At 71.0% G+C, this 55,690-nt stretch carries 50 protein-coding genes, 8 tRNA genes, 1 other RNA gene and 1 pseudogene (1 of these 60 only partly in view); 27 read left to right on the forward strand and 33 right to left on the reverse strand.

Annotation, left to right across the window (positions count from 1 at the left end; translation table 11 throughout):
* From ACWDZ7_RS32965 to ACWDZ7_RS32975, 3 genes are all read right to left on the reverse strand, one after another.
* Nucleotides 1-2,318 (reverse strand): DEAD/DEAH box helicase (locus tag ACWDZ7_RS32965; RefSeq protein ID WP_451802107.1); only part of this gene is annotated, 2,318 nt, incomplete at its 3' end.
* 282 nt (nt 2,319-2,600) lie between these two features.
* Nucleotides 2,601-3,185, reverse strand: a complete 585-nt coding sequence (locus tag ACWDZ7_RS32970) for a hypothetical protein (RefSeq protein WP_451802109.1) — start codon at nt 3,183-3,185, stop codon at nt 2,601-2,603.
* 132 nt (nt 3,186-3,317) lie between these two features.
* The gene (locus tag ACWDZ7_RS32975) at nt 3,318-3,668 is read right to left on the reverse strand and encodes a metallopeptidase family protein (RefSeq protein WP_451802197.1); all 351 of its coding nucleotides are present in this window, start codon (nt 3,666-3,668) and stop codon (nt 3,318-3,320) included.
* 86 nt (nt 3,669-3,754) lie between these two features.
* Between ACWDZ7_RS32975 and ACWDZ7_RS32980 the strand changes: the two genes are divergently transcribed.
* The 4 genes from ACWDZ7_RS32980 (at nt 3,755) to ACWDZ7_RS32995 (ending at nt 5,737) form a co-directional block, all read left to right on the forward strand.
* Complete coding sequence (locus tag ACWDZ7_RS32980) at nt 3,755-5,296, forward strand: metallophosphoesterase family protein (RefSeq protein WP_451802199.1); 1,542 nt, start codon at nt 3,755-3,757, stop codon at nt 5,294-5,296.
* A 156-nt stretch (nt 5,297-5,452) separates the two neighbouring features.
* A tRNA-Glu gene (locus tag ACWDZ7_RS32985) sits at nt 5,453-5,525 on the forward strand.
* A 39-nt stretch (nt 5,526-5,564) separates the two neighbouring features.
* A tRNA-Asp gene (locus ACWDZ7_RS32990) sits at nt 5,565-5,639 on the forward strand.
* Nucleotides 5,640-5,663: 24 nt separating this feature from the next.
* Nucleotides 5,664-5,737: transfer RNA gene (locus tag ACWDZ7_RS32995), tRNA-Phe, on the forward strand.
* A gap of 75 nt (nt 5,738-5,812) precedes the next feature.
* Here ACWDZ7_RS32995 and ACWDZ7_RS33000 read toward each other — a convergent pair.
* From ACWDZ7_RS33000 to ACWDZ7_RS33015, 4 genes are all read right to left on the reverse strand, one after another.
* Nucleotides 5,813-6,928, reverse strand: coding sequence for an ABC transporter permease (locus tag ACWDZ7_RS33000; protein WP_451802110.1), 1,116 nt, complete (start codon nt 6,926-6,928; stop codon nt 5,813-5,815).
* A 53-nt stretch (nt 6,929-6,981) separates the two neighbouring features.
* On the reverse strand, nt 6,982-7,827 hold the full coding sequence (locus ACWDZ7_RS33005) for a cytochrome c biogenesis CcdA family protein (RefSeq protein WP_451802111.1): 846 nt from the start codon (nt 7,825-7,827) through the stop codon (nt 6,982-6,984).
* On the reverse strand, nt 7,824-8,597 hold the full coding sequence (locus tag ACWDZ7_RS33010) for a DsbA family protein (protein ID WP_451802112.1): 774 nt from the start codon (nt 8,595-8,597) through the stop codon (nt 7,824-7,826). The genes ACWDZ7_RS33005 and ACWDZ7_RS33010 overlap by 4 nt, the downstream gene beginning before the upstream one ends.
* Nucleotides 8,598-8,659: 62 nt before the next feature.
* A complete protein-coding gene (locus ACWDZ7_RS33015) occupies nt 8,660-9,037 on the reverse strand; it encodes a hypothetical protein (protein ID WP_451802114.1) in 378 nt (125 codons plus the stop codon).
* A gap of 83 nt (nt 9,038-9,120) precedes the next feature.
* On the opposite strand from ACWDZ7_RS33015, the gene hrpA reads away from it, so the two are divergent.
* The 3 genes from hrpA to ACWDZ7_RS33030 all read left to right on the forward strand — a co-directional run bounded on the left by hrpA (nt 9,121) and on the right by ACWDZ7_RS33030 (nt 13,712).
* Nucleotides 9,121-13,104 carry an ATP-dependent RNA helicase HrpA gene (gene hrpA, locus ACWDZ7_RS33020; RefSeq protein ID WP_451802116.1) on the forward strand — a complete coding sequence of 1,328 codons (3,984 nt, stop codon included), beginning with the start codon at nt 9,121-9,123 and terminating at the stop codon, nt 13,102-13,104.
* Nucleotides 13,105-13,199: 95 nt separating this feature from the next.
* A tRNA-Asp gene (locus ACWDZ7_RS33025) sits at nt 13,200-13,274 on the forward strand.
* Nucleotides 13,275-13,448: 174 nt separating this feature from the next.
* Nucleotides 13,449-13,712: a DUF6274 family protein gene (locus ACWDZ7_RS33030; RefSeq protein ID WP_451802117.1), complete on the forward strand. Its 264-nt coding sequence runs from the start codon at nt 13,449-13,451 to the stop codon at nt 13,710-13,712.
* A 446-nt stretch (nt 13,713-14,158) separates the two neighbouring features.
* Here ACWDZ7_RS33030 and bldC read toward each other — a convergent pair whose 3' ends face one another.
* Nucleotides 14,159-14,365, reverse strand: coding sequence for a developmental transcriptional regulator BldC (gene bldC / locus ACWDZ7_RS33035; protein ID WP_003949541.1), 207 nt, complete (start codon nt 14,363-14,365; stop codon nt 14,159-14,161).
* Between the two features lie 458 nt (nt 14,366-14,823).
* Complete coding sequence (locus ACWDZ7_RS33040) at nt 14,824-15,660, reverse strand: hypothetical protein (protein ID WP_451802119.1); 837 nt, start codon at nt 15,658-15,660, stop codon at nt 14,824-14,826.
* 154 nt (nt 15,661-15,814) lie between these two features.
* Between ACWDZ7_RS33040 and ACWDZ7_RS33045 the strand changes: the two genes are divergently transcribed.
* Nucleotides 15,815-16,891 carry a Leu/Phe/Val dehydrogenase gene (locus ACWDZ7_RS33045; RefSeq protein ID WP_451802120.1) on the forward strand — a complete coding sequence of 359 codons (1,077 nt, stop codon included), beginning with the start codon at nt 15,815-15,817 and terminating at the stop codon, nt 16,889-16,891.
* A gap of 333 nt (nt 16,892-17,224) precedes the next feature.
* On the forward strand, nt 17,225-17,482 hold the full coding sequence (locus ACWDZ7_RS33050) for a DUF3073 domain-containing protein (RefSeq protein ID WP_451516233.1): 258 nt from the start codon (nt 17,225-17,227) through the stop codon (nt 17,480-17,482).
* Between the two features lie 77 nt (nt 17,483-17,559).
* On the opposite strand, the gene purM is transcribed toward ACWDZ7_RS33050, so the two are convergent.
* Together purM and purF are read right to left on the reverse strand one after the other, a co-directional pair.
* Nucleotides 17,560-18,636, reverse strand: coding sequence for a phosphoribosylformylglycinamidine cyclo-ligase (purM, locus tag ACWDZ7_RS33055; protein WP_451802122.1), 1,077 nt, complete (start codon nt 18,634-18,636; stop codon nt 17,560-17,562).
* A gap of 36 nt (nt 18,637-18,672) precedes the next feature.
* On the reverse strand, nt 18,673-20,199 hold the full coding sequence (gene purF / locus ACWDZ7_RS33060; protein WP_451516231.1) for an amidophosphoribosyltransferase: 1,527 nt from the start codon (nt 20,197-20,199) through the stop codon (nt 18,673-18,675).
* 157 nt (nt 20,200-20,356) lie between these two features.
* Between purF and ACWDZ7_RS33065 the strand changes: the two genes are divergently transcribed.
* Nucleotides 20,357-20,449 carry a putative leader peptide gene (locus ACWDZ7_RS33065; RefSeq protein ID WP_451516230.1) on the forward strand — a complete coding sequence of 31 codons (93 nt, stop codon included), beginning with the start codon at nt 20,357-20,359 and terminating at the stop codon, nt 20,447-20,449.
* 73 nt (nt 20,450-20,522) lie between these two features.
* Nucleotides 20,523-21,971, forward strand: coding sequence for a sulfatase-like hydrolase/transferase (locus ACWDZ7_RS33070; protein ID WP_451802124.1), 1,449 nt, complete (start codon nt 20,523-20,525; stop codon nt 21,969-21,971).
* An 11-nt stretch (nt 21,972-21,982) separates the two neighbouring features.
* Here the strand turns inward: ACWDZ7_RS33070 and ACWDZ7_RS33075 are convergent, their stop codons facing one another.
* The 8 genes from ACWDZ7_RS33075 to purS form a co-directional block, all read right to left on the reverse strand.
* The gene (locus ACWDZ7_RS33075; protein ID WP_451802125.1) at nt 21,983-22,858 is read right to left on the reverse strand and encodes an META domain-containing protein; all 876 of its coding nucleotides are present in this window, start codon (nt 22,856-22,858) and stop codon (nt 21,983-21,985) included.
* Nucleotides 22,859-22,975: 117 nt separating this feature from the next.
* Nucleotides 22,976-23,776: a sterol carrier family protein gene (locus ACWDZ7_RS33080; protein ID WP_451802127.1), complete on the reverse strand. Its 801-nt coding sequence runs from the start codon at nt 23,774-23,776 to the stop codon at nt 22,976-22,978.
* Between the two features lie 10 nt (nt 23,777-23,786).
* Entirely contained in the window at nt 23,787-24,428 is a 642-nt protein-coding gene (locus ACWDZ7_RS33085) for a TetR/AcrR family transcriptional regulator (protein ID WP_451802129.1), read from the reverse strand.
* Between the two features lie 34 nt (nt 24,429-24,462).
* The gene (locus ACWDZ7_RS33090) at nt 24,463-25,296 is read right to left on the reverse strand and encodes a M23 family metallopeptidase (RefSeq protein WP_451802130.1); all 834 of its coding nucleotides are present in this window, start codon (nt 25,294-25,296) and stop codon (nt 24,463-24,465) included.
* A 51-nt stretch (nt 25,297-25,347) separates the two neighbouring features.
* Nucleotides 25,348-25,848 carry an ArsR/SmtB family transcription factor gene (locus ACWDZ7_RS33095; RefSeq protein WP_451802132.1) on the reverse strand — a complete coding sequence of 167 codons (501 nt, stop codon included), beginning with the start codon at nt 25,846-25,848 and terminating at the stop codon, nt 25,348-25,350.
* A 159-nt stretch (nt 25,849-26,007) separates the two neighbouring features.
* Nucleotides 26,008-28,257: a phosphoribosylformylglycinamidine synthase subunit PurL gene (gene purL, locus ACWDZ7_RS33100; RefSeq protein WP_451802133.1), complete on the reverse strand. Its 2,250-nt coding sequence runs from the start codon at nt 28,255-28,257 to the stop codon at nt 26,008-26,010.
* Complete coding sequence (gene purQ, locus ACWDZ7_RS33105) at nt 28,257-28,946, reverse strand: phosphoribosylformylglycinamidine synthase subunit PurQ (protein ID WP_451802135.1); 690 nt, start codon at nt 28,944-28,946, stop codon at nt 28,257-28,259. Before purQ ends, purL begins: the two co-directional genes overlap by 1 nt.
* Complete coding sequence (purS, locus tag ACWDZ7_RS33110; protein ID WP_125513820.1) at nt 28,943-29,194, reverse strand: phosphoribosylformylglycinamidine synthase subunit PurS; 252 nt, start codon at nt 29,192-29,194, stop codon at nt 28,943-28,945. The genes purQ and purS overlap by 4 nt, the downstream gene beginning before the upstream one ends.
* A gap of 351 nt (nt 29,195-29,545) precedes the next feature.
* Between purS and ACWDZ7_RS33115 the strand changes: the two genes are divergently transcribed.
* From ACWDZ7_RS33115 to ACWDZ7_RS33150, 8 genes are all read left to right on the forward strand, one after another.
* Nucleotides 29,546-29,863 (forward strand): histone-like nucleoid-structuring protein Lsr2, encoded by a 318-nt coding sequence (locus ACWDZ7_RS33115; protein WP_451802137.1) that lies wholly within the window; start codon nt 29,546-29,548, stop codon nt 29,861-29,863.
* Nucleotides 29,864-29,988: 125 nt separating this feature from the next.
* Nucleotides 29,989-30,060, forward strand: a tRNA-Gly gene (locus ACWDZ7_RS33120).
* Nucleotides 30,061-30,139: 79 nt separating this feature from the next.
* Nucleotides 30,140-30,215 (forward strand) — tRNA-Gly (locus tag ACWDZ7_RS33125).
* Nucleotides 30,216-30,423: 208 nt separating this feature from the next.
* Entirely contained in the window at nt 30,424-31,422 is a 999-nt protein-coding gene (locus ACWDZ7_RS33130) for an ABC transporter ATP-binding protein (RefSeq protein ID WP_451802139.1), read from the forward strand.
* Nucleotides 31,419-32,204, forward strand: coding sequence for an ABC transporter permease (locus ACWDZ7_RS33135; RefSeq protein ID WP_451802141.1), 786 nt, complete (start codon nt 31,419-31,421; stop codon nt 32,202-32,204). The genes ACWDZ7_RS33130 and ACWDZ7_RS33135 overlap by 4 nt, the downstream gene beginning before the upstream one ends.
* Complete coding sequence (locus tag ACWDZ7_RS33140) at nt 32,177-33,595, forward strand: sensor histidine kinase (RefSeq protein ID WP_451802142.1); 1,419 nt, start codon at nt 32,177-32,179, stop codon at nt 33,593-33,595. Before ACWDZ7_RS33135 ends, ACWDZ7_RS33140 begins: the two co-directional genes overlap by 28 nt.
* On the forward strand, nt 33,592-34,200 hold the full coding sequence (locus tag ACWDZ7_RS33145) for a response regulator (RefSeq protein ID WP_451802143.1): 609 nt from the start codon (nt 33,592-33,594) through the stop codon (nt 34,198-34,200). Before ACWDZ7_RS33140 ends, ACWDZ7_RS33145 begins: the two co-directional genes overlap by 4 nt.
* Before the next feature lie 23 nt (nt 34,201-34,223).
* A tRNA-Gly gene (locus ACWDZ7_RS33150) sits at nt 34,224-34,299 on the forward strand.
* Nucleotides 34,300-34,365: 66 nt separating this feature from the next.
* Here the strand turns inward: ACWDZ7_RS33150 and ACWDZ7_RS33155 are convergent.
* The 6 genes from ACWDZ7_RS33155 to ffs form a co-directional block, all read right to left on the reverse strand.
* On the reverse strand, nt 34,366-35,262 hold the full coding sequence (locus tag ACWDZ7_RS33155; protein ID WP_451802145.1) for a phosphoribosylaminoimidazolesuccinocarboxamide synthase: 897 nt from the start codon (nt 35,260-35,262) through the stop codon (nt 34,366-34,368).
* Between the two features lie 165 nt (nt 35,263-35,427).
* Complete coding sequence (locus tag ACWDZ7_RS33160) at nt 35,428-36,915, reverse strand: N,N-dimethylformamidase beta subunit family domain-containing protein (protein WP_451802146.1); 1,488 nt, start codon at nt 36,913-36,915, stop codon at nt 35,428-35,430.
* Between the two features lie 276 nt (nt 36,916-37,191).
* Nucleotides 37,192-39,360, reverse strand: a complete 2,169-nt coding sequence (locus tag ACWDZ7_RS33165; RefSeq protein WP_451802148.1) for a hypothetical protein — start codon at nt 39,358-39,360, stop codon at nt 37,192-37,194.
* A 394-nt stretch (nt 39,361-39,754) separates the two neighbouring features.
* Entirely contained in the window at nt 39,755-41,008 is a 1,254-nt protein-coding gene (purD, locus tag ACWDZ7_RS33170) for a phosphoribosylamine--glycine ligase (RefSeq protein ID WP_451802150.1), read from the reverse strand.
* Between the two features lie 632 nt (nt 41,009-41,640).
* Nucleotides 41,641-43,869 (reverse strand): DNA polymerase III subunit gamma and tau, encoded by a 2,229-nt coding sequence (locus ACWDZ7_RS33175; RefSeq protein ID WP_451802152.1) that lies wholly within the window; start codon nt 43,867-43,869, stop codon nt 41,641-41,643.
* A gap of 44 nt (nt 43,870-43,913) precedes the next feature.
* Nucleotides 43,914-44,012: signal recognition particle sRNA small type (gene ffs, locus ACWDZ7_RS33180), an RNA gene on the reverse strand.
* Nucleotides 44,013-44,131: 119 nt separating this feature from the next.
* Between ffs and ACWDZ7_RS33185 the strand changes: the two genes are divergently transcribed.
* Nucleotides 44,132-44,216: transfer RNA gene (locus ACWDZ7_RS33185), tRNA-Ser, on the forward strand.
* Nucleotides 44,217-44,364: 148 nt separating this feature from the next.
* On the opposite strand, the pseudogene ACWDZ7_RS33190 reads toward ACWDZ7_RS33185, so the two are convergent.
* Nucleotides 44,365-44,662, reverse strand: a pseudogene (locus tag ACWDZ7_RS33190) (DNA-binding protein).
* A gap of 230 nt (nt 44,663-44,892) precedes the next feature.
* On the opposite strand from ACWDZ7_RS33190, the gene ACWDZ7_RS33195 reads away from it, so the two are divergent.
* Nucleotides 44,893-45,309, forward strand: coding sequence for a hypothetical protein (locus ACWDZ7_RS33195; protein WP_451802154.1), 417 nt, complete (start codon nt 44,893-44,895; stop codon nt 45,307-45,309).
* Between the two features lie 63 nt (nt 45,310-45,372).
* Complete coding sequence (locus tag ACWDZ7_RS33200; protein WP_451802155.1) at nt 45,373-45,597, forward strand: hypothetical protein; 225 nt, start codon at nt 45,373-45,375, stop codon at nt 45,595-45,597.
* A 225-nt stretch (nt 45,598-45,822) separates the two neighbouring features.
* On the opposite strand, the gene ACWDZ7_RS33205 is transcribed toward ACWDZ7_RS33200, so the two are convergent.
* On the reverse strand, nt 45,823-46,104 hold the full coding sequence (locus ACWDZ7_RS33205) for a hypothetical protein (RefSeq protein ID WP_451802156.1): 282 nt from the start codon (nt 46,102-46,104) through the stop codon (nt 45,823-45,825).
* A 255-nt stretch (nt 46,105-46,359) separates the two neighbouring features.
* The gene (locus ACWDZ7_RS33210) at nt 46,360-46,644 is read right to left on the reverse strand and encodes a hypothetical protein (protein WP_451802158.1); all 285 of its coding nucleotides are present in this window, start codon (nt 46,642-46,644) and stop codon (nt 46,360-46,362) included.
* Nucleotides 46,645-46,926: 282 nt separating this feature from the next.
* Here ACWDZ7_RS33210 and ACWDZ7_RS33215 point away from each other — a divergent pair, with 282 nt between their 5' ends.
* On the forward strand, nt 46,927-47,214 hold the full coding sequence (locus tag ACWDZ7_RS33215; RefSeq protein ID WP_451802160.1) for a hypothetical protein: 288 nt from the start codon (nt 46,927-46,929) through the stop codon (nt 47,212-47,214).
* A 312-nt stretch (nt 47,215-47,526) separates the two neighbouring features.
* On the opposite strand, the gene ACWDZ7_RS33220 is transcribed toward ACWDZ7_RS33215, so the two are convergent.
* Nucleotides 47,527-48,036, reverse strand: coding sequence for a DUF5949 family protein (locus ACWDZ7_RS33220; RefSeq protein ID WP_451802161.1), 510 nt, complete (start codon nt 48,034-48,036; stop codon nt 47,527-47,529).
* A 153-nt stretch (nt 48,037-48,189) separates the two neighbouring features.
* Between ACWDZ7_RS33220 and ACWDZ7_RS33225 the strand changes: the two genes are divergently transcribed.
* The gene (locus ACWDZ7_RS33225; RefSeq protein ID WP_451802163.1) at nt 48,190-48,918 is read left to right on the forward strand and encodes an ankyrin repeat domain-containing protein; all 729 of its coding nucleotides are present in this window, start codon (nt 48,190-48,192) and stop codon (nt 48,916-48,918) included.
* A complete protein-coding gene (locus ACWDZ7_RS33230) occupies nt 48,915-49,490 on the forward strand; it encodes a GNAT family N-acetyltransferase (RefSeq protein WP_451802164.1) in 576 nt (191 codons plus the stop codon). The genes ACWDZ7_RS33225 and ACWDZ7_RS33230 overlap by 4 nt, the downstream gene beginning before the upstream one ends.
* A gap of 174 nt (nt 49,491-49,664) precedes the next feature.
* On the opposite strand, the gene ACWDZ7_RS33235 is transcribed toward ACWDZ7_RS33230, so the two are convergent.
* Nucleotides 49,665-50,609 (reverse strand): DMT family transporter, encoded by a 945-nt coding sequence (locus ACWDZ7_RS33235; RefSeq protein WP_451802200.1) that lies wholly within the window; start codon nt 50,607-50,609, stop codon nt 49,665-49,667.
* Nucleotides 50,610-50,782: 173 nt separating this feature from the next.
* Here ACWDZ7_RS33235 and ACWDZ7_RS33240 point away from each other — a divergent pair, with 173 nt between their 5' ends.
* Nucleotides 50,783-51,688, forward strand: coding sequence for a LysR family transcriptional regulator (locus ACWDZ7_RS33240; protein ID WP_451802166.1), 906 nt, complete (start codon nt 50,783-50,785; stop codon nt 51,686-51,688).
* A 93-nt stretch (nt 51,689-51,781) separates the two neighbouring features.
* Here the strand turns inward: ACWDZ7_RS33240 and ACWDZ7_RS33245 are convergent, their stop codons facing one another.
* The 3 genes from ACWDZ7_RS33245 to ACWDZ7_RS33255 are packed head-to-tail and all read right to left on the reverse strand — an operon-like array spanning nt 51,782 to nt 55,412.
* The gene (locus ACWDZ7_RS33245) at nt 51,782-52,363 is read right to left on the reverse strand and encodes a GNAT family N-acetyltransferase (RefSeq protein WP_451802168.1); all 582 of its coding nucleotides are present in this window, start codon (nt 52,361-52,363) and stop codon (nt 51,782-51,784) included.
* A 38-nt stretch (nt 52,364-52,401) separates the two neighbouring features.
* Complete coding sequence (locus ACWDZ7_RS33250; protein WP_451802170.1) at nt 52,402-53,778, reverse strand: PucR family transcriptional regulator; 1,377 nt, start codon at nt 53,776-53,778, stop codon at nt 52,402-52,404.
* Between the two features lie 32 nt (nt 53,779-53,810).
* Nucleotides 53,811-55,412, reverse strand: a complete 1,602-nt coding sequence (locus tag ACWDZ7_RS33255) for an ABC-F family ATP-binding cassette domain-containing protein (RefSeq protein ID WP_451802171.1) — start codon at nt 55,410-55,412, stop codon at nt 53,811-53,813.
* Between the two features lie 195 nt (nt 55,413-55,607).
* Here ACWDZ7_RS33255 and ACWDZ7_RS33260 point away from each other — a divergent pair, with 195 nt between their 5' ends.
* A protein-coding gene (locus ACWDZ7_RS33260; RefSeq protein ID WP_451802172.1) for an HhH-GPD-type base excision DNA repair protein crosses the window boundary here: on the forward strand, nt 55,608-55,690 show its 5' portion. The gene runs 544 nt beyond the window's last position; 83 of the gene's 627 nt are visible here — the first part of the coding sequence; the start codon lies at nt 55,608-55,610; its stop codon lies off the right edge, out of view.

Consider the following 55,690-nt stretch of genomic DNA (forward strand, 5'->3'; position numbering starts at 1 on the left):
CCGCGGTTGTCGTCACGACGCTCGCCGCCACGGAAACCACCCGACGGACGGTCGTCACGACGGAAGCCGGAGCCGGAGCCCGAGCCGCCACGGTCGCCGCCCGAGGGACGGTCGTCACGGCGGAAGCCGGAGCCACCGCGGTTGTCGTCACGACGCTCGCCGCCACGGAAACCACCCGACGGACGGTCGTCACGACGGAAGCCGGAGCCGGAGCCCGAGCCGCCACGGTCGTTGCGGTCGCGGTTGAAGCCGCCACGGTCGCCACCCTCACGGCGGTCGCCGCCACGGAAGCCGGAGCCACCACGGTCGTCACGACGCTCGAAGGAACGGCCACCGCGGTCGTTGCCACGGTCGCGGTTGAAGCCGCCACGGTCGCCACCCTCGCGACGGTCGCCGCCACGGAAGCCGGAGCCACCACGGTCGTCACGACGCTCGAAGGAACGGCCGCCACGGTCGTCACGGCGCTCACGCTCGTAGTTGCCGCGCTCGTCGCGCTGCGGACGACGGTTCTCGTACGAGGACGAGGAAGAGGAAGAGGACGACGAACGCTCGTCGCGAGCGGGGCGCTCGGCGCGCTCGGCGGTCGGCTGCTCCGGGACGGACGCGGCGGCGGCCTCGACGACGGCCTCGGCGGCCGCAGCGGTGGCCTCGGCGATCGCGGCCTCCGGGTCCTCGCCACGCTCACGGGCGGCACGCGCGGTGAGGCGGTCGGCCTCCTCGCGCAGCTCGGCGGCGCGGCGCTGGGCGCGCTCCAGCTCCTTGGTGAGGTCACGGACCTCACGCTCGGCCTGGGTCGCGGCGTTGCCCGCGGAGTCGGCCTGCACCTCGGTCATGGAGCGGGCGCCGGTGATCTCGGCGACCTCCGGGTCGAAGGTGCCGCCGCCGTTGATGATGTGGCGCGTGGCGTCGACGCCCGCGTCCTCCATCAGGCGGAAGATCTGGCGGCGCTGGTGCGGCAGCGACAGGGAGACGACCGTGCCGGAGCGGCCGGCACGCGCGGTGCGGCCGGAGCGGTGCAGGTAGTCCTTGTGGTCGCCGGCCGGGTCCACGTTCAGGACCAGGTCGATGCCGTCGACGTGGATGCCGCGCGCGGCGACGTCGGTGGCGACGAGGGCGTTGACGTAGCCCTTCTTGAAGTCCTCCAGGACGCGCGTACGAGCGCCCTGCGTCATGCCGCCGTGCAGCGCGTCGGCCTTCACACCGGAGTCGCAGAGCTGCTCGGCGATGCGGTCGGCGCCCAGCTGGGTGCGGACGAAGATGATCGTGCGGCCCTTGCGCGCGGCGATGGCGGCCGTGACGGGCGCCTTGTCGCGGGGCTTCACGATCAGGATGTGGTGCGTCATGGTCGTGACGTTGCCCTGGGCGCTGTCGACCTCGTGCGTCACCGGGTTGGTCAGGTAGCGCTTGACCAGCGTGGAGATCTCGTTCTCCATCGTGGCCGAGAACAGCATGCGCTGGCCGCCGGACGGAACCTGGTCGAGCAGCTCGGTGACCTCGGGCAGGAAGCCCAGGTCGGACATCTGGTCGGCCTCGTCGAGAACGGCGATCTGGGTGTTCTCCAGCGAGCAGGCGCCGCGGCTGATGATGTCGCGCAGACGGCCCGGGGTGGCGACGAGGATGTCGACGCCGCGCTCAAGGGCGTAGATCTGGTTGCCCATGGACGTACCGCCGCAGACGACCTTCATCTTCAGGCCGAGCACGTCGCCGTAGGGCTGGAGGGCGTCCGCGACCTGCATCGCCAGCTCGCGGGTCGGGGTGAGGATGACGCCGCGGGGCTTCTTCTTCTCCGTGCGGCCGCCCTCGGCGAGCGTCGCCAGCATCGGCAGGCCGAAGGAGAGGGTCTTGCCGGAGCCGGTACGGCCACGGCCGAGGATGTCCTTGCCGGCCAGGGCGTCCGGGATGGTCGCGGCCTGGATCGGGAAGGGCGTGGTCACGCCGTTCTGCGCGAGCTTGCGGACGATGCCCTCGGGCAGACCGAGGTCGGTGAAGGTCATCTCGGGCTCGGCGTCGGCGTCGGCCTCGACCTCGGCGTCAGCCTCGGCAGCGGCCTCGGTGACGTCCTCGGACGCGACGACGATCTCGGCGGCGGCGGTCTCGGCGACCTCCACAGCGGCGACGGTCTCGATGGTCTCGTCGGTCTCGGCGGCGGCCTCCACGGCCTCGCTCTCGACGGCCTTGACGGCGTCGGCAGTCTCGACGATCTCGACGACCTCGGCGGTCTCAACGACCGCGGCGGTCTCGGCGACGACAGCCGTCTCGACGATCACGTTCTCGTCGTTCTCGGGCAGGACGGCCTGGTCAGAACTGAAAATGGACATACGAAATGCGAAACCTTCCGGAGTTTCGGCACGCGCCCGTCAACTCCGTGATTTCGCAATGGACCGCCTCGATGCGGTCAGCCACGGCAAGGGAGAGTACGCGCCACGCGGCGCTCTTCTGTGTCGGCGCCGGGCAAGTGGTATCAAACGATCTACTACCATACGCACCCCCCGCCCCATATGGCAAACCGCCCCCCGCCGACCCCCTCCCACCTGCGCAAACGTATGCATACGTGGGTCCGGTTCCGCCCGCGACCGACCGCGACCGACCACCGTCGGCAGCTACCGCGGCCCCGCCTCGGGCGACGGCTCGCGCTCCGCGATACCCGCGTCCCGCCGCTGCAGCTGCGCGCCCTGCCCCGGCCCGTCGTGCGCCGACGAAGAGGGCTCCGGAGTGGTCGGGACCGGCGTCGGGCTCGGCGTGGGCTTCGGCGGCTCGGGCTCCTCGCTGGACCGCGTGGGGGTCGGCTTCGGCCGGGTCGGTGTGGGCTTGCTGGGTCCGCCCGGCTTCGTCGGCCTCACGGGGTCCGGAGCGGAGGCGGACTCCGACGGCTTCCTGCCCCCGGCGGGCGACTCGTCACCCGCCGGGGCACCGTCGCCCCCGCCCGCGCGCCCGCCTCTGCCCTTGCCTCTGCCCTTGCCTTTGGCCTTGCCCTTGTCCTTGCCCTGCCCGCGCTCGCCTCCGACCGCGACGTCGTCGCCCCGGGTCACCGGCTTGCCGTCGGACGCGGCCGCGCCTTCGCGGTCCCCCGAGGAGTGCCCGGGCCGCGGCGCGTTCCCGTCGTCACTGATGCTCATGCAGCCCGCGGTCGCCGCGACGGCCACCGCGACCGCGGCCCAACGGACGGGAACGTACAACTGACGCACGGCCGAGCACCTCCTGAGGCGCTGAGAATCGGGACACCCTGTCCAACTCCCCTGGCCCGCAAGAGGACACGGACGTCATCCCCGCACCCGCTCGCCCGGCCTGCTCACCCATGCCCGCTCACCCGTATCCGCTCACCCGTATCCGAGCGCGTGCAGCCGGGTGTCGTCGATCCCGAAGTGGTGCGCCACCTCGTGCACCACCGTGATCTCCGTCTCGGCGACCACCTCCTCGCGCGACTCGCACATCCGGAGCGTGGGCCCCCGGTAAATGGTGATGCGGTCCGGCAGGACGCCCGCGTACCACTCACCCCGATCGGTCAGCGGAGTCCCTTCGTACAGCCCGAGCAACTCGGGATCGTCGGCGGGCGGCTCGTCCTCGACAAAAACGGCCACGTTGTCCATCAACCGCGTCAACTCCGGCGGAATCCGGTCAAGAGCCTCGCCGACCAGTTCCTCGAACTCCTCGCGCGTCATCTCCAGCACACCCCCATTGTCAGCCACGCCGCCGCCCCCGTCAGGGCATACCGATCTCCGCAATTGGGCATACGGGACCAATGGCTCACGCCTTCATGGTCGTTCCCCGAGGCGTACGAAGGGCAGCAGCAGCCCTCGTAGGCCACTACCGCACTCGCCGCGGGCACCCGGCCGGCGAACTGGTGAGTCCACCGCACCCGTACACCCGCGCCCTCGGCCTCGTGGCCGTCGTACTCCTCGGCGCCTGGCTCGGCCTGCTGATCGTCGGCAGCGTGCGCGCGCCGGTCGGTCCCATGGACACCCGGATGACGCTCCGCCCGTCCCTGACCGGCGGTACGAAAATCAACGTCTCCCCGCTGGGGGCCCTGGAGCTGCGCTCCCACACGGCCCCCATCCGCCTCGACGTGGACGTCGACCGCCTGGACCCGGTGCGCTCCCAGGCCCTGGTCGACCACCCCGAGCGGCTCGCGGGCCTCCAGGACGAGGTCGCGCGCGACGTCGGCCACGGCACGCTCGACCTCGCGGTGCGCTCCTGCGTCGCCGTCGTCTCGGGCGCCACCGCACTCGGCCTCGCCGTCTACCGCCGCCCGCGCCGCGCGCTCGCGGCGGGCGGTCTGGCGCTCGCCCTGCTCGCGGCGTCGGGCACGGCCGCGTACGCCACCTGGAACCCCAAGTCGGTCCTGGAGCCCAAGTTCTCCGGCCTCCTCAGCAGCGCGCCCTCCGTCGTCGGCAACGCCCGCAGCATCGTGTCCGAATTCGACATCTACCAGCAGGAGTTGGCCCGTCTGGTCACCAACGTCACCAAGCTGTACGACGTGACGTCCACGCTCCCCGCGTACCAGCCGGACCCCACCACCATGCGGGTCCTGCACGTCTCCGACATCCACCTCAACCCGGCGAGCTGGAAGATCATCGCCTCCCTCGTCGAGCAGTACGACATCGACGTCATCGTCGACTCCGGCGACACCATGGACCACGGCTCGGCCGCCGAGAACGCCTTCCTCGACCCCATCGAGGAACTCGGCGCCCCCTACGTGTGGGTGCGCGGCAACCACGACTCGTTCACCACCCAGCGGTATCTGGAGCGCTTCAAGAACGTCCACGTGCTCGACGACGGCAAGGCGGAGACCGTCGCCGGCCTGCGCTTCGCCGGGATCGGCGACCCGCAGTACACCCCCGACCGCTCGGAGAAGGCGGACGGCGACTCGGTCCAGCACCTGGCCGGCATCCGCCTCGCGTCGGCCCTGCGCGCCGAGCGGGCCGCCGGCACCCCGGTCGATGTGGCGATCGCGCACAACCCGACGGCGGCACGTCAGACGGACGGCGAGGTGCCGCTGGTCCTCGCAGGGCACGTCCACCACCAGGAGATGGAGGTCATGGACGGAGGGACGCGGCTGCGCATCGAGGGCTCGACGGGCGGCAGCGGGCTGCGGGCGGTCGAGGGCAAGTACCCCGATCCGGTCGAGGCGTCCGTCCTCTACCTGGACCGCACGAGCAAGCGGCTGCAGGCCTGGGACGAGATCAGGCTGGGCGGGCTCGGCCTGACGAAGGCGGAGGTCAGCCGCCATCTGCCCAAGGAGAACCAGCCTGGCGCGACGCCTTCGCCGACGGCACCTTCTGCCGCTCCCGGCTCTTGACCGGGTGGCCTTCCGGTCGGTCTTCCGTTCGGCCTACCGGGCGGTCTTCCGGGGAGCCCGCCCCGGGGCGCCGATAAGTGTTTTGGCGATACCTCTCCGCATCCCATATGCTTCTCACGTCCCCGACGCGCTGCAAAGCGCCCAGGCGGGCCCTTAGCCCTCATCGTCTAGTGGCCCAGGACGCCGCCCTTTCAAGGCGGTAGCACGGGTTCGAATCCCGTTGGGGGCACGTAACACCTTGTGCGAGACTAGTGCTCGCACAATGCTTGGTCCTGTGGAGCAGTTTGGAGTGCTCGCCACCCTGTCAAGGTGGAGGCCGCGGGTTCAAATCCCGTCAGGACCGCTTGCGATTCCTTGTGGGTCGCGTGGCTGGGTAGCTCAGTTGGTACGAGCGATCGCCTGAAAAGCGATAGGTCGCCGGTTCGATCCCGGCCCCAGCCACCTCACCGAAGGCCCCGTCCCCTGGACGGGGCCTTCGCCGTTTCCCACTCGCCCGCCGGGGGGGCTCACGCCGAGTCAGGCCGCCGCATGGGCCGCCGCAGCCACCCGTCCCCCCGGATGCCGGTGCCGCCACACCCAGAACACCGCGCAGGACAACAGCGCCCACCCCCCGAGCACCAGAAACGGAAACGCGTGCTGGTGCCCGCCGAAGTACACCGCCGTGTGCTGCGCGTTGACGGACGCCCCGGGCGGCAGCCACTGCCCGATGTGCCCCAGCACCGAGGGGAGCAGCGGCCACGACACCGCACCCCCGGACGACGGGTTCCCGAGGAGCACCATCAGGCCCCACGTCGGCAGCATCGCCCAGCGTCCGAACATCGTGTTGAACATCGAGAAGACCATCCCGGACGCGAACATCGTCAGCGCCAGGATCAGCCACGACTCCACGAACGGCAGATCCACCGCCCCCAGCCACCAGTCGACGACCGCCGCGATGACGAACGCCCCGAGCAGCGCGTACAGCGCCGTGAACCCGATCCGCTCCGCCGGGTTCAGCCCCCGCGCGTGCACGCTCAGCTGGATCGCCCCGACGAAGCCGATGATCACCGCCGCCAGGGAGATGTAGAAGATGGCGAGCCCCCGGGGATCGCCGTCCTGCAGCGGATTGATGTCCCTCACCGTGACCGGGACCCCGACCTTCTCGCCCACCTTCGGCGCGGTCTCCGCGAACACCTGCGCGACCGAGGCGCCGGACGCCCCGGAGACGTCCAACGTCACCTTCTCGTCGCCCACGTCGAAGATCGCGAAGACCTTCTGCTCCTCCACGTCCCGCCGGGCCCCGGCAATACTGTCGTACCGCCGCACCTCCAGCGACGCGTTCAGCGCCTTCTCCATGCCGTCGAGGAAGGCCTTGCCGTGCGCCGCGTCCGGCGAGCCGACGACGGCCGTGGGGACGTGGTGGGGCGTCGGGTTCGCCATCGAGTACGTGTACGAGCCCGCGAAGAGGCCCGCGGCCGCCGCCAGGATGAAGACGAGCACGATCGCGGGCAGAAACGGCGACTGCTTGAAGACGTCCCACCGCTCACCGGGGGTGGGCACCCGCCCGTGCGCGCCATGCGCCCCGTGCGCCCCATGCGCGCCACCCGCGCCGTGCGGATGCTGACTCTGCTGTCCCGGCTCATGATCAGGCATACGAATACGCTAAACCACATATAAGCGACCTACGCGCCCAGTAGCTGACGAACTCACTCAGTAGCCGACGAAACGGACTTCCCCCTCCGTCGCCATCCCCGCACCGCAAGCCCCGCCCCCACCAGCACCACGACCCCGATCAGCAGCACCGAGTCCGGCACGGCCCTGCCGACGCCCCCGGCCCACTGCTCCACCGCGAACGAGTCGTCCACGTCCAGGAGACCCGGCAGCGCGGTCGTACCGTCGTAGGCGAGGAAGAGCGCCCCGAGGCCGACGAAGAAGAGCCCGGAGAGCAGCGAGGTCGTGTGCAGCTCGAAGCGGCCGACGCGGAAGGTCCGCCCCCGCAGCCACCTCCGCCGCCCCAGGTCGAACCGCTCCCAGAGCAGCGCGAGGAGGAAGAGCGGCACGGCCATGCCCAGCGCGTAGACGGCGAGGAGCAGTCCGCCGTACACAGGGCTCCCGCTGACCGCCGCGACCGTCAGGACGCTGCCGAGGATCGGGCCCGCGCAGAACCCGGCGAGTCCGTACACCGCTCCCAGCGCGTACACGGAGACCGCGGTCGTCGGCCGGATGCGGCCCGACAGCTCCGCGATCCTGCGCGAGGCGAACCCCATCCCCACGATCTGGAGCACCCCGAGCCCGATGATCAGCCATCCGGCGACGAGCACCAGCTGGTCGCGGTGGCCGAAGAAGAACCGCCCGGCGTAGGACCCGGCCGCGCCCAGCGGCACCAGGGTCGTGGCGAGACCGACGTAGAAGATGCCGGTCCGCGCGACGAGGCGGGAGGTGGAGTCGATCGAGTACGCGAAGAAGGCGGGCAGGAGCAGCGCGCTGCACGGACTGACGAGAGCGAGCAGCCCGCCCAGGAACGCGGCGAAGTACCCCACATCGGTGGTCACTCCGAACCGCCCTTGCCGCCCGCGGAACCGGCCGCGCGCCCCGCACTCTTGGCCGCCACCTCGATCGCCTGGTCGAAGACCTGGTCCGGCTGAGCGCCCGAGATGGGCCGCCCGTTGACGAGGAAGGACGGCGTCGAGGTGGCGCCGAGGCCGTACGCCTCCTCCTGGTCCTTCTTCACGGCCGCCCCGGCCGCGTCGCTCCCGGCGTCGCGTACGAAGCGGTCGACGTTCTTGACGCCCGCCTCCTGGGCGAGTTCCTTCAGCCGGCTCTCGCCGAAGCCCTTCTCCTTGGAGCCCTCGGCGTACGCGGCCTCGTGGAACTGCCAGAAGCGCCCCTGCTTCCCCGCCGCCCACGCGCCGCGCGCGGCCCGCTCGGAGTCCTCGCCGAAGATCGGGAAGTTGCGCCACTCGATGCGCAGGACGCCTTCGTCGACGTACTTCTTCACGAGGCCCGGCTCGGTGTCGCGGGCGAACTTTCCGCAGAACCCGCACTTGAAGTCGGCGTACTCGACCATCACGACGGGCGCGTCCGCGCGGCCCTGCGCGAGCGGGTCCCCGGCGTCGCGCCGCGCGAGCTTCTCCAGCTCGGGGTGGACACCGGCCCGCAGCTCGGCGGAGACGTCCGCGGCGGGCCCCTCCTTCGCGGTGACCGAGGAGGGGGCGTCGGGCTTGGTGGCGCTGTAGGAAGCGGCGCCGAGCAGCAGCGCGGCGAGGGCCACGCCCGCGCCGATGGCGATGTTCTTCTTTTTGTTGTTGTCGCTCTTGGGCATCGAGAAGTTCTCTCTGTTCCTGTACGTGTACGTGGTGGAAGGGACCCCGGGTACGGAGGCCTCTACACGCGCAGGATCGAGAGATCCCCAGGGGAAGGCGGCGTGAGCGGCGGCGGCCCGCGCTCCGGCGTCAGCAGCGGCACCGTCTGCCCGACGCCCCACGCGCCGGACGCGGCATGGGCCTGGTGCAGGGCGGGCAGCAGCTCGTACGCGGAACTGGAGCGCGGCGGGGCCGCGGGAGCCTGACCGGCGTCCGGCTGGGCGCCCTTGCCGCAGCCGGGCACCCCGGCGGACTCCACGGCCTGCACCGAAACGACCTGCACCGACGCCGTCGGCTTCACCACCGGTTCCGCGGCCACCGCGGGCCCGCAGAACCCCCCGAGCACGACCAGCAGCACCGCCACCAGGGGGCACCACGGCGTACGCGCACGGGACAACATGCCCGGAATCGTACGTGCCGGGGCGCACCGCCCGGGAAATCGGTTCGCCACCGCCGAGCGGCGGGTGAGATCCTGGACGGCGTATGTCTACGCAGCCCGCCCTCACCCTCGACACCCTCGCCCCCCGCCTGACCGAGCTCTCGCTGCGCGACGAGCACCGGATCGGCCGCCGGCTGGAGGGTGCCCGCCGCATCCGCAAGCCCGAGGCCCGTGCCGCCGTCCTCGCCGAGATCGCGGCGGACGTGGAGAAGGCCGCGGCGCGGATGGCCGAGCGCGGCTCCCGCGTGCCCGCGATCACGTACCCCGAGCAGCTCCCGGTCAGCCAGAAGAAGGACGACATCGCCGCCGCGATCCGCGACCACCAGGTCGTCATCGTCGCGGGCGAGACCGGTTCCGGCAAGACCACGCAGATCCCCAAGATCTGTCTGGAGCTGGGCCGGGGCGTGCGCGGCATGATCGGCCACACGCAGCCGCGCCGCATCGCGGCCCGTACGGTCGCCGAGCGCGTGGCCGAGGAGATGGACACACCGCTGGGCGAGGCCGTCGGCTGGAAGGTCCGCTTCACGGACCAGGTCAATCCGGAGGGCACGTTCGTCAAGCTGATGACGGACGGCATCCTGCTGGCCGAGATCCAGACGGACCGCGAGCTGCGCGCGTACGACACGATCATCATCGACGAGGCCCACGAGCGCTCGCTCAACATCGACTTCCTGCTCGGCTATCTGGCCCAGCTGCTGCCCAGGCGCCCGGACCTGAAGGTCGTCATCACGTCGGCGACGATCGACCCCGAGCGGTTCTCGCGGCACTTCGGGAACGCCCCGATCGTCGAGGTAAGCGGGCGCACGTTCCCGGTGGAGGTGCGCTACCGGCCCCTTCTCGAAGAGGACGGCGACGACTCCGACCGCGACCAGATCACCGCGATCACGGACGCCGTCGAGGAGCTCCAGGCGGAGGGCAAGGGAGACATCCTCGTCTTCCTCTCCGGGGAGCGCGAGATCCGTGACACGGCGGACGCGCTGAACAAGAAGAACTACCGGTTCACGGAAGTCCTGCCCCTCTACGCCCGCCTCTCGCACGCGGAGCAGCACCGCGTCTTCCAGCAGCACACGGGCAGACGCATCGTCCTCGCGACGAACGTCGCCGAGACCTCCCTGACCGTCCCGGGCATCAAGTACGTGATCGACCCGGGCACGGCCCGCATCTCCCGCTACAGCCACCGCACCAAGGTGCAGCGCCTGCCCATCGAGGCGATCAGCCAGGCCAGCGCCAACCAGCGCAAGGGCCGCTGCGGCCGTACGTCGGACGGCATCTGCATCCGGCTGTACAGCGAGGACGACTTCGTCTCCCGCCCCGAGTTCACGGACGCGGAGATCCTCCGTACGAACCTCGCCTCCGTCATCCTCCAGATGACCGCGGCCGGCCTCGGCGACATCGAGAAGTTCCCCTTCATCGACCCGCCGGACCACCGCAACATCCGCGACGGCGTCCAGCTCCTCCAGGAGCTCGGCGCGCTGGACCCGACGCAGAAGGACCCGAAGAAGCGCCTCACCCAGCAGGGCCGCAAGCTGGCCCAGCTGCCGGTGGACCCCCGTCTGGCCCGCATGGTCCTGGAGGCCGACAAGAACGGCTGTGTGCGCGAGGTCATGGTGATCGCGGCGGCGCTCTCCATCCAGGACCCGCGCGAGCGCCCGGCGGAGAAGCAGGCGCAGGCCGATCAGCAGCACGCCCGCTTCAAGGACGAGACCTCCGACTTCCTGGCCTTCCTCAACCTGTGGCGGTACGTCCGCGAGCAGCAGAAGGAGCGCGGCTCCTCGGCCTTCCGCCGCATGTGCAAGGCGGAGTACCTGAACTTCCTGCGGATCCGCGAGTGGCAGGACATCTATACGCAGCTGCGTACGGTCGCCAAGCAGCTGGGCATCCACCTGAACGAGGACGACGCCCCCGAGGACCGCGTCCACATCTCGCTCCTGGCCGGTCTGCTCTCCCACATCGGGATGAAGGACGTGAAGGAGTCGAAGGACAGCAAGGAGAAGGACCCCAAGCAGCGCGGCGGCGGCCGTAACGAGTACATCGGCGCCCGCAACGCCAAGTTCGCGGTCTTCCCCGGTTCGGCGCTCTTCAAGAAGCCCCCGCGCTTCATCATGTCCGCCGAGCTGGTCGAGACGTCCCGCCTGTGGGCGCGCGTCAACGCGCGGATCGAGCCCGAGTGGGTCGAGCCGCTCGCCGAGCACCTGCTCAAGCGCACGTACAGCGAGCCGCACTGGGAGAAGGACGCGGCGGCCGTGATGGCGTACGAGAAGGTGACGCTGTACGGCGTCCCGATCGTCGCCCAGCGCAAGGTGAACTACGGCCGGATCGACCCCGAGGTCTCCCGCGACCTGTTCATCCGCAACGCGCTCGTCGAGGGCGACTGGCGCACGCACCACAAGTTCTTCGCCGCCAACCGCAAGCTCCTCACCGAGGTCGAGGAGCTGGAGCACCGCGCGCGGCGCCGCGACATCCTCGTCGACGACGAGACCCTCTTCGACTTCTACGACCAGCGGGTCCCCGAAGACGTCGTCTCGGGCGCCCATTTCGACTCCTGGTGGAAGAAGCAGCAGCGGGAAGAGCCCGAACTGCTCGACTTCGAGCGGTCGATGCTCATCAACGAGAAGGCGGGTGACGTCTCCAAGGACGACTACCCCGACTCGTGGCGTCAGGGGCCGCTGAAGTTCCGGGTGACGTACCAGTTCGAGCCGGGCGCGGACGCGGACGGCGTCACGGTCCACATCCCGCTCCAGGTGCTGAACCAGGTCACGGACGAGGGCTTCGACTGGCAGATCCCGGGTCTGCGCGAGGACGTGGTCATCGAGCTGATCCGCTCCCTGCCCAAGCCGATCCGGCGGAACTACGTCCCGGCGCCGAACTTCGCGAAGGCGTTCCTGGAGCGCGCTGTTCCCCTCCAGGAGCCGCTGCACGTCACGCTGGCGCGTGAGCTACAGCGGATGGTCGGTGTGCCCGTCACGCCCGACGACTTCGATCTGACGCGCGTACCCGACCACTTGAAGATCACGTTCCGGATCACCGACGAGCGGCGTCGCAAGCTCGCCGAGGACAAGGACCTCGAAGCGCTCAAGCTGCGGCTGAAGCCGAAGGCCCGCCAGGCGCTCTCGCAGGCGGCCGCGGCGACCGCCGAGCGGACGGGCGGCGCGGCCGTGGAGCGCGCGGGACTTACGGACTGGACCATCGGCACGCTCAGCCGCGTCTTCGAGACCCGACGGGCGGGGCAGCCGGTGAAGGCGTACCCGGCCCTCGTGGACGACGGCGACACCGTCTCCGTACGCCTCTTCGATACCGAGGCGGAGCAGCGGCAGGCGATGTGGCGTGGCACGCGCCGGCTCATCCTGCGCAACATCCCGGTCAATCCGGGCAAGTTCGCCTCGGACAAGCTGACCAACCAGCAGAAGCTTGCCCTGTCGGCGAATCCGCACGGCTCCATGCAGGCGCTCTTCGACGACTGCGCGATGGCCGCGGCGGACAAGCTGATCGCGGACTTCGGCGGGCCCGTCTGGGACGAGGAGTCGTACCGCAAACTGTTCGACAAGGTGCGTGCGGAGATCGTCGACACCACCGTGCGGGCGGTCGGCCAGGTGCAGCAGGTCCTCGCCGCGTGGCAGGCCTGCGAGCGGCGCCTGAAGTCGACGAAGAGCGCGGTGCTCCTCCCCAATCTGTCGGACGTGCGGGAGCAGCTGAACTCCCTCATCAAACCGGGCTTCGTGACGGAGACGGGGCTGCGGCGTCTGCCGGACCTGATGCGGTACATGGTGGCGGCGGACCGGAGGCTCCAGCAGATGCCTACGAACGTCCAGCGGGACACCACGCGCATGGCGAAGGTCCACGAGATGCGGGACGAATACCTGTGGCTCCTCGAACAGCTGCCGTCGGGCCGGCCCGTGCCCCAGGAGGTCCTGGACATCCGCTGGATGATCGAGGAGCTCCGCGTCAGCTACTTCGCGCACGCGCTGGGCACGGCGTATCCCGTCTCGGACAAGCGGATCGTGAAGGCCATCGACGCGGCGACGCCGTGATCACCCCGGCACGCAGGGTGAGTTCGACCGCCGGGCCTGCGCTGCTGTAGAGTCCTGTCTCGCAGCACAACGCACCAGCAAGTGCCGCAGAGCAAGGTCCTGTGGAGCAGTTTGGAGTGCTCGCCACCCTGTCAAGGTGGAGGCCGCGGGTTCAAATCCCGTCAGGACCGCAGTAGGAAAGGCCCCGCAACCCACGTGGATGCGGGGCCTTTCGCATGCCCGCTCCCCGTCACCCCCGACCCGCCGGATCCGGCCCGTTCTCGTGTTCGCGTCTTGACTGCGTCACATTCCGCCGGTACCCCAGACAGCAGGGAGCCGGCGGCAGGCTCCCCGGGAGGTGACGCATGTCTGCTTCTTCCGCGTCCGCGCGGCACGAGACGCGCGCACTGCTGCGCGCACACCTCGCGGCGGCCACCAGCTACCGCCACCTGACGCGACACTGCCCCATCTGTCACCGGCTGCTGAGGCTCGCCCTGGAGCCCTCTCAGCGCCGCCCCGGCGAGCGCGAGGCATCCGAGGGCGGCTTCGTCCGCGAGGGCGCCGTACGCGGCGACGACAGTGACAGCGGCGGGGAACCGGGTGAGGACGAAAGTCCCCCCGGCACATGACCAAAGCCCCGCCGAAGCCCCTTTAGCGCAGGGGCAACGCGCGCAACAAGCCACTCGGCATGTGACGGGTGTCACCGAATCAGTTTGAGGAACGGCCGAACTTACACCCTCCCTACAACCAGTCAATTTAATATGTGCAATTGCACTATCCCCGGGGCGCGCCCCAGGACACCCGCCCACGCCCCTCCAAGGGCTCCCCGGGGAGCAACAAGGGCGCTCATATCCCCGCCCACCAGGGCCTCTTCAGCGCACAAAAAGATCGCGCTGGACCCGGCGGAGTCCAGCGCGATCTGACGACGCACCCATGCGGCTCAGGCGTGGATCCCGTTGGGGCGGGACCCTTGTCGTGTGTAGCTATATGTCGGACGTACGGCCAGGTTGGGGGACCTGGCAGCAGTGGTGCTCTTCGCCCGAGTTGTGCGGGTTACTGCTGGTTGAGCGGTAGTTCAGGCCTCGCTGCGCTGCTGCGGGATACCCGCGAGCAGTGCGCGGACCTCAGCCTCGCGGTAACGGCGGTGTCCGCCGAGCGTGCGAATCGACGTGAGCTTGCCAGCCTTGGCCCAGCGCGTCACCGTCTTCGGGTCGACGCGGAACATCGTGGCGACCTCAGCCGGGGTCAGCAGCGGCTCGGCATCAGGGGTGCGAGCGGTCATGAGCGGCCTCCTCGGGAGAACCGAACCTTCTCGGTTCATTCCTCTAAATTCTGCACCTTGACCCGCGTTGCCCGAAATGGCGGACGCGAGTCGAGTCGGTTATAGGACGAACGGCTTGTCCTCGGCACTACAACTACACCATCCGTCCAGCCACGTCGGCCAAACCGATGGAATTGCCCTCCCAGGTGTTCATCACCGACGGAAGCCGATGGACCATGCCATAGCGGACAGTCACGCCACAGTGACGATCAGTCACAGAGCGATCAGGAGTCAACAGACCCCCCGTATAGCGTGCAATGCTGAGCAATCCGCCCACACTTGGGCGGAAGGAGCCCTCCCCGGACTCCTTGTCCTATTTTGGCACGAGGAGGGGCGATGGGCGCAAGAGCGCGGTAAAGTGCGTTCCGTCACGCTTGAGGCAAAGGCCCGTATCGGGACCTACGTCCCGCGTCCGGCCCTCAGTTGGCGAACTGAAGGTCCCGCACCGCCCGCCAGCGCTCCACGAGCCTCGCATACGCCTCGCCGGCCCCCTCGCCGTCGCCGTCGCGCAGCGCCTCGATCCCCTCGGCGACATCCGCGGCCGAGTGGTCCCCGTCCAGTTCGTCGGCGGCCACGGCGTGCACGAGGCCGCCGTAGTCGAGCTCGACCAGGGAACGCGGGTGGAACTCCTCCAGCCACCGGCCGACGTCCACCAGCCCCTCGATGAGCGGCGCCTCGTCCAGGGCGTCCCGCAGCGTCTTGAGGGCGCGCGCGACCCGGCGGCGGGCCTGCACCATCGGGGTGCGGTAGCGCAGCACGGGCGGCTTCTCGTCCCTCCCATAGCTCCGCTCCTCGTCGGAGACGAGCACGAACCAGTGCAGCGGCACCTGCCACGTCGACGTACGGATCCAGGGGCGCGCGTCGGGGTTGCGGGCCAGCCACTGTTCATAGTCCGCGGCCGTCTGGCGGCGGAGCACCGGGGGGAGCACCGCGTCGAGGACCGGCGTGGGCAGCTGCCCCGCCAGTTCACCCATGGCCTGCCAGCCGCGCAGCCGGGTCCGCCACGGGCAGACGCACAGCACCCCGTCGGTCTCCAGGACGAAGGCGTCGCTGCTCTCGTGCACCGGCACCGGGACGGGCGGCGTGGGCACCAGGTCCGCGAGCGAGCGGCGGAGTTCGTCCTGGTACGAGGGGCGGTCGGAGCGGCGGGCGTAGCGCGCCCAGTGGTCGCGTTCCGGCTGGGGGAAGGCGGCCAGGGGCTCATAGACGCGCAAGTAGGACGCGTACGGGACCGTCACCGATGACACCTTGGGCACGGCTGCCCCCTCCCCCGCGTACAGGCCGGAAAACACTGATGATCGTGCCATGGCTGAACCGGACGGTGGACAGGCTCTAGTCTCATGCCCATCGGGCCCCCGCCACCCGCACGGGAGCCCGCCCATCGCCGCTATTCGACCGGGAGTCACCACAGTGACCGCAGCAGACAACGGCGTCCTGCACACCCTGTTCCACTCGGACCAGGGCGGCCATGAGCAAGTAGTGCTCTGTCAGGACCGCGCCAGTGGCCTCAAGGCCGTCATCGCCCTCCACTCCACCGCCCTCGGCCCCGCCCTCGGCGGCACCCGTTTCTACCCGTACGCGAGTGAGGAAGAGGCCGTCGCCGACGCGCTGAACCTCGCGCGCGGCATGTCGTACAAGAACGCCATGGCCGGGCTGGACCACGGCGGCGGCAAGGCCGTGATCATCGGCGACCCCGAGCAGATCAAGAGCGAGGCCCTGCTCCTGGCCTACGGCCGCTTCGTCGCCTCGCTCGGCGGCCGGTACGTGACGGCCTGCGACGTCGGTACGTACGTCTCGGACATGGACGTCGTCGCCCGCGAGTGCCGCTGGACCACCGGGCGCTCCCCGGAGAACGGCGGCGCCGGTGACTCCTCCGTGCTCACCGCCTACGGCGTCTTCCAGGGCATGCGGGCCTCGGCCCAGCACCTGTGGGGCGACCCGACGCTGCGCGGCCGCAAGGTCGGCGTCGCGGGGGTCGGCAAGGTCGGGCACCATCTGGTCGAGCACCTCCTGTCGGACGGCGCGGAGGTCGTGATCACCGACGTGCGCGAGGAGTCCGTGGACCGGATCGTCCACAAGCATCCGTCGGTGACGGCCGTGGCGGACACCGACGCGCTGATCCGCACCGAGGGTCTCGACATCTATGCCCCCTGCGCGCTCGGCGGTGCCCTGCACGACGACTCCGTGCCCGTGCTGACCGCGAAGGTGGTGTGCGGGGCCGCCAACAACCAGCTCGCGCACCCGGGCGTCGAGAAGGACCTCGCCGACCGGGCGATCCTCTACGCGCCGGACTACGTGGTGAACGCGGGTGGCGTGATCCAGGTCGCCGACGAGCTGCACGGCTTCGACTTCGACCGGTGCAAGGCGAAGGCCACGAAGATCTTCGACACCACGCTCGCAATATTCGCTCGCGCAAAGCGGGACGGCATTCCGCCGGCCGCGGCGGCCGACAGGATCGCCGAGCAGCGGATGGCCGACGCGCGCTGACGCACCGCCCCCCCCCGATCAGCGGTGGAACCGATCTTCCGCAGCTGATCGGAGCTTTGACAGGGCCCCGCCGACATATTGGGGAGACAAGACTCACCCCCGTCGGCGGGTCGCTCCGCAAGAAGAGGTTAAAATCGCAGTTGACCAGCGAGGACGGGGCTCCTCGCGGGTTCTGCGCCGAGGCGCGTCCTGCGGGCGACGTACCGTATGGCCGCAGGAGCAGGTACCGTGGAAGCCCTACGGACCGGTCTCTCCGAGGAGAGTCCGTTCCAGATCATGAACGCGTGTCAAGACTCTGGGGCCGTCGAGCCCCGTATCCGAGGGGGTCGAGCCATGGGGCGCGGCCGGGCAAAGGCCAAGCAGACGAAGGTCGCCCGCCAGCTGAAGTACAGCAGCGGCGGGACTGACCTGTCGCGTCTGGCCAATGAGCTGGGCGCTTCGACTTCGCAACAGCCGCCGAATGGCGAGCCGTTCGAGGACGACGACGAGGAAGACGACCCGTACGCCCAGTACGCGGATCTGTATAACGACGACGACGATGAGGACTCGGCCGACGAGTCCGGTCCGTCGTCGCAGCGCCGCGGCGCTTGACCTCGTTGTAGCGACTGCACTTCACCCGGTCCGGGGTGGTCACCACACCGGACCGGGTTTTGTGCTGCTCCGAGCTCTTACCGCTTCGCGTAGTCACCGGTCAGGGCCGCGCCCGTCGTGTGCTCGCCGCGCTCGGTGATCTCGCCGGCGACCCAGGCGTCCACGCCGCGGTCGGCGAGGGTGGCGAGCGCCGCGTCCGCCGACTCCTCGGGGACGATCGCGATCATGCCGACGCCCATGTTCAGCGTCTTCTCCAGCTCCAGGCGCTCGACCCGGCCGACGGTGCCGACCACGTCGAAGACCGCGCCCGGGGTCCAGGTCCCGCGGTCGACGATCGCGTGCAGGCCGTCCGGGATCACCCGGGCGAGGTTGGCCGCGAGGCCGCCGCCGGTGATGTGGCTGAAGGCGTGGACGTCCGTGGTGCGGGTGAGCGCCAGGCAGTCCAGGGAGTAGATCTTGGTGGGCTCCAGGAGCTCCTCGCCGAGCGTGCGGCCGAACTCCTCGACCTGGCGGTCCAGGGCCCACCCGGCGCGGTCGAAGACCACGTGCCGCACGAGCGAGTACCCGTTCGAGTGAAGACCGGACGACGCCATGGCGATGACCGCGTCACCCTTACGGATGCGATCCGGGCCGAGCAGGCGGTCGGCCTCGACCGCGCCCGTGCCGGCGCCCGCGACGTCGAAGTCGTCGGGGCCGAGCAGGCCCGGGTGCTCCGCCGTCTCGCCGCCGACGAGGGAGCAGCCCGCGAGGACGCAGCCCTCGGCGATGCCCTTCACGATGGCGGCGACGCGCTCGGGGTGGACCTTGCCGACGCAGATGTAGTCGGTCATGAAGAGCGGCTCGGCGCCGCACACGACGATGTCGTCCATGACCATCGCGACGAGGTCGTGGCCGATCGTGTCGTAGACGCCCATCTGCCGGGCGACATCGACCTTCGTACCGACGCCGTCGGTCGCGGAGGCGAGCAGGGGGCGCTCGAAACGCTTGAGGGCGGAGGCGTCGAAGAGCCCGGCGAAGCCGCCGAGGCCGCCGAGGCCCGCGACCTCGGGACGCTGGGTCTTCTTGACCCACTCCTTCATCAGCTCGACGGCGCGGTCGCCCGCCTCGATGTCGACGCCCGCGCTTGCGTAGCTGGCACCAGTGGTCTCAGACATGACGGTGAGAACTTTCGTGTCGTACTGCGTGGGGTCTTACGGGCGACGGATCGCGTCGGCGGCGGCGGTGCCCGCCGGGCCCGCGGCCAGTTCCGTCTCCAGAAGCTGCTTGCCGAGCAGCTCGGGGTCCGGCAGGTCCATCGGGTACTCGCCGTCGAAGCAGGCGCGGCAGAGGTTCGGCTTGTCGATGGTCGTGGCCTCGATCATGCCGTCGATGGAGATGTACGAGAGGGAGTCGGCGCCCATGGAGGAGCCGATCTCCTCGATGGTCATGCCGTTGGCGATGAGCTCGGCGCGCGTCGCGAAGTCGATGCCGAAGAAGCACGGCCACTTCACGGGCGGGGACGAGATCCGGATGTGGATCTCGGCGGCGCCGGCCTCGCGGAGCATCTTGACCAGGGCCCGCTGGGTGTTGCCGCGGACGATCGAGTCGTCGACGACCACCAGGCGCTTGCCCTTGATGACTTCCTTGAGCGGGTTCAGCTTGAGACGGATGCCGAGCTGGCGGATCGTCTGCGAGGGCTGGATGAACGTACGTCCGACGTAGGCGTTCTTGACCAGGCCCGCGCCGAAGGGGATGCCGGAGGCTTCCGCGTAACCGATCGCGGCGGGGGTGCCGGATTCGGGGGTCGCTATGACGAGGTCGGCGTCGGCCGGGGCCTCCTTGGCGAGCTTGCGGCCCATCTCGACACGCGAGAGGTAGACGTTCCGCCCGGCGATGTCCGTGTCGGGACGCGCGAGGTAGACGTACTCGAAGACGCAGCCCTTGGGCTTCGCTTCCGCGAATCGGGAGGTGCGCAGGCCGTTCTCGTCGATGGCGACGAACTCGCCCGGCTCTATCTCGCGGACGTAGGCGGCACCGCAGATGTCGAGCGCCGCGGACTCCGAGGCGATGACCCAGCCGCGCTCAAGGCGGCCGAGGACCAGCGGGCGGATGCCCTGCGGGTCGCGGGCCGCGTACAGCGTGTGCTCGTCCATGAAGACGAGGGAGAATGCGCCCTGGACCTGCGGGAGGATCTTGGCCGATGCTTCCTCGATGGTCAGCGGCTTGCCGTCGTCGTCGGTCTGGCCCGCGAGGAGAGCCGTCACCAGGTCGGTGTCGTTGGTCGCGGCGACCTGGGTCGCGCGGCCGTTCTCCTTGGGCAGTTCGGCGACGAGCTCGGCGAGCTGGGCCGTGTTGACGAGGTTGCCGTTGTGCCCGAGCGCGATGGAGCCGTGCGCGGTGGCACGGAACGTCGGCTGGGCGTTCTCCCAGACGGAGGCACCGGTGGTCGAGTAGCGGGCGTGACCGACCGCGATATGACCCTGGAGCGAGCTGAGAGAGGTTTCGTCGAAGACCTGGGAAACGAGGCCCATGTCCTTGAAGACGAGGATCTGGGAGCCGTTGCTGACCGCGATTCCCGCGGATTCCTGGCCCCGATGCTGGAGGGCGTAGAGCCCGAAGTAAGTGAGCTTTGCGACCTCTTCGCCCGGGGCCCAGACACCGAAGACGCCGCAAGCGTCCTGGGGGCCCTTCTCGCCGGGAAGCAGATCGTGATTGAGTCGACCGTCACCACGTGGCACATCATCGAGTGTAGGCGAGATCGACCACTGGTCCGAATTGGGGATGCGGGCCCTGTACGGACCGTGACGGTGGTGGCTCCGGGCGAGTACGAACCCCGTGTGAACAAATGCGGTCATTCGTTGACTCGTCCATGTGTGCTCGGCCAGGCTCCCGGCCATGCAGCCCCTCGGTGACCCGACGGTCACGCTCGTGGAGCGCCGCCACGTCGACCTGGTCCGTGTCGCGAGCGCGATCTGTCGCGCTGCCTGAACGCACCCCTCCCCTTCACTTCCCCCTGGGCACGTGACGCCGTGACGCGCCGTGCCCCGTTCAGGAGCGCGCTGTGTCCTCGACCTCGACCCCGTACAAATCCAAGCTGTCCCGGCGTGCCTTCGGGGGCGTCGTGGGTGCCTCGGCGACCGCCGCCGCGGTCGGGCTTCCGGCCTCCGCCGCACAGGCCGCGCGCGGGCCCCGGGAGCGCCCCTTCCGTGCCGCCGCGCGCCGGGGCGCCAAGCGGCCCAACATCCTCTTCATCCTTGGCGACGATCTGGGCTGGGCCGATCTGTCCTCGTACGGGTCGCCGCACATCAAGACACCGAACCTGGACCGGCTCGCCCGCCAAGGGGTCCGGTTCACGGACGCCTACGCCGGGTCCGCGACCTGCTCGCCCACCCGCTTCAGCCTCTACACCGGGCGCTTCCCGGGACGTACGAAGGGCGGCCTCGCGGAGCCCATCGCGGACAAGTCCGTGGGGCTCGAACCGACGCACCCCACGCTCGCCTCACTGCTGCGCGACGCCGGGTACGCGACCGCGTTGATCGGCAAGTGGCACTGCGGTCATCTGCCGGACTACTCCCCCACCCGGTCCGGCTGGGACGAGTTCTTCGGGAACTTCGGCGGGGCCCTGGAGTACTACTCGAAGCTGGGGCTCGGCGGGGAGTACGACCTCTACGAAGGCGGTGTCCGGGAGGGCGACGCCGAGTACAAGGACCTGCGGTACTACACGCGCGTCCTGACCGAGCGCGCGAGCGACTACGTACGGCGCGACCACGGGGACAAGCCGTGGCTGCTGAACCTCAACTTCACCACGCCGCACTGGCCCTGGATCGCGGACGGTGACAAGGAGGAGAGCGCCGAGATCGTACGGAGGATCGAGGCGGGCCGGAAGGGCGCGCTGTGGCACCAGGACGGCGGCTCCGTCGAGAAGTACACGGAGATGGTGCAGGACCTGGACCGGTCGATCGGTGAAGTGCTGCGCGCCTTGCGCGAGTCGGGCCGGGAGCGGGACACCCTGGTGTTCTTCGCGTCCGACAACGGCGGCGAGCGCTTCTCGTACAACTGGCCGCTGTCCGGCAACAAGGGGTCGCTGAAGGAGGGCGGCATCCGGGTGCCGACCCTCGTGCGGTGGCGCGCGCGGATCGACGGCGGGCAGGTCAGCGACGTGCCCGTCTACACGCCCGACTGGACGGCCACGCTCCTGGAGATCGGCGGGGCGCGGCCGAGTCCCTCGCATCCGCTGGACGGCGTCAGTCTCGCGCCGTATCTGCTGAAGGGTGAGGAGCCCGGCGAGCGCGAGCTGTTCTGGCGGGTGCGTGGCGAACGGGCGCTGCGGCGCGGTGACTGGAAGTACTACCGGGGGGCCGGCGGCGCCGACCAGCTCTTCCACCTCTCCGAGGATCAGCGGGAGCAGGCCGACCGGGCACGGGCCGAGCCGAAGCGGCTCGCCACGCTGAAGGCGGCCTGGGAGAGGACCGACGCCACGTTGCTGCCGTATCCCGGACCCGGGGCCTGAGCGCCGTAGAGCTACTTCTTCGCGTCCTTCTTGTCCTTCGTGCCCTTCGTGCCCTTCGTGTCGGCGCTCGCGTTGATCACTGTGCCGTTGGCGGCGGTGAGCTTGAGGCTGTCCTGCTTCACCTCGTAGCGCGCCGTGCCGTCGAAGAGCTTGAGCAGTTCGCGCTCAGTCGTCATCGCGTCGCCCGGGCACATCTTCCGGGTGGTGGCGGGGGCGCCGAAGGTGATGCGGCCGTCCTTCGCCTCGGCCTTGGCGGTGACGTCGTTGCAGCCGAGGTTGCCGCGGACCCTGCCGTCCTCGCCGAAGGTGAGGTGGGCCTTGTCGGCCACGTCCTTCGGCAGGGGTGCGGCGCTCTTGGCGTCGCCCACGGCGCTCACCGTCCACTTGGTGCCGGTGAGCGGGGCGTCGGGCTCATCGGGGCGTGAGGTGAGGTCCACGTGGTCTCCCTTGGCGGTGGTGAGCGTCATCCGGTCGCCGTCGAGCTTCGCGGTGAGCTTCTGCTTGCCGAGGGCGCGCAGGAGGTTCTTCTCGAACTTCATGCGGCCGTCGTCCGTGCAGGCCCTCTTGGTCAGCAGGGGCTCGCCGAAGTCCAGGGTGTCGCCCTTGATCGACACGTCCGAGCCGACGTGGTTGCAGCCGTAACTGCCGCTGGCCCGCCCGTCCTTGCCGATCTTGAGGTAGGCGTCTTCCGGGGCGTCGTGCTTCTCACCGCCCAGGGTGAGGCTGTCGACGTGCCACCGGACGCCGGTGATGGGCAGCTCGGACTTCACGGAACGGCCGCCGGAGCCGCCTTCGGAGCCGGCTCCGGACTCGGTGCCGCATGCGGTGAGCAGCAGCCCGGCGGAGGCCAGCGCGGTCAGGGTCAGGGTCAGACGTTGCGTGTGCATGGCGATGGGACGGGACAAGTGGGGGTGTCGGTTCCATCCGGCCCCCGGTCGGGTCGGCCCGTGATCGGGTCGGCCCCGGGCCGGGTCGGCGTCCGGCCGGGGCGGCGTCCGGCCGGGTCAGCCCATGATTGGAAGCAGTCCCGACAGGTCTGCCCGCTCCCCGCTCGCGCTCACCTGTGCCGCGTCCAGGGCGTCGGCCCAGTCCGTACGTCCGGTGGCGAGGCGGATCCAGGTCAGCGGGTCGGCCTCGACGACGTTCGGCGGCGTTCCGCGGGTGTGCCGCGGGCCCTCGACGCACTGCACCACCGCGTACGGCGGAATCCGCACCTCCGTCGATGCTCCCGGCGCCTTCACCGCGAGCGCGTCCGCGAGCAGGCGGGCGCAGGCGGCCAGGGCCTGACGGTCGTACGGGACGTCGAGACCCGGCACGGCGTCGTTCAAGTCGTCGGTGTGCACGGTCAGTTCGACCGTGCGGGTGACCAAGAAGTCGCCGAGGGTCATGGCGCCGAAGCGGGAGGGCACCAGGCGTTCGTCGGATGCGGCGGCCAGCGACGCCTCGATGTCGGTGAACGTACGCGTGTACAGCGCGTCGAGTTCCGTGCCCGCGCTCTCCGCGATGGCGCGGGTGTCCTCGTCGACCTGGGCCGCGGCGGTGACGGTCGCGAACGGCCAGTCCATGAGCGTCACTTCGTGCTTGGCCGGTTCCGGCAGGCCGAGGTAGCGGTGGACGGTGCCGAGCACCATCGCGATATGGGCCGCCAGTTCGTGGACGGTCCAGTCGCCGAGCCGGGTCGGGCGGGCGAGCTGCTCGGGCGTGAGGGTGCGCACCGCCTCCCGTACGTTGCCGAACTGGGCGAGCACGGCGGTGCGGATCTTGGCGGAGTCGTACGAACGCGTGCGCTTCTTGGCCGGTGGCATGGTGGCGAGCCTAGGCGTTTCCGGGGTAGCCCTGAAGTCCCTTTTCCACCAGGTCGAAGGCGCGTCCGGCGAGGGCCGCGCAGTCGTCCGCCATGTCGTCGGCCTTGTCGCCCGCGACGAGCCGGCGGTGGTTCTCCAGGATGACCGCGTCCCGCGCGGCGACGAGCTGGTGGGCGGCGACGCCCGCGAGCAGCCGGTCGCCCGTCTCCTCGGCGAGCACCTCGGCGAGCAGTTCGACGCCGCGCAGCTGGAAGAGCAGCACCCGGCGGGACAACGCGGGCGTGTCGTCGATGAGTTGGCGCAACTGGAGCAGGCGCGGGTCGTCGGAGAGGCCGATCGAGGGGTCGCGGTCGGCGACCTTGGCCAGGAACTGGCGGCGCAGCGCGGCGACCGCGGACTCGCCGGGCTCACGTGCGCGCACCGCTTCGGCGGCGTCGGCGACATGCTCCTCCATGGGGCCGAGGAGCACATCCTCCTTGGTGCCGAAGTAGTTGAAGACCGTCATCTTCGAGACCTCCGCGGCGGCGGCGATCTCCGCGACGGAGACCTTGTCGTAGCCGCGCTCCAGGAAGAGGTCGAGCGCGGCCCGCCAGATCCGGCGGGCGGTCTGCCGCTTCTTGCGCTCACGCAGCCCCAGAGTTTCCTCGACCATGGTCGTACTGTACCAGGATGAATTTTTGCCTCGGTCAAATTACTGCTCCGGTCAGGGCCGTGAAGACCTCCCGACCCGCCGGGACCCCGACCCCGCGCCAGCTGAACGGCACGCCCCGGGCCACGTTCAGGTCGGGGCCGTCCATCAGCTGGAAGTGCAGATGCGGCTCGGTGGAGTTCCCGGAGTTGCCGCAGCTTCCCAGGCGCCGCCCGGCCGTGACCTTGTCGCCCGCCCGGACGGTGAGCGAGCCCTGCTGGACGTGCGCGTACAGGGCGTACGTGCCTCCGCCGAGGTCGAGCACCATGTGGTTGCCGACGACGCGGCGCGGGCCGCCGAGGGTCCTGCCGACCCCCTCGACGAAGAAGAAGTACAGCAGGGCGAGGAGCGAGTTGCGGCTGAGGTGGTCCCGCTGGCCGTCCTCCGCGTGAACGACGGTGGCGTCGCCGACGGCGAGCAGCGGCGCCCCGAAGGCGGGGAAGGCGCGGTTGCCGCGCACGACCGGCCAGAGCCAGGCGAAGGCCGGGCGCGTGGGCCCCTCCTCCGGCTCGGCCACGATGTCGATGGCGTAGGTCTGCCCGAGGCTGTGCGTGCCGTGGCTCGGCACCTTGTCGGCGGGGCTGTTCAGCGCGGACCAGCGGCCGGTGACCGGCGGTTCGACCTCGACGGCCGCCGGGGGCTCCGCCCCGATCTCCCGGTTGACGGACCGGCGCCGGACGAAGGCGAGGACGATGACGCCGACGATCGGGATCCACCCGGCCCAGTACGGGTACGGCAGCTCCACGAAGAATCCGGCGACCACCTGGCCGAAGACGTACAGCACCAGCAGTCGCTGAAGCACCGCGGTGGTCTTGCGCAGACGTACGGACATGTCGTTCCCTCTGTGACGATGTGACGGATCGCGCCCCTGGGACGGGCTGGCTCAAGGCCGCGTGGCGGACAGCACCACAAGGAGCGGCACCACGCGGCCCGCCGGCACCTCGTAGCGGCCGCGCCCCTGGGTGTGCAGCCAGCCCGCGCCGGTCAGTTGGCGCAGGTGGTGGTAGATCTGGCCGGTCGTGCCGACGTCGTCGAGCGCGCTCAGCTCGGCCGCGGTGCGCAGCCCGCCGAGGACCTCCCGCAGCAACCGCAGCCGCACCGGGTGCCCGAGCGCGGCGAAGGACTCGGCGGCCTCGGACCAGTCGTCGCCGAGGAGTTGCTCGGTGGTGTGGCCGTACTGCCACTCGTACCGCCCCCCGGTCGGCAGCCGCACCGCTCCGGTGAAGGCCACCCCGCCATCGGGTACTTCGGACTCCGGCAGCCTCGCCTTCAGCGCCTCCAGCGCCCAGAAGTCGCTCTCGCGAATGGGGGGCGCGGTGGTCTCCGCGCCTTCCAGTGCCGCCATGCGCCGCTCCAGCTGGGCGACGCGCTCTTCCAGATCCATGCATGGAGGTTACGTAATTACGTAATTACTGGCAACCCCCCGCCGGGTGCCTCCGCCGGGCGCCTCCCGAACACGACGAAACCCCCGCCCGGACCTGGGTCCGGACGAGGGCTGTCAGAGAAGGGGCTCTCAGAGAAGGAGTCTCAGAGAAGCCGCCGCTCAGGCGAAGAGCGCTGGAATCGTCCCCTCGTGCGCCTCGCGCAGCTCGCTCAGCGGCAGCGTGAACTCGCCCTGCAACTCGATCGCGTCGCCGTCCACGACACCGACGCGCGTGACCGGCAGGCCCCGCGCCCCGCACATGTCGGTGAAGCGCAGCTCCTCGCTGCGCGGCACGGCCACGACCGCGCGCCCCGCCGACTCGGAGAACAGGAGGGTGAACGCGTCCAGGCCGTCCGGGACGATCAGCCGCGCGCCCCTCCCGCCGCGCAGGCAGGACTCGGTCACGGCCTGCACCAGACCGCCGTCCGACAGGTCGTGCGCGGCGTCGATCATGCCGTCGCGCGAGGCCGAGATCAGGATGTCCGCGAGCAGCTTCTCGCGGCCCAGGTCGACCTGGGGCGGCAGACCGCCGAGGTGGTCGTGGACCACCTGCGACCAGGCCGAACCGCCGAACTCCTCGCGCGTCTCGCCGAGCAGGTAGAGGAGCTGGCCCTCCTCCCCGAAGGCGATCGGCGTGCGGCGCGCCACGTCGTCGATCACGCCGAGCACGGCGACGACCGGCGTCGGGTGGATGGCGGCCTCGCCGGTCTGGTTGTAGAGCGAGACGTTGCCGCCGGTGACCGGGGTGCCCAGCTCCAGGCAGCCGTCCGCGAGGCCGCGGACGGCCTCGGCGAACTGCCACATGACGTCCGGGTCCTCGGGCGAACCGAAGTTCAGGCAGTCCGAGATCGCGAGCGGCTTGGCACCGGATGCGGCCACATTGCGGTACGACTCGGCGAGCGCGAGCTGCGCGCCCGTGTACGGGTCGAGCTTCGCGAACCGGCCGTTGCCGTCGGTGGCGATGGCGACGCCGAGGCCCGTCTCCTCGTTGATCCGGATCATCCCGGAGTCTTCGGGCATGGCGAGCACGGTGTTGCCCTGCACGAAGTGGTCGTACTGCTCGGTGACCCAGGACTTCGCGGCCTGGTTCGGGGCGGCGACCAGCTTGAGGACCTGCTCGCGCAGCTCGTCCGCGTTCGCCGGGCGGGCCAGCTTGTTCGCGTCGTCGGCCTGGAGCGCGTCCTGCCAGGACGGGCGGGCGTACGGACGTTCGTAGACCGGGCCGTCGTGCGCGACCGTGCGCGGGTCGACGTCGACGATCTTCTCGCCGTGCCAGAAGATCTCCAGGCGGTCGCCGTCCGTCACCTCACCGACGACGGTGGCGATGACGTCCCACTTCTCGCAGATCTCCAGGAAGCGCGCGACCTTCTCGGGCTCGACGACCGCGCACATGCGTTCCTGCGACTCACTCATGAGGATCTCCTCGGGAGTGAGCGTGGAGTCGCGCAGCGGTACGTCGTCCAGCTCTACCCGCATGCCGCCGGAGCCGTTGGACGCCAACTCACTGGTGGCGCAGGAGAGCCCGGCCGCGCCCAGGTCCTGGATGCCGACGACCAGCTTCTCGGCGAAGGCCTCCAGGGTGCACTCGATGAGGAGCTTCTCCTGGAAGGGGTCACCGACCTGGACGGCGGGGCGCTTGGACGGCTTGCTGTCGTCGAAGGTCTCGGAAGCCAGGATCGAGGCGCCGCCGATGCCGTCGCCGCCGGTTCGGGCGCCGTAGAGGATGACCTTGTTGCCGGGGCCGGACGCCTTCGCGAGGTGGATGTCCTCATGCCGCATCACGCCGATGGCACCGGCGTTGACCAGCGGGTTTCCCTGGTAGCAGGCGTCGAAGACCAGCTCGCCGCCGATGTTCGGCAGACCCAGGCAGTTGCCGTAGCCGCCGATGCCCGCGACGACTCCGGGGAGCACACGCTTGGTGTCGGGGTGGTTCGCGTCACCCATCCGCAGCGGGTCCACGACCGCGACCGGGCGCGCGCCCATCGCGATGATGTCGCGGACGATGCCGCCGACGCCGGTGGCCGCGCCCTGGTAGGGCTCGACGTAGGAGGGGTGGTTGTGCGACTCGACCTTGAAGGTCACGGCGTAGCCCTGACCCACATCCACGACTCCGGCGTTCTCACCGATGCCGACGAGCATGGCGTCGTTCTCCGGCACCTTCTCGCCGAACTGCCGCAGGTGGACCTTGCTGCTCTTGTACGAGCAGTGCTCGGACCACATGACGGAGTACATGGCCAGCTCGGCGCCGGTGGGGCGGCGGCCGAGGATCTCGCGGACGCGCTCGTACTCGTCTTCCTTCAGGCCCAGTTCGGCCCAGGGCAGCTTGACGTCGGGAGTCTCGGCTGCGTGCTTGACGGTGTCCAGAGTCATCAGGCGTTGGCCCTGTTCATGAGGTTCTTCAGGATCGAGGTGAAGAATCCGAGGCCGTCGGTGCGGCCGGTCCCGACCAGCGGCTCCACGGCGTGCTCGGGGTGCGGCATGAGACCGACGACATTGCCCGCCTCGTTGGTGATGCCGGCGATGTCACGGAGCGAGCCGTTCGGGTTCGTGTCGAGGTACCGGAAGGCGACGCGGCCCTCGGCCTCCAGCATGTCCAGGGTGCGCTCGTCCGCGACGTACTGCCCGTCGATGTTCTTGAGCGGGATCGAGATCTCCTGGCCGGCCGTGTAGTCGGCGGTCCAGGCGGTCCGGTCGCTCTCCACGCGCAGCTTCTGCTCGCGGCAGATGAAGTGCAGGTGGTTGTTGCGCAGCATCGCGCCCGGCAGGAGGTGCGTCTCGGTGAGCACCTGGAAGCCGTTGCAGATGCCGAGCACCGGCATTCCGGCCTTCGCCTGCTCGATGACGGACTCCATCACCGGCGAGAAACGCGAGATGGCACCGGCCCGCAGATAGTCGCCGTAGGAGAAACCGCCGGGCAGCACCACGGCGTCGACCTGCTTGAGGTCCTTGTCCTTGTGCCAGAGCGGCACGGCCTCGGCGCCGGCCACGCGGACGGCGCGCTGGGTGTCGCGGTCGTCGAGGGTTCCGGGGAAAGTGACGACTCCAATTCGAGCAGTCACTTCTCTTCCTCCACCTTTACGACGAAGTCCTCGATCACGGTGTTGGCGAGGAAGGTTTCCGCCATCTCGTGGATACGGGCGAGGGCCGCGTCGTCGACCGGCCCGTCGACCTCGAGTTCGAAACGCTTTCCCTGACGTACGTCGGAGATGCCCTGGAAACCGAGGCGCGGCAGTGCACGCTGCACCGCCTGGCCCTGGGGGTCGAGGATCTCCGGCTTGAGCATGACGTCGACTACGACGCGTGCCACTGGCACTCCCGGTGTGTGGTGCTGGCGTGTGCTGCTTGCTGGTGCTGAGCAGGTTCCTTCAGACTACCGGCACAAAATTTCTACTCGCGTAGATTCGTAGGAAACTACGTGATGACGGTCACGTTCCGATGATCCGAAAGGTATCGAACAGGGCACCTTCACAGAGAATCCAGGAAAAGATCACGGATCCGCATTGCCGCCGGACACGCGGAGGTATTCGGCCGGACTTCACAATTCAATGCCAGGCACTGTACAAAGGAAATGGCAATAGTCGATACTTTGCCCAAATCAGCCGGACAGTCGGCATCACCGCACGTCAGCGCGGTGGGCCGCACGAAGGGACCGATATTCGTGGCGCAGCGTGTCGTAGTCACTCTCTTTGACGACATGGACGGCGGGGAAGCGGCGGAAACGGTCGCGTTCGGTCTTGACGGGAAGTCGTACGAGATCGACCTCAACCAAACCAATGCCAAGAAACTGCGCACGGCACTTGCCCCGTACCTGGAGGCGGCCCGTAAGCAGTCGAAGTCCGGGAAGGCGTTCCGGCACACAGCCGTGTCCCCTGCCCCGTCGGCCGTCCGGGCCTGGGCGCGCTCGCACCAGATGAACGTGCCGCCGCGCGGCCGCATCCCCAAGAAGGTCTACGAGGCGTTCGAGGCCGCCAACTGACCTCGCGCTCCACGCGGTCCCCGAGCCCCTCGCGGCAACCGACTTGCGCTGCACCCCCGCTGGTCAGCTAGAGTCTGGAGCACGCCGAGGGGTAAGGCCGAAAAGCCGGACCTCACGGAGTCTGTGCGGGTGTAGTTCAGTAGTAGAACATCCCCCTTCCAGGGGGAAGGCGCAGTGTGCAATTCCTGTCACCCGCTCCGCACCGCTTACGGACCAGTCATCTGGTTGCGGTAAGCTGGTGCTCGCGCCGACCAGTGAGAGCTGGTCGGAGGCAGTGCGAACGTAGCTCAGTTGGTAGAGCGCAACCTTGCCAAGGTTGAGGTCGCGAGTTCGAACCTCGTCGTTCGCTCCAGTCAAGAAGGTCCCGGTCGATCCGACCGGGACCTTCTTCGTGTGCGTACATCGTGTGCGTACATCGTGTGCGTACATCGTGGGTGTACGCCGTGTGCGTGCGCCTTGTGCGTGCGCCGTGTACGGGGCCGGGTGCTTCTGACATTTGTCATACGGGCCGGTGACAGCGCGCACTGCTCCCGCGTCCGGGGCCGGGAGATGCTCTTCCCATGACTGACCAAGTGATCGACGTGACGGATCTCCGGCGCGTGTACGGGGGCGGTTTCGAGGCGGTGCGGGGGATCTCCTTCGGCGTCGGCCGGGGCGAGCTGTTCGCGCTGCTCGGCACCAACGGCGCCGGCAAGACGTCCACCGTCGAACTGCTCGAAGGCCTCGCGGCACCGGCCGGCGGACACGTCCGGGTCCTCGGGCACGACCCGTACACCGAGCGGAGCGCGGTGCGGCCGCGCATCGGCGTCATGCTCCAGGAGGGCGGCTTCCCCGCCGAGTTGACGGTCGCGGAGACCGTGCGGATGTGGGCCGGGTGCACCAGCGGTGCGCGGCCCGCCGCGGAGGCCCTGGACATCGTGGGGCTCGGCAAGCGGTCCGGCGTCCGCGTGAAGCAGCTGTCCGGCGGCGAGAAGCGGCGGCTCGACCTGGCCATGGCGCTCATCGGGCGGCCCGAGGTGCTCTTCCTCGACGAGCCCACCACCGGGCTCGACGCCGAGGGGCGCCGCGAGACCTGGGAGCTGGTCCGGGAACTGCGCGAGGGCGGCACCACCGTGCTGCTGACCACGCACTACCTCGAAGAGGCCGAGGAGCTGGCCGACCGGCTCGCGATCCTGCACGAGGGGCGGATCGCCGCCGAGGGAAGCGTCGCCGACGTGGTCGCCGCGCAGCCCTCCCACGTCTCCTTCGAACTGCCCGAGGGGTACTTCGTCGGCGATCTGCCGCCGCTCGCCGAGCTCGGCGTGACCGGGCACGAGACCGCGGGGCGCCGGGTGAGGCTGCGTACGAACGAACTGCAACGGGCCGCCACAGGGCTGCTTCTGTGGGCCAGGGACGCGCGGGTCGAGCTGGGGGCGCTCGATGTGCGGGCGGCCTCGCTGGAGGAGGCGTTCCTGCGGATCGCGCGAGATGCGGAGAGCACAGAAAGCACGGAGAGCACGGGAGGCACGGGGAACGGGGCCTCCCAGGGGGTTCCCGCCGAGAAGGAGATGGCGATATGAGCACGGGCACAGTGGCTGTGACGACCCCCGGGGGGCGGATGCGGGCGCTGGCGCGTGCCGAGCTGACGCTGCTCGGGCGAAGCAAGGGAACGCTGTTCGCGGCGCTGTTCGTGCCGGTGGCGCTGCCGTTCAGCCTCAGCTCGGCGATGGACGAGGCCGACCTGTTGGACGTCGGGCTCTCCGTCGGCACCATGGTCCTGCCGTCCGCCATCGGCTTCTCGCTGGTCTTCGCCGTCTACGGCTCCCTGATCGGCGTCTTCGTGGCCCGGCGCGAGGAGCTGGTGCTGAAGCGGCTGCGGACCGGAGAGCTGCGGGACCACGAGATCCTGGTGGGCGCCTCGCTGCCCGCCGTCGCCATAGGCCTCGTACAGATACTGCTGCTCACGGCCGGCTGCCTCGCGCTGCTGGACGCGGGGGCGCCCGACAACGTGCTGTACCCGGTCCTCGGCGTACTCCTCGGCGTCGTGATGTTCGGGGCGCTCGCGGCCGTCACGGCGAGCTTCAGCAAGACGTCGGAGACCGCCCAGGTCATGAGCATGCCGCTGATCTTCGCGTCGATGCTGGGCTCCGGGCTGACCGTGCCGCTCGAAAGCATGCCCGACACCCTCGCCTCCGTCTGCGAACTCCTTCCGCTCTCCCCGGTGATCGAACTCGTGCGCGGCGGCTGGACCGGCGGCCTCTCGGTGGGCGACGCCCTCGGTGCCACGGCCACCGCGGTGGCCTGGACGGTCCTCGCGGTGTTTGCTGTACGCCGATGGTTCCGCTGGGAACCCCGGCACTGAGAGGGGCGGTCGAGGTGGTGGGCCGGATTCGGCGCTGGCAGCGTGGCTGGCACGCGCGGAGCAAGATCGAGAAGGTCGAGTTCCAGAGCGTCGCCATGTGGCACGCCCTGCCGTGGGTCTTCTACCTCAGCTGGAGCTCGCTGCCGCTGGGCCTGAGCCTGCGCCCGGAGCCCGCGGCGCGGATCCTCGGCTGGACGCTGATCGTGGTCGGCGCGGCGCAGTGCGTACACGCCAATCGCTCGCTGCGGCGGTCGCTCGACCACTTCCTGAAGCGAGGCGAGCTGCCGCGCCGCGACATCGCCGTGGCCGGCGTCCTGATGGGCGTCGCCTATGCCCTGGCGGTCGCCCTGGAGGCCATGGACGGGGTCAGGGACGGACTGCTCGGCCTCACCGTCATGTACCTGATGATCCCGTTCTGTCAGGCACTGTCCTTCGCCATCACCGTCCGGGGCTTCCTGGCCCGCGTCGCGATCATGGACGTCGTGCTCGTGGCCGCGTTCGCCGCCGCCGGCGCGCGGGACGGGCGGCTGCTCGCACTCGCCGGTCTGATCGCCTTGGGCGGCCTGTTGACCCTGCTGTCCGCGCGCTGCGGCGCCTGGACGCTCTCCGTGATGTGGGAGGCCGACCACGCCAGGGAGGTCGAGGCACGGCTCGCGGTCGCCGAGGAGCGGCTGCGGTTCGGGCGTGACCTGCACGACGTCATGGGCCGCAACCTCGCCGTCATCGCGCTCAAGAGTGAACTGGCCGTGCAGCTCGCCCGGCGCGGGCGCCCCGAAGCCGTGGACCAGATGGTCGAGGTGCAGCGCATCGCGCAGGAGTCGCAGCGTGAGGTGCGCGAAGTCGTCCGCGGCTACCGCGGGATCGACCTCGACGTCGAACTCATCGGCGCCCGGGGGGTCCTCGACGCCGCGGGGATCACCTGTCGGACGACGGGGTCGGCGGCGGGACTGCCGGCTCCCGTGCAGTCCGCGCTCGGCTGGGTCGTGCGGGAGGCGGCCACCAATGTGCTGCGGCACGGCGATGCCAGGCGCTGCGACATCACCCTGACGGTGACGTCGGAACGTACGACGCTGACCGTGGAGAACGACGGAGCGCCTGACGCCCCGGTGTCCGGTGCCGCCCCGGTGTCCGGCGAGGCGACGGCGCCCGGTGACGCCCCGGTGCCTGGCGTCGCCCCGGTGCCCGGTAAGGCAACGGCGCCCGCCGAGGCACCCGACACCGCATCGAGCGGCGGCTCAGGGCTCGCCGGGCTGCGGGAGCGGCTCGGAGAGGTGGGCGGGACGCTGGACGCCGCCTGCGACGCGGGACGGTTCCGCCTCACCGCGCGGGTGCCGCTGAAGCCGACCGCCACCGACAGCCCCGCCGAGGTACAGGAAGAAGTCCTGCTGTGAGCCTGCGCGTGCTGCTCGCCGACGACGAGCACCTCATCCGGGGCGCCCTCGCCGCGCTGCTCGCCCTGGAGGACGACCTCGTCGTCGTCGCCGAGGCGGCGACCGGCCCCGAGGCCCTCGCCATGGCGCGGGCCCACCGGCCCGACGTCGCGGTGCTCGACCTCCAGATGCCGGGCGCCGACGGTGTGAAGGTGGCCACATCCCTGCGGGACGAACTCCCGCACTGCCGGACCATGATCGTGACAAGCCATGGCAGACCGGGGCATCTCAAGCGGGCCCTCGCGGTGGGCGTGCGCGGCTTCGTGCCGAAGACGGTGAGCGCGCGGCGGCTCGCCGAGATCATCCGCACCGTGCACGCCGGACATCGCTACGTGGACCCGGAGTTGGCCGCCGACGCGATCTCCGCCGGGGACTCGCCGCTGACCGCCCGCGAGGCCGAGGTGCTCGAACTCGCCGTCGACGGGGCGCCCGTCGCGGAGATCGCCGAGCGCGCCGCGCTGTCCCCCGGAACCGTCCGCAACTACCTCTCCTCGGCGGCGACCAAGATCGGGGCGGAGAACCGTCATGCGGCGGCGCGTCTCGCACGCGAGCGAGGTTGGGTATAGTTGTGCTCGCGCTTCGGCGCAGCGCGGACGTAGCTCAGTTGGTAGAGCGCAACCTTGCCAAGGTTGAGGTCGCCAGTTCGAACCTGGTCGTCCGCTCCAGATGAAAGGCCCCGGTCGATTCGACCGGGGCCTTCTTCGTGCTCCTGCCCAGCTCTTCGCGCTCGGCTACCAGGTGGTGCCGGTCAGACGCTCGTACGCCTCGATGTACTTGGCGCGCGTGGCGTCCACCACGTCCTGCGGGAGCGCCGGCGGCGGCTGCTCGCTCCTGCGGTCCCAGCCCGAGGCCGGCGAGGTCAGCCAGTCCCGCACGAACTGCTTGTCGTACGACGGCTGGGCGCGGCCCGGCTCCCACTGGTCCGCGGGCCAGAAGCGCGACGAGTCGGGCGTCAGGACCTCGTCGCCGATGATCAGCGCCGTGCCGTCGAAGCCGAACTCGAACTTCGTGTCGGCGAGGATCAGGCCGCGCTCACGCGCGATGTCCCGCGCCCGGCTGTAGACGGCGAGCGTCGCCTGGCGGAGCTTGGCGGCGGTCTCCGGGCCGACCTGGCGGGCGACCTCTTCATAGCTCACGTTCTCGTCGTGCTCGCCGACCGCCGCCTTCGCGGCGGGCGTGAAGATCGGCCCGGGCAGCTCCGAGCCGTCGACGAGGCCTTCGGGCAGGGCGAGGCCGCAGACGGTGCGGGTGTCGTTGTACTCCAGGAGGCCCGAGCCGGTGAGGTAGCCACGGGCCACGCACTCGACCGGGATCATCTCCAGGGACTTGCAGACGAGCGTGCGGCCCGCCCAGTCGGCGGGGGCGCCCTGTGGCGGGTCGGTGGAGATGACGTGGTTCGGGACGAGGTCCGCGAGCTGGTCGAACCACCACAGGGAGAGCTGGGTGAGGACGCGGCCCTTGTCGGGGATCTCCGAGGGCAGCACCCAGTCATAGGCGGAGAGCCGGTCACTGGCGACCATGACCAGGTCGCCCGCCTCGTTCTGGTACAGCTCGCGCACCTTGCCGGTGTGGAGGTGCACCAGGCCCGGGATCTGAAGCGGCTCGGGCTTTTCTACGAATCCGGACACGGTTCCCTCCAGTGGTTCTGGCCAAGTTGGGGTTGATTCTCCCGTATCGGAGGCGTGGTCTTGGCCAGGGGTGGGGTGGAGCGGGGTGATCGCGGGGGTTTCGGGGGCCGCAGGGGTCTCGGGGGCCGCGGGGCGGGGGCTCGGGGGTCTCGGGGGTCGCGTCGATCAGTCCCGCTTGCAGATGCGGTCCAGGAGGTTGGCCGTGGCGCGCTGGACGCGGGTGTCCACGTGGCCCGGACGGTCGAGCGCCGGGGACCAGGCGAACGTGCCGGACGCGAAGACGAGGGCCCCCGAAGGGGCGCGGTAGAGCGACGACTCCTGGTGGCGGGTGACGCCCTCCGCGTCGGCGTACGGCGAGTGGGCGAGCAGGATGCGGCCCTGGTGCTCGGGGAGCGCCGTCCGCGGGTAGTAGCGGTCGGCCTCGCCCGCGACCAGGCCCGCGATCTCGTCGCCCTCGTGCGCGCCCGTCGCCTCCCACAGCCAGTGCCCGGCGTTGCGGACGACGAGGGGGTGCGGCTCGGGGACGCGGCCCGCGTACTGGATGCCGAGCAGTTGCTGTTCGGCCGTCTTGCCGCCGTCCCGCTCGCGCCAGAGGGCGGGCCTGCCGGGGCCGCGGCGCTTGCGGCAGGTCAGCAGGCGGTCCGGGACCCCGGACGGGGAGGGGCCCAGCTCCACCTGCCAGTACATGGTGTTGGCGGAGAGGAAGACCAGGGAGGTGCCGCCGTCGCGGGCCAGCTCGGTGGTGCGGCGCATGGCCGGGGACCAGTACTCGTCGTGGCCCGGGAAGACCAGGCCCCGGTAGCGGCTCGGGTCGATGCGGCCGGCGTGCAGGTCGCGGGCGTCGGCGTACGCCAGGTCGTAGCCGTACCGCTCGGCCCAGCGGATGAAGTCGTAGGCGTGACCCACGTGCAGGGGCAGGCCCGCGCCCGCGTACGGACGGTCGAAGGAGACCGTCACGGCGGCCTCGCTCTCGCCGAGGAGGCGGCCCTCCTCGTCCCACGCGTGGTAGAGGCTGGCGCCCGTGCGGCCGTCCTCCGGGTAGAGGTTGTACGCCTGCCACGTCACGTCCGGCAGGAGGAGCAGGAGGTCGGCGGGGTGGCTGTCGCGGACCGTGAAGGGCACGTGCGAGCGGTACCCGTCGTCGGTGGTGAGCACCGCCACGTACGCCCCGATGCTCCAGTAGCTCGGGATCTGCAGGCGCCAGGAGAGCCACCAGTGGTGGCAGGAGACCGTGCGGTCCGCGGTGAGCGGGGGCGGCTGGACGATGCCGGACAGGCGGGGGCTGGTCGTGATCTTTCTGGCGCCGTCCCCTCCGTAGTGCCCGATGCGGTAGATGTCGACGCTGAACTGCTGGGGCGGGTCGACCGTGACGTGGAAGTCGATCGCCTCGCCCGGGGCGGCGGCGCCGGTGGAGGTGAAGCCCTTGATCTGGCGGCGCACGTCATCGGCGGTCTTGGGGCCGCCGGTGCGGGGCGCCGGGATGTTCGCGCCCGGGGCCGGGGCGTGGTCGACGTACCAGGGCACGACTTTGCCGGTGCCGTCGAAGTAGTGCTCGGATCCGCGTAGCCAGGGCAGCGGGCCCTGGCCGAAGGGGTCCGACACGGCGTGCGCCAGCGCGCCCGATTCCCAGCGGCGGATCGGCTCCTGCCCCATGTCTTCCCCTCCCACGCTCCCCTGAGCCTGCGGCGCCGACGGTACGTACGGCTCGGCGACCGCTCCCAGCACATCACATTACGCACGCGCTCCGTCACCGTTCGTCGTTAATTGACAGGAGCGGGAGGGGAGTTCTGGGTGGGCGGGGCCGTTTGAGGGGCCGTTTGGTGAGGCCGTTTGGTGAGGCCGTTTGGTGAGGCACCGGACGCCGGAAGTCCGGCGTCGGGCCTCGGACGCCGGACCCCCGATGCGGGGGCTTCAGGTCAAGGTCCGGGGTCAGACCAGGCGGACCGGCTTCTCCTGGCGGACGCCCAGGCGGGCGAGCCACTCGCGCAGGGCGGACGGGTCGCCGTGCTCGACGAGACGCAGGACACGCGGCGCGAGATCCGCCGCCCGCTCGCCGTCGACCAGCAGGGCCGGACCGTCGAGCCAGTCGAGGCCGGGCACGGCTCCGGCCGTGTCGACAGCCGCGCAGCACACCATCGCCGTGACGTGGTCGGCCAGCAGTTCGCGGCCGGTACGCGGCGGTTGAAGCGGGAACAGCGGCAGCGCGCCGTCGTCCCACAGCGCCTCGTCGGGCCCCTGTCCCGCAGGAGCCGGACGGGGCGGCGCCGCGGCCTCCTCCCGCGCCAACTCGGCACTGAGACCGGCGGCGAGGATGCCGCTGGGGCCTTCGTCGTGGGGGTCGGCGTCGTCGGGGTCGGGGTCGGCGTCGTCAGGGTCGATGTGAGCGTCGACGACGTGGGGCTCCATGCCGTGGGCTACGGAGTCGCGGACAGCGGCGGAACGGGCGTCGGCGACGCGGGCGGCAGCGGGGCGGTGGCCCTCGGGGTGACCACCGTCGACGTCACGGACGCCAGCGTCGTACGCGGCGGCGTCATAGGCGCCCGCAGCGGCACGGCGACCGTCGGATTCGCCGCCGTCGACGTCACGGGCGCCAGCGTCATAGGCGCCCGCAGCGGCGGGGCGGCCGTCGGTGTCACGGGCGTCGGAGTCGCGCGGGGCAGCGGCGGGGTCGGAGGTGTCGTAGGGGCCGGCGGCGTGCGCTGCCGCTGCCGCTGCCGCTGCCGCTTCCGCTTCCGGGGGCGGTGAGGCCTCGTACGCCACGGGGTGGCTCGTCAGGTGGTCCAGGACTCGGGCCAGGGTCGCGCCCTCGGGGTCGGGGGCCGTCGGGTCGGCGGAGTGGTCGGTGTCCAGGGAGTCCAGGACGCGATGCAGGCGGGCCGCGTCCATGCGCCACTTGCGGTCCACGACCTCGTCCGGATACTCCTGCCAGGCCACCGGCGCCCAGTCCGGACCCTGCTCGGCGGGGCCGCCGTGGAAGAGGCGGGCGGCGAGCAGCGACGCCGCCTCGTCCACGGAACCGGGCTCCTCCAGGAGGTCGCAGGCGGGACGCTCCCCCAGGCGCGAGGCGAAGCCCTCCGCCAGGCGGTCCCTGCGGGACAGCTCCGTGAGCGCGGAGACCACGCCCGCGTCGAGCCGGGAGGGCCAACGGCCCATGCGCCAGGCAGGCAGCGCGACCCGGGTGAGCAGCCGGTCCCATCCGGCGTACGCCAGGCCGACCTGCTCCTGGGCGACGATCCGCACCCCGTAGTCGACGGTCTGGGCGCGCTCGGCGGCCGCCGCGGCGACACCCCGCTCCATCTCGGCGGCGTGCACCCGGCAGTTGCGCAGGAGCAGCCGGGCGATCCAGCCGACGCCGCCGAGCACCGTACGGGTCAGAGGGCCGCGGCCGGGGGCCGATGCGACCGCGACCGCGGCGTCGAGTCCGCGCACGAAGCGCCGGGCGGCCGCTATGTCGGGGTGCGCGGAGGGGCCCGTGCCCGCCACGACGGGGGCGAGCACCGCGCGCAGCTCCCCGACCCGCATCCACCACAGGAACGGGGAGCCGATCACGAGTACGGGCGCGGTGGAGGGCGGGGGCTGCGGGGCTGACGCGGAGGCGTCGCGCACACCGTCGGGGGCCTCGCCACGCGTGAACCCGGAGGTGCCCCGGGCCCCGGAGGCGCCCCGGGCCCGCACGGGCGGCCCGTGCGCCGGATGAGTGCGGTCCTCCAGCCAGCTGTCGCAGTCGGGAGTGAGCGCTATCGCAGAGGGCGCGGGCACGTCCAGCCGGTCGGCGAGATCACGGACCAGGCGGTACAGATCGGGGGCGGACTCCTCTGCGATCGGGACCGTCGGGCTCAGGGCGGGCCTGGCCCGGGCGACGACCAGCGCGACGCCCGCCGCGGCGAGCAGCACCAGCAGGGCGAGCGCCGTCACGATCCAGCGCACGACGTCCCAACTCCCGCCGCTTATATGCCCCGTGGCCCTGCCCGCGAGCAGCACGACGGCGGCGGCCGCGGGCAGCAGGGCGACGGCCAGCGCCCTGCTGCGCAGACGCAGCACGGCGAGGGCCCGGGAGCGCGCGGCCTGCGCGCCGACCTCCACACCCGTACCTGACACGACCGATGGCACCCCCTACTGCCTACTGCTCGGCCGCCGGCCGGGGCCGACGGCGCTCATCAATGGCGTTGGTGTTGCTCACTCCCCCACTGTGGCACCCGCCGCTGACAGCGCAATGCCGGTGGTCTGTTTGGCTCTGGGCGTCCTGAACACCTGTGCCGCACCCTAGTTGGGGTCCCGGTCGTCGTCAGCCGGATGGGGCAGCGGTCACTCGATGGAATGGCTTTGGCTAAAGGTGGCTGCCGAAAAGGCCCCGGATCCAGTGTCAGATCCGGGGCCTGAGGGGGAAGGAGGGGCGGTATGAGAAGCGGTATGAGAAGCGGTATGAGCGGAAATGTGAGGGGCGGTATGAAGGCGTCTGAAGTCGGCTGAAGTCACGTACGAGCGAGGCGGGTCACGCCTCCGCGGCCGCCTTCGCCGCGATGTCCGTGCGGTGCTGCGCGCCGTCGAGACGGATGCGGGTCAGCGCGGCGTACGCGCGTTCGCGGGCCTCGGTGAGGTCGGCGCCGGTGGCCGTCACGGACAGCACACGGCCGCCCGCGCTGACGACGGCGTCGCCGTCCTGCCTGGTCCCGGCGTGCAGAACGTACGCGTGAGGCGCATCCTTCGCCGCGACCTCGTCGAGCCCCTCGATGGGGTCACCCGTGCGAGGCGTACCGGGGTAGTTGTGCGAGGCGACGACCACGGTCACCGCGGCCTCGTCGCTCCAGCGCAGCGGGGGCAGATCGGCGAGGTTGCCGGTCGCCGCGGCGAGGAGGAGCCCGGCGAGCGGGGTCTTCAGGCGGGCCAGGACCACCTGGGTCTCGGGGTCGCCGAAACGGGCGTTGAACTCGATGACGCGTACGCCGCGACTGGTGATCGCGAGGCCCGCGTACAGCAGCCCGGTGAACGGGGTGCCGCGGCGGCGCAGCTCGTCGACGGTCGGCTGGAGCACGCTCTGCATGACGTCGTCGACCAGCTTCGGGTCGGCCCACGGGAGGGGCGAGTAGGCGCCCATGCCGCCCGTGTTCGGGCCCTCGTCGCCGTCGAGCGCGCGCTTGAAGTCCTGGGCGGGCCTCAGCGGGACGACCGTCTCGCCGTCGGTGATCGCGAAGAGGGAGACCTCGGGGCCGTCCAGGAACTCCTCGATGACCACGCGGTCGCAGGCGAGGGCGTGCTCGCGGGCCGCCTCGATGTCGTCGGTGACGACGACGCCCTTGCCGGCGGCGAGCCCGTCGTCCTTGACGACGTACGGCGCTCCGAAGGCGTCGAGCGCCTCGTCGACCTCCTCCGCGGTCGTACAGACGTACGACCGGGCGGTCGGTACGCTCGCGCCCGCCATGACGTCCTTGGCGAACGCCTTGGAGCCCTCCAGCCGGGCGGCCTCCTGGGACGGGCCGAAGCAGGGGATGCCCGCGGCGCGTACGGCGTCGGCGACGCCGGCGACGAGCGGGGCCTCCGGGCCCACGACGACGAGCCCCGCGCCCAACCGCTGGGCGAGGGACGCCACGGCGGCGCCGTCGAGGGCGTCGACCTGGTGCGTCCGCGCCACTTCCGCGGTGCCGGCGTTGCCGGGGGCGCAGTGCAGCTCGGAGACGTCGGGGTCGAGGGACAGAGAGCGGCACAGGGCGTGTTCGCGGGCACCACTGCCGATGACGAGGACCTTCACGGTGGTCAGCCTAGCCCGCGGGGCGGGGTGGGTTCGTACGGGCCACCAGGTCTGGCTCCGGAGCCTCTTGTACGTTCCTCCAGTCGGCCTGGGCTGGGCCGCCTGCCCCGGTGCGCCGCCCCCGCCCCGAACCGCCGCCCCGCGGCGGACGTCTCCCACCTACCCACCCGTTTGCCCGGCGATTACAGGGGGGCCGCCCTGGGGCTGCCGCCCCGGCTAGTCGATCGGGTACTCGCCAGCCGCTGCCTTCCCGCCCAGCTCTCGGGCGATCAGGGCGCGCGCTGCCTTCGCGTCCAGTTCTCGGGCCTTCAGGGCGTGGCCGCGAAGGCCGCTCAGCGACGATTCCAGGGCGGGACCAACCGAGTTGGTCGACCGGGTACTCGCCGACCGCTGCCTTCCCGCCCAGTCCCCGGGGCGATCACTGCCCCTGCCCCCGCCCAGCCCTCGGGCGACCAAGGCGTGCCCGCGGAGACCGTTCGCCCGGTGACCCCGGCGAGACCGCCCCGGGCTAGTCGACCGGGCACTTCACCGACCACTGCCCCTGCCCCCGCCCAGCCCTCGGGCGACCAAGGCGTGCCCGCGGAGACCGTTGCCCGGCGATTCCAGGCAGGGCGGGAGCGGGGCCGACCGAGTTAGTCGTTCGGGTACTCGTCGACCACCGTCGCGCCCAGTTCTCTGACGATCAGGTCGTGGCCGGAGAGGGCCGATTCGACCAGGTCCGGGTCGTCGTCCTCGGGGACGTCGTCCTCGGGGGAGACGTGTTCCGGGGCGGGGGCCGAGCGGCGGGGCGGGGTCGGGTCCGGGGCCGGTGGGGGCGGGGTCGGGGCGGTCGGGGGCGGGGTCGGCTGCTGCGGCGGGGCCGGGGGGCGCGGGGCGGCGCCGCCGAAGTTGGCCGCGGCCGGCGGGGGCGCGGAGCCGCCGGACGGGTCGACGATCGCCTCGACCTTCCACTGCACGCCGAACTGCTCGGACAGCGCCTGCCGCAGCACGTCCTCGCTGCCGCTGCTGGCGAAGTTGTCCCTCGCCCCCGCGTTGACGAAGCCGATCTGGAGCGTCGTGCCGTCGAAGCCCGCCACCTGGGCGTTCTGGCTGAGCAGGATCCAGGTGAAGCGGCGGCGGTTCTTCACCGCCTCGAGGATGTTCGGCCAGAGGCTGCGCGGGTCGGGCCCGCCGACGGGGGCCGCCTGGGGGGCCATGGGCGCCGGGGCCGGGGCAGCCGCCGGGGCGGAAGTCTGCGCGGCCGCGGCCGGGGCCGGGGCTCCGCGGCCCGAGGGCGCCGCGGTGGGCCAGCCACCCGGACGCGGCGCTGCCTCAGAGGCAGGAGCAGGAGCGGCAGCGGGAGTCGCGGGCGGGGCCGCCGGGCCGCTGCCGGGGGCCGAAGCCGTCGGCCAGCCACCGGGCCGCCGCTCACCCGCAGGAGCGGCGGGCGGAGCGGCGGGGGGCGCTGCCTGAGGGGTCGGCGCCGCAGCTGTGGCCGGTGCGGCCGCTTCCGGCGCCGGGGAGGGGCCGTCCTGCGGCGCCCCCGCCCCTCGTACAGCCGCACGCGCGGCGGCGGGCCCGCCCCCCGGAGGCACCGCGGACACCGCCGACACCGGAGAGGCCGCGGGCATCTGCGGGGCCGACGCCAGACCGCCCGCATGGGCCTCCGGCCCGGGCACGTACGCCATCGCGAGACCGGGGCCCTGGCCGCCCGGGACGAAGTTCCCGCCGCGCTCCAGGCGGTCGAGGCGGGCCATGACGGAGCGCTCGTCGTCGTACGCCGCGGGGAGCAGCACGCGCGCGCAGATCAGTTCCAGCTGGAGCCGCGGCGAGGTGGCGCCGCGCATTTCGGTCAGGCCTTCGTTGACGATGTCGGCGGCGCGGCTGAGTTCGGCGCCTCCGAAGACACCGGCCTGCGCCCGCATCCGCTCGACGACGTCGGCGGGGGCGTCGATGAGCCCCTTCTCGGCGGCGTCCGGCACGGCCGCGAGGATCACGAGGTCGCGCAGCCGCTCCAGGAGGTCGGCCACGAAGCGCCGCGGGTCGTTGCCGCCCTCGATGACGCGGTCCACGACCTCGAAGGCCGCCGCCCCGTCCCCGGAGGCGAAGGCCTCGATCACGGAGTCCAGCAGCGAACCGTCCGTGTATCCGAGCAGGGACGTCGCCATGGCATACGTCACACCTGCCTCGGCCGCACTGGCGAGCAGCTGGTCCATGACGGACATCGAGTCACGCACCGATCCGGCGCCGGCGCGCACGACCAGCGGCAGCACGCCTTCCTCGACGGCCATCTCCTCGCGGCCGCAGACCTCCGCCAGGTACTCACGGAGGGTGCCGGGGGGCACGAGGCGGAACGGATAGTGGTGCGTACGCGACCGGATCGTGCCGATGACCTTCTCGGGCTCGGTCGTCGCGAAGATGAACTTGAGGTGCTCCGGGGGCTCCTCGACCACCTTCAGCAGGGCGTTGAACCCCGCCGATGTGACCATGTGGGCCTCGTCGATGATGTAGATCTTGTACCGGCTCGACGCGGGGCCGAAGAAGGCCTTCTCGCGCAGGTCACGGGCGTCGTCCACGCCGCCGTGCGACGCGGCGTCGATCTCGATGACGTCGATCGATCCCGGACCGTTCCTCGCCAGGTCGCGGCAGGACTGGCACTCGCCGCAGGGCGTGGGAGTGGGACCCTGCTCACAGTTGAGACAGCGGGCCAGGATGCGCGCGCTCGTCGTCTTGCCGCAGCCGCGCGGGCCACTGAACAGGTACGCGTGATTGACCCGGTTGTTCCGCAGCGCCTGCTGCAGCGGGTCTGTCACATGCTCCTGCCCGATGACCTCGGCGAACGACTCCGGGCGATAACGGCGGTACAACGCGAGAGACGACACGCATACGAGGTTATAGGCGACCACTGACAACCCGGACCGCCCCAACGCAAAGCGCCCCCCACGCACCCGCCAGAGCCGACCTACCCTTGCTGCCTTCCGGCCCTGGGGGAGTTCAGTCAGATAGCGCCACGTGAGGGGCTGAGCCCCACCCTAGCGGATCCCCGGGGCCGCGAGCGACGCCGGGAGCCACCCTCACGACCCGGAAAGCCACCACCGGGATCGTGTTCGCGAGCACTGCCCAACGTCTTGTATTGTTTGCGGCGGAGGATTCGCCTAGTGGCCTAGGGCGCACGCTTGGAAAGCGTGTTGGGGGCAACCCCTCACGAGTTCGAATCTCGTATCCTCCGCACCCGCCCGTCAGGGCAAACGAAGGGTCCGACCGCTCAGCGGTCGGACCCTTCGTTGTTCCGTGGTCGCAGTTTCGGTTGCGTTTATAGGCGACATTTAGGATATTGCCCTCAAGTGCGAGTTCGGGGCCCCGGGCCGATGCCGCGGTCATAGCCCGATCATCCGGACCTTGCTGCCGCACAGCCGGGTCATGTCATCGACAGCCGACGTGAGGATGGCGACCGGGCCAGGCTGACGCAAGGCCGCTTCCGCGACGGTGGCGTCGATCACGTACTTGTGTCCGGGCGGACCGGCGCCCTTGAGCAGTTGGGCGGCCGCCTTGGCCGCCGCCTCCGTGATCGGCTCCACCTTGGCCCGGGAGGGCGTCCACCGCAGCCGGTTCCTGCGCCACCCAGGCCGACAGCCCCTCGCTGTCCAGGACGACGGTCTCAATGTGCCCGCTCACGCGGCGCTCGCTCCGCCGGCGGCCGACGTCGTGCCGAAGAGGCGCGCCCGCGCCTCGGCCAGCTCTTCCTCACTGAAGGACCCGTACTGGTCTGTGTGGCTGCGCAGGTCGGCCCCCAGGAGCTGGTGCCGGATCTGCCCGGCTCTCGGTCTCGCAGTTGCAGGACGGCCCGGAACTGCCGTCGGCGTCCTTCGGGTACGTCGACGCGCGGGGAGACACTGACCTCGACGGTGAGCGCCGCCTGGGTTTCCTCGGCCCATTCACGCAAGGTGGGCACGGCGCGGGCCTCGCTCCAGGCGTACGGCAGCGCTCCCATGGCGAGCGGCGCGGCCGACGTACGGGCCAGATCATCGGCGACCGCGTCGCAGAACTGGCGTACCAGCACCCTTCTCGCCCTGCGCCGCGGCGCCCGCGCCTGGCCCCCGCTGCGGAGGCTGCTCAACGATGCCGCTCCCGATCAGCTCCGGCTGACCGACGACGAAGCCTTCGATCTCCTTGGGGACGCCACGGACGCCCTGCGCGTGGCCGGTGTCGACGTGCACTGGCACCGTTCGTCGGACGAACTGCGGCCGTGCCGCGTCCAAATGACCCAATGTCCACTCTCGAAGGTGTGGGCCCGGCTGTCTCGGGCCTTGAAAGCCCGGTGAACTGGGAAGAATTGCCGCAAATGCTTCCCCATACCCGGGGCGGCACGGACATTCGACCAGAGGGTGAAGATGATCAAGAAGGCTCTTACGTGCGCGGCCATCGTCGCAGCCGCCATGACAGTCGGCACGAGCTCTGCCTCTGCCCACGACCGCGGCATGGAGGATGACAGGCGTCCGTATGCCGCCGTATGGGGTGGTGGCAAGTTCGACGTCGTCAAGAGCTCCAGCAACGCCGGAATCTTCAGCGGTGAAGGACACTACGGCGGATTCCGCGGCTCCAACCGCTGAGTAACCGCGGTCTTCTCGGCTCTTCACGGACGGTTGGAAAACAGTCCGTGAAGAGCCGTTTTTCGTGTGTCGAGCCGCTCGACAAAACAGCGACGGCCCCACCCGCCCACGGCGGAGGAGCCGTAACAACTAAGCAGTGCGGAGAGACCAAACGCCGGGGCCGCTGTGGGAACAGCGGCCCCGGGTCCGTAGCAGGGCCTCGCCTACCGCCGGACTGCGTCGGCGTCAGTCGATGACGGCGCCGAGGACGGGCAGCGCGGGGGAGCCCGAGTCGTCCGAGACGTGCGACTTCTGGCGGATCTCGTTGCACTGGAAGGCGCGGGCCTCGTCCAGCACCTCGACCGTGATGACGTCGATGTCCTGGACGGTCGGGCAGACGTCTCGGATGATCTCGACGTTCTGCGAGTAGTGACCGTGCACCTCTTCGTCGGCCATGGCCGGAGTGGCGGCCATGCCGGTGGCGGTCAGCGTCAGCATCGAGCCGGCGAGAATCTTCTTGGCGTTCATGGTTTTTCTGTGCCTTCCTGGCGTCCGGGTAGCTGCGGCGCTTTCAGTAAGCGCCGACAGTCCCTCTAACTGCCTTGCTGATGCCGGGGTTCCGACGCTTAAAACCCATTCACCCTTTTGCAGCAACATATGGCGGCCACAGGGCAATCCGGCGTCGTATTAGCCGACCACGCGGTGTGATACGAAAAATGGATGGGCCCCGAGTCGCGCGATTGTATCGGCGACCCGGGGCCCAGCTGCCTCTATGCGAAAAAGCTAGTCGTTGATTACCTTGCCGAGAATCGGCAGCGCGGGGGCGGACGAGCTGTCATGGACCTTGGAACCCTGACGGACCTCGTTGCACTGGAAGGCGCGGGCCTCGTCCAGCACCTCGACCGTGATGACGTCGATGTCCTGAACGGTCGGGCAGACGTCTCGGATGACCTGAATGTTCTGCGAGTAGTGACCGTGTACCTCTTCGTCGGCCATGGCCGGAGTAACGGCCACGCCGGTAGCGGTCAGCGTCAGCATCGAGCCGGCGACAATCTTCTTCACACTCATGGTGTGTACCTTCCTGCATATATGGGCGTCTCCCAGTGAGTGCGCCAGCGAAATCACTAACAGTGCGTTCCGTGGTGACGTTTCTCCGGACGGGCAACAATCACCCAGTTACCGCATCAATACGTCTATCGACCATAGCGTGATCAGACTTTTGGACAGCGCAAGGATGCAAATGGGTGAAAGCCCCCTGGCTCGCGCAACCTCTGGCCCGGCTCGGCGGTTGGGTCCGGCGTCGGCACCCAGACCGGGTGCTATATCCCCCGGGAAGGAGAGCTCAGCAAAATGAACTCTAAGAACAAGAAGGTGCTGGCCGGGTCCATGCTGACCCTGGCGGCGACCGGTATGGCTATTACTCCGGCCATGGCCGATGAGGAGACCCACGGTCACTACTCGCAGAACATCGAGGTCATCCGCGACATCTGCCCGACCGTTCAGGACATCGACGTCATCACTGTCGAGGTGCTGGACGAGGCCCGCGCCTTCCAGTGCAACGAGATCCGCCAGAAGTCGCACGTCAAGGACGACTCCTCGGCTCCCGCGCTGCCGATTCTGGGTACGGTCGTCAACTGAGGTTCTGCGTCTGAGTCTCTGCCGGGCCGGCACCGAGCACCAGAACAACCAGGTACCACGCGTACGTCAGCGGCACTGTGAGGGTGACCACTACCTGGTAGATCTGGGGCAGGTATCGGGCTCAGTGGAATCCGGCGTTTGCCCCGGGACACGGAGGAATATCCTCCGCGTCCCGGGGCACAGCTTTTTCCGAATCCAGAACACGAATCCAGCAAAGCAATGCCGACCAAAGAGCCATTGTCGGCCAAAGGAATGCCGGAGCGGCGCGCCCGGAATGGGGCGCCGCTCCGGCAACCGGGGCGTTCGCGTGTGTCAGCCGCGCACCCGGCGCACCGGCAGGAGGCACCGGGTGCTGGTCGCCACCATGTGCTCGTCCGAGACGAAGGCCCGCAGCTGCTCCGCACCGACGGGCTTTCCCTGCACGACTTCCGGCCACGGACGCGTCGCGCAGATCAGGAAGGCCATGCCGCTCTCGTGGGCCGCCTGCTGCCACTGCGGGGAGACCGGGCACTGGACATGCAGGAAGGGCAGGCTGAGCACCGCTTGACCGGCCTCCACCAGCAGCGAGACCGAACCACGTGTCTCACGCGTGAGGTCGGTCACCGTGCCGCCGGTCGAGAGACCGGCCTTCTCCAGCTCGGCCCGCAGCGCCTCCGCGCCCGCTTCCGGCCCGTCACGGCCGTCCCCCCGGGAACACACCAGGAGGAACGGCGTCACGGGGCCGTCCGAGTCGGCCGCGGGTCCGTTGGCCCACGGGGTGATGACGAGGGTGCCCAGGAGGGAGCCCTGCTGTTCTGGCTTTACGGCAGTGGAAGAGGTCATGTCCGCGGATGCTAGTGGCGTCTTCATGGGCGTTCGGGGGTGTTTACACCCGTTCGGCCGATGCCTGGGACGGTGATTCCCCCGGCCGGGTAACCGATCCCCGTTGTCAGTGGCCGCTGACAGAATCGGCGGGAGTCGATCAGGAGGTCGGGCATGACAGTTCTCGACGCGCGGGATCCACTGGCCGTCGCGGTGACCGGGGCGATCCGCACGGGTGACGTCCGCGCACTCCAGGAACTGCTCGATGCCGACCCCGGCCTCGCCTCCGCCGGGATCAGGCAGGACGGCGAGGCCGCGGGGACGCGCAGCCTGCTGCACATCGCCACGGACTGGCCGGGGCACTTCCCCGCGGGGCCCGAGGTCATCGCCGCCCTGGTCGCGGCGGGTGCCGACCCGGACGCCCGCTTCGTCGGCGCCCACGCGGAGACGCCCCTGCACTGGGCGGCCAGCAACGACGACGTGGCGGCACTGGACGCCCTGATCGCCGCCGGCGCGGACATCGAGGCGAGCGGCGCGGTCATCGGGGGCGGCACGCCGCTGGCCGACGCACGCGGGTTCGGCCAGTGGCGGGCGGCACGGCGGCTGCTGGAGCACGGGGCGCGGACCACCTTGCAGGACGAGGCGACGCTCGGCCTCCTCGACCGCGTCCGGACCCGCCTGACGGCACACCCGCCGACCGGCGACGACCTCGACACGGCCTTCTGGGGCGCCTGCCACGGCGGCCAACTGGCCACCGCCCGCTATCTCCTGGAGCGGGGAGCCGCGCTCGACCGGGTCGGGTACGACGACATGACCCCGCTGGACATCGCGGTCGCGGCGGGCGCCGACGAGGTCGCGGCGTGGCTGCGGGAGCGGGGCGCGAGAAGAGGGGCGGAGCTGTGACACCGCCGACCACCGTCCCGCCCGTCCCGCCCGTCCCGCCCGTCTCGCCCGTCTCGCCCGTCCTCACGACCGCGCGGCTGGTCCTGCGGCCCATCGAGCGCGCTGACGTGCCGCAGCTGTCCCGGCTCTGGACGGATCCCGAGGTACGGCGCCATCTCGGTGGGCCCGTGGCCGAGGACGTGGTGCGCGAGCGGGAGCGGCGGTGCGTGGGGGCCCCGGGTGCCTTCACCGTCGTACGCGCGCGGGATCACGTCGTGCTCGGCCTGGTGACCGTGGAGCCCGCGGCACGGCAGGGGTGTGCGGAGATCTCGTACCAACTGCTGCCGGAGCACTGGGGGCGCGGTTACGCACGCGAGGCGGTGGGCGCGGCGGCGGCGCGGGCTCTGGCGTCCGCGAGCGGCGGCACCGATGTCGTCGCGGTGACCCAGGAGGCGAACTCCCGGTCCCGGCAGCTGCTCGAAGCGCTCGGCGCGCGGGTGGTGGAGCGGTTCGTCGAGTGGGGAGAACCGCAGGTGCTCTACTCCTTCGGCTCCCGTGACTTCTCCGAGGGCTCTCGCGTCGCGCCTCGCTGAGCTGTGAGCCGGGATGTGAGCCGGGATGCGGGCCGGGATGTGAACCAGGGTGCGGGCCGGGATGTGAGCCCGCCCCGCGGACGCCGCGGCCGATGAGGCTCACCGCCGCGATCTGCGCGGGCGAGGCGATGTAGTGCCGGTGAGCTGCTGAGCCCCGTGGGCACGCGGCGGGGCTTACCGGCAAGGCAGTTCACGGCGTCTGCGTATCGGCGAGAGGGAGGACGCGGAAGTCGGGGACGCCCCAGGGGATCCCGCCCCGGCCGCTGCCCCCCACCCTCTTTGGCTCCTGCTCAGCCCCACCCCCGCGAGCACCACCACCATGCCGACGACGACCCGCGGACCGATCTCCTCGCCGAGCACGAGCGCGCCGAGCGCGACCGAGACCACCGGCAGCAGATAGCCGACGCCGGCGGCGGCGGTGGGGCCCTCGTCCGCGATGAGCCGGGAGTTGAGGTGGAAGGTGATGCCCGTGCCGAGCGTGCCCAGGACGACGACCGCGACGATCGCGGTGAGCGTCGGGGACGACGAACCGGCCGGTGCGGCGGGCAGGGCGAGCGTGGTCAGCCCGGTCGCCGCGAGCAGCTGGGCGGCGGAGAGTGCGAGCGGCGCCGAGTCGCGGGCGATGAGGTGTCGGGCCATGTAGGCGAAGGCGACGGCGTAGCTGACCGCCGCGGCGAGCAGCGCGAGCGCCCCCCAGCTCGCGAGCCCCGTCCGCTGCCAGGGCGCGAAGATCAGCAGCGTGCCCGCGAAGCCGAGCAGCAGACCGACGAGGCGGAGCGGGCCGAGCCGGCGTTCGGTGCGCAGCGTCAGGCCGATGGCGAGGGACCACAGAGGGGTGGTGGCGTTCAGTACGCCGGCGACGCCCGAGTCGACGGTCTGCTCGCCGAGGCCGAAGAGGAAGAACGGCAGGGCGTTGCAGAAGAAGGCGGCCACGACAAGGTGCCCCCAGACCTTGCGGTCGCGCGGCATCCGCTGCCCCGCCGCGCGGGCCAGGACGAGCAGGACGGCCGCGCCGAGCGCGCACCGGATGACCGTGAGGTGCAGGGGCGCGAGCCCGCCGTTGAGGGCCATCTTGATCCAGAGGAAGCCGGAGCCCCAGAGGAGGGCGAGGACGGCCATGCGGACGGGGGTGGCGCGGGGGCCGCTGAGCACGGTTCGCCTCCAAGCTCGGGATGATCGGGGCACAGGCGTACGCCCCTCCCTCTACGGTCCAGTGAGCCGACTCGTAAGACAAGCGAAAAGATCTGGAGCCAGAATTAAGCGGCGCTGCACAGTACTGCCACACTGGGGCCATGCTTGATATGCGGCGCATGCAGATCCTTCGGGCGGTGGTCACCAGCGGTTCGGTCACCGCGGCGGCCCGGAATCTCGGGTACACGCCCTCGGCCGTCAGCCAGCAGATGGCGGCCCTGGAGAAGGAGGCGGGCATCGCGCTCCTGGAGCGGAACGGCCGCGGGGTGCGCCCCACGGACGCGGGGCGCGTGCTCACCGAGTACGCGACGGTCATCGGCCGGCACGCCGCCGAGGCGGAGACCGCGCTCGCCGAGCTGCGGGCGGGGCGGACGGGCCGCGTCTCGATGCGGTACTTCGCCACGGCCGGGGCGCCCCTCGTCGCCCCGGCGCTCGCCGCGCTGCGACGCGAACAGCCCGGGGTGCGGGTGGAGTTGAAGCTCTACGAGCCGGACGACCCGGTCTCGGAGGTGAAGGCGCGGCGGGCCGACCTGGCACTGGTGGTCAGGCCCCGGGGCCAGACGGCGGTGGACGGCGTCCGGTTCGTGCATCTGCTGGACGACCGGTACCGCGCGGTGCTCCCGCGCGGCCACCGGCTGGCCGACCGGCAGGTCCTTGACCTGACGGACCTCGCCGAGGAGCCCTGGGTCGCGGGCGAGACGCCGGGACCGTGCCTGGACCCGGTGCTCGACGCCTGCGCGGCGGCCGGTTTCACCCCGGACTTCGTGGTGGAGAGCGGCGACTACGCCACGGCCCAGGGCTTCGTCGCCGCCGGCCTCGGAGTCAGCCTCGTCCCCGAACTGGGCCTGGCCACCGGGCACCGTCCCGACGTGGTCGTACGAGAGGTCAGGGGCCCCGAACCGGTCAGAGCGATCCACGCCGCGGTACGGGCGGCGTCACCGGTCCAACCGGCACTGCGGGGGCTACTGGAGGCGTTGCGGGCCGCGGCGTCGGTGGCCGTGGGGTAGGGGTGGTGGGGAGGCGGCGCCCGGCGGGGGCGGTGCGGAGTCGGAGGCCGTGCTTCCCGAAAACGTCTGGCCACACCACCGGCGAAGAACCGCTCACGGCATCCCCGCACTGACCAGCGGCGCCGCATAGCACCGCAAGGACACCCGCTGCCCCGGCCCCCACTCCTGCTCCACGACGGCCAGCAGCTGCCAGCCCAGGCGTTCGTAGAGCGCCGCCGCCGAGGCGTCGGAGGAGACCACGTCCAGGACCGGATGCAGGCCGCGCGCCCGCGCCTCCCGCACCGCCCGGCCCATCAGCAGCGCGCCGACGCCGTGGCCGCGCGCGTCCGGCGCCACGAAGAGGCGGCTGACCACCGCCGTCGCCTCGGCGTCCACGCCCGCGCGCTCGCTCCACACCCCGGGCGCCGCGTCCCCCGCCGTGCTCCGGGACAGCGCCACGTGCCCGACGACCCGCCCGTCGAGCTCCGCCACCCAGGCGCCGAACGCGCCGGCACCGGCCAGCCAGTCGGCGGGCTCGGCAGGCCAGTTGACGGGGTAACCGTCGGTCTTGTGGACCAGGGCGAGCACACCGACGCACGTCTCCAGCTCACGCTCACCGGCCCGCTCCCGTACCCGTACCCGTACCCGCAGAACAGGATGGCCATCGGCCGCGTCAGCGGCACGGTCTCGTCTCATCGGGGCATGGAAGCACAGCGGCACGGACGAGCAGCCCATCACCGAGGAGATGCCCCCGCGTCCCCGGCGTGAGCGTCACCACTGCCCGGCACCGGTTCGGTGACGTCCCGCAGCAGCAGGGCCGCGAGGGCGAGCGCGGCGCCGCGTGACGAGGTGAGGTCGAGGCCGGTCAGGGACGAGACGCGGGCGAGCCGGTTGTCGACCGTGTTCGGATGCAGGCTGAGCCGGCGCGCGGTCGCCCGGCGGTCCTGCCGCAGCTCCAGATGGGCGCGGAGGGTCTCGATCAGCTCGGGCCGGTCGGCGACCGGTTCGAGCAGCGCGGCTATCCGGTCGCTGCCGGCGCTGGGCCGGGACAGGTGGTATTCGAGCAGTACGTCGTCGAGCCGGTGCAGGCCGGGCGGGCGGCCGCAGGCACGGGCGACCCGTACGACCTCCTCGCCGGTGCGGGCGGCCCGCGGGATCTCCGCGACGGAACCGGCCACCGTGGCACAGACACGCAGCCCCGGACCGCAGAACTCCCTCAGTCCGGCCACCAGTTCAACGGGTACGTCGACGACACCCGGGACGAGCGCGTGTCCGCCCGCGCCCTCCATGAGCGTCAGCACGGCGACGCCGAACGCCCGGTCCAGCGTGGCCTGCAGCCGCCGCACGAGCCGCCGCACGGCGACGGGCCGCCCCGCCCCGCCCCCTGCCGAGGGCGCCCACAGAAACAGCACGAGCGCACCCTCTTCGTAGGGCGCCGCGGCCTCCCCGTCCCTGGGCCGGGACCCCGACAGCAGCGCCCGCGCCAACGACCGGCGCTCCTCCCGGCGTTCGGCCACGATGGCGGCCTGCTCGTCGAGATAGGTCTCGGTGACGGCGGCCACGACACGCTCCTGTACGCCGAAGAGGTAGTCGCTCAGCTCGGCGAGCGCGGCCTCCTCGCCGGGCAGGGTGGCGTCCCGCAGCGCGCGCCACAGCACCTGCGTACCCAGGCAGTGCGTGCTGAGCAGCAGGTGCAGCGGCATGCCCTCGTCCGCGCGCTGGGCGGCACGCACCCGGAAGTACTCGTGGTCGCCCGGCGCCTCGCCGGTGCCCGCGACCCGGTCGAGGAAGAGCCGCAGCCCGTGCCGCGCGGTGGCGGCGATCTCGACGTCCCGCACGTCAGACGGCAGCTCGCCGTAACCGCGCAGCCGCGCGAAGGCGTCCCGCGTCATGCGCCGCGCCAGCTCGTTCACGCGGGGCTCGCACCGCGCGGCGATCGCGCGCGCCGCGCGGCCGACCGACGGGCCCGACGCGTCATCCACGTACGCATCCGCCACGTACGCATCCGAGACGTGCGCATCCGAGACGTGCGTATCCGAGACGTGCGCATCTGCCACGTACTCGTCCGCCACATACTCGTCCGAATACGCGTCCGAACCACTGGTCACCATGCCTCGCCACACTAACCAACCGCACGAACCGCTCAGGCCAGTCCGACAAGGTCCCGATAGTCGGGGCCCCACAGATCCTCGTCCCCGTCCGGAAGCAACAGGACCCGGTCCGGCCGCAGCGCGTCGATCGCGCCCTCGTCGTGCGTGACCATCACGATGGCCCCGGGATACGTCCCCACGGCACCGAGGACCTCGTCCCTGGAGGCCGGGTCGAGGTTGTTGGTGGGCTCGTCGAGCAGCAGGACGTTCGCGCCCGAGTGGACGAGCCCGGCCAGCGCGAGCCGGGTCTTCTCGCCGCCGGAGAGGACGGCGGCGGGCTTGTCGGCATCGTCCCCGCCGAAGAGGAAGGACCCCAGCACGCGCCGCACCTCGCCGTCGGTCAGCTGCGGGGCGGCGCCCGCGAGGTTCTCCCGCACGCTCTTCGCGCCCTCCAGGGTGTCGTGCTCCTGCGCGAAGTACCCGAGCCGCAGCCCGGGCCCTGCGACGACGCGCCCCTCATCAGGCCGTTCACGCCCGGCGAGCAGCCGCAGCAGCGTGGTCTTCCCGGCCCCGTTCAGCCCGAGGACGACGAGCCTGCTCCCCCGGTCGACGGCCAGATCGACGCCGGTGAGGACGCGATGGGACCCGTACGACTTGGTGAGGCTGACCGCGCCGAGCGGCATCCGGCCGCACGGCGCGGGCTCGGGCAGCCGGATCCGCGCGACCTTCTCACCGCGCCGCACCGGCTCCGTCCCGGCGAGCATGCGCTCGGCACGCCGGTCCATGTTCTTCGCCGCGGTGGCGGTCGCGACGTGCGAGCGCATCTTGTCGGCCTGGGCGCGCAGCGAGGCGGCCTTGCGCTCGGCGTTGGCGCGTTCGCGGGTACGCCGCCGCTCGTCGGCCGCCCGCTGGGCGAGGTAGGTGTGCCAGCCGGTGTTGTGTACGTCGATGGCGGCGCGCCGTGGGTCGAGGTGGAAGACGCGGTTCACCGTGTCGGCGAGGAGCCCGGTGTCGTGGCTGATGAGCACGAGACCACCGGGATACGACGACAGGTAGCCGCGCAGCCAGCCGACCGAGTCGGCGTCGAGGTGGTTCGTCGGCTCGTCGAGAAGCAGCGTGTCGTGCTGCGAGAAGAGGATCCGGGCCAGCTCGACGCGGCGCCGCTGACCGCCCGACAGCTCGCCGACGGGCCGGCGCAGCGTCCGCTCCGGCAGCCCGAGCCCGGCGGCGACCCGGGCGGCCTCCGCCTCTGCGGCGTAACCGCCGCGCGCCTGGAACCGGTCGTCCGCGCGGACGTAGGCGGCCATGGCCCGCTCCTGCGCGGCCGGGCTCGTGGCGTCCGCCATGGCGGCCTCGGCGGTACGCAGCGCGGCGACCGCCTCGTCCAGGCCGCGGGCGGACAGGACGCGGTCGGTGACGGTGACGGCCGGGTCGGCGGCGCCCGGGTCCTGGGCGAGATGGCCGACGGAGCCGGTACGGGTGACGGTGCCGGCCGCGGGGGCCGTCCCGCCCGCGAGGATCTTCATCAGGGTGGTCTTGCCGGCGCCGTTGCGGCCGACCAGACCGATGCGGTCGCCGGGGGCGATGTGGAAGTCGACGCCGGACAGCAGAAGGCCGGCGCCGACGCGTACGTCGATGCCTCGTACGGTGATCATGAGGTAACGCTCCGCAATAGCGAATGGACACACGGGTGGCGTGAGAGCGGTGTCCTGGCTAGGAGATGCGGGGCGTAGACATACCGCGAGGCTACTGGCGGCACGCCATCCCTCGCACGGCATTTTCTCCACCACCGCGCAGCGCCCCCGCGATACGCCCGTGCGATACGCCCGCCGCCGAGAGATCATCGAGCCATGGACGTCACCCTTCACCTCGCCCAGCAGCCGGAGGCCGACGAGCTCCTGGGCCGCAGTCCGCTGGCCGCGCTGGTCGGGAT

The sequence above is a fragment of the Streptomyces sp. NPDC003032 genome (assembly GCF_053591415.1).

Excerpts from the sequence above, each read along its gene's own strand:
- ACWDZ7_RS32980 (WP_451802199.1), top strand. The coding sequence starts at position 3,755 with ATGGTCGTTCCCCGAGGCGTACGAAGGGCAGCAGCAGCCCTCGTAGGC.
- ACWDZ7_RS33000 (WP_451802110.1), bottom strand. The coding sequence starts at position 6,928 with ATGCCTGATCATGAGCCGGGACAGCAGAGTCAGCATCCGCACGGCGCG.
- ACWDZ7_RS33010 (WP_451802112.1), bottom strand. The coding sequence starts at position 8,597 with ATGCCCAAGAGCGACAACAACAAAAAGAAGAACATCGCCATCGGCGCG.
- ACWDZ7_RS33015 (WP_451802114.1), bottom strand. The coding sequence starts at position 9,037 with ATGTTGTCCCGTGCGCGTACGCCGTGGTGCCCCCTGGTGGCGGTGCTG.
- hrpA (WP_451802116.1), top strand. The coding sequence starts at position 9,121 with ATGTCTACGCAGCCCGCCCTCACCCTCGACACCCTCGCCCCCCGCCTG.
- ACWDZ7_RS33030 (WP_451802117.1), top strand. The coding sequence starts at position 13,449 with ATGTCTGCTTCTTCCGCGTCCGCGCGGCACGAGACGCGCGCACTGCTG.
- bldC (WP_003949541.1), bottom strand. The coding sequence starts at position 14,365 with ATGACCGCTCGCACCCCTGATGCCGAGCCGCTGCTGACCCCGGCTGAG.
- ACWDZ7_RS33050 (WP_451516233.1), top strand. The coding sequence starts at position 17,225 with ATGGGGCGCGGCCGGGCAAAGGCCAAGCAGACGAAGGTCGCCCGCCAG.
- purM (WP_451802122.1), bottom strand. The coding sequence starts at position 18,636 with ATGTCTGAGACCACTGGTGCCAGCTACGCAAGCGCGGGCGTCGACATC.
- ACWDZ7_RS33065 (WP_451516230.1), top strand. The coding sequence starts at position 20,357 with ATGCAGCCCCTCGGTGACCCGACGGTCACGCTCGTGGAGCGCCGCCAC.
- ACWDZ7_RS33075 (WP_451802125.1), bottom strand. The coding sequence starts at position 22,858 with ATGCACACGCAACGTCTGACCCTGACCCTGACCGCGCTGGCCTCCGCC.
- ACWDZ7_RS33080 (WP_451802127.1), bottom strand. The coding sequence starts at position 23,776 with ATGCCACCGGCCAAGAAGCGCACGCGTTCGTACGACTCCGCCAAGATC.
- ACWDZ7_RS33085 (WP_451802129.1), bottom strand. The coding sequence starts at position 24,428 with ATGGTCGAGGAAACTCTGGGGCTGCGTGAGCGCAAGAAGCGGCAGACC.
- ACWDZ7_RS33090 (WP_451802130.1), bottom strand. The coding sequence starts at position 25,296 with ATGTCCGTACGTCTGCGCAAGACCACCGCGGTGCTTCAGCGACTGCTG.
- ACWDZ7_RS33095 (WP_451802132.1), bottom strand. The coding sequence starts at position 25,848 with ATGGATCTGGAAGAGCGCGTCGCCCAGCTGGAGCGGCGCATGGCGGCA.
- purL (WP_451802133.1), bottom strand. The coding sequence starts at position 28,257 with ATGACTCTGGACACCGTCAAGCACGCAGCCGAGACTCCCGACGTCAAG.
- ACWDZ7_RS33130 (WP_451802139.1), top strand. The coding sequence starts at position 30,424 with ATGACTGACCAAGTGATCGACGTGACGGATCTCCGGCGCGTGTACGGG.
- ACWDZ7_RS33135 (WP_451802141.1), top strand. The coding sequence starts at position 31,419 with ATGAGCACGGGCACAGTGGCTGTGACGACCCCCGGGGGGCGGATGCGG.
- ACWDZ7_RS33140 (WP_451802142.1), top strand. The coding sequence starts at position 32,177 with ATGGTTCCGCTGGGAACCCCGGCACTGAGAGGGGCGGTCGAGGTGGTG.
- ACWDZ7_RS33160 (WP_451802146.1), bottom strand. The coding sequence starts at position 36,915 with ATGGGGCAGGAGCCGATCCGCCGCTGGGAATCGGGCGCGCTGGCGCAC.
- ACWDZ7_RS33205 (WP_451802156.1), bottom strand. The coding sequence starts at position 46,104 with ATGAACGCCAAGAAGATTCTCGCCGGCTCGATGCTGACGCTGACCGCC.
- ACWDZ7_RS33210 (WP_451802158.1), bottom strand. The coding sequence starts at position 46,644 with ATGAGTGTGAAGAAGATTGTCGCCGGCTCGATGCTGACGCTGACCGCT.
- ACWDZ7_RS33215 (WP_451802160.1), top strand. The coding sequence starts at position 46,927 with ATGAACTCTAAGAACAAGAAGGTGCTGGCCGGGTCCATGCTGACCCTG.
- ACWDZ7_RS33220 (WP_451802161.1), bottom strand. The coding sequence starts at position 48,036 with ATGACCTCTTCCACTGCCGTAAAGCCAGAACAGCAGGGCTCCCTCCTG.
- ACWDZ7_RS33225 (WP_451802163.1), top strand. The coding sequence starts at position 48,190 with ATGACAGTTCTCGACGCGCGGGATCCACTGGCCGTCGCGGTGACCGGG.
- ACWDZ7_RS33235 (WP_451802200.1), bottom strand. The coding sequence starts at position 50,609 with ATGGCCGTCCTCGCCCTCCTCTGGGGCTCCGGCTTCCTCTGGATCAAG.
- ACWDZ7_RS33240 (WP_451802166.1), top strand. The coding sequence starts at position 50,783 with ATGCTTGATATGCGGCGCATGCAGATCCTTCGGGCGGTGGTCACCAGC.
- ACWDZ7_RS33245 (WP_451802168.1), bottom strand. The coding sequence starts at position 52,363 with ATGAGACGAGACCGTGCCGCTGACGCGGCCGATGGCCATCCTGTTCTG.
- ACWDZ7_RS33250 (WP_451802170.1), bottom strand. The coding sequence starts at position 53,778 with ATGGTGACCAGTGGTTCGGACGCGTATTCGGACGAGTATGTGGCGGAC.
- ACWDZ7_RS33255 (WP_451802171.1), bottom strand. The coding sequence starts at position 55,412 with ATGATCACCGTACGAGGCATCGACGTACGCGTCGGCGCCGGCCTTCTG.